This is a genomic window from Hymenobacter roseosalivarius DSM 11622 (assembly GCF_900176135.1).
In the GTDB taxonomy this organism is placed as follows: domain Bacteria; phylum Bacteroidota; class Bacteroidia; order Cytophagales; family Hymenobacteraceae; genus Hymenobacter; species Hymenobacter roseosalivarius.
Window position 1 is genome coordinate 1 of record NZ_FWWW01000007.1, and the last position, 46020, is coordinate 46020.

Below are 46020 nucleotides of genomic sequence, written 5' to 3' on the forward strand. Positions count from 1 at the left end.
TTCTAGCAACCTGTGTTCCAACGTCACAAAGGGCGGTGACTTAAGGCGGCGGCCCTACGCCTAGCCAGGTAGACCACCTCACCTTACTCGCTCGCCACGAGGCGACACGGAGCAGGAGCCGGGGTGGCACCTGTTACGCGATAAGACCCATCCAACAATAACCCCAACCATTCTGTGGCTGGAGTTATTGTCTTCAAAATAGGTGGCAAAAGTAACTATTGCCCGATAACGTACACCGGTACTGCCTGAGCATCGATGCCCCGGCCGGTTTCCTTCTTTACCTCTTTTCCATCCAGCAGGATAGAGCAGGTAATTTCTGATGCCGCCGTGCCCCCGTCGATGCTGGCCAGGATAGTCAGGTTGTCGCCCTGCTTCATGGTGCGCTTGAACTTGTAGCTCGCCGGCAGCGGCGTATTGCTAAGCGTCGTATTGCCGCCGCTTTCGTTAGTGTAGCTCAGGTAATCCGATTCCAGGGCATTGGAGGTAACCTGGTACTCCACCTGGTACTCTTTTGGCCCGGAGGGCGTAGCGTCGTTGTCTTTTGAGCAGCTGGTGGCCAGAGCCGCGCAGCTCAGCAGTAGATAGGCAAGTCGTTTCATAGTTGAGAAAGGAAAGTTAGCGGAAGTGATACCGCAGGCCGGCGCTGGCATTGCCGGGCCATTGGTCAATAAGAGGGTTGTTGAATAGGTAGCCTTTCGTGCCAGTGGCCACGAGCGAGAGGCGGTTACCGAGGAAGAAATCAACTTCGGCCCCGGCCTGGGGGCCGTAGGTGAAGCGTTGCGGCTCGTTGGCGTCGGCGGTCAGCTCACCCGTACGATTCTCATGGGTGCGCTCGTAGCCGGCCCCCGCCCCAAAAAGCAGGTGTACGTAAGCAATCTCCCCGATTCGGAAGAGTTGCGGAGCCAGGAATAACCGCCCTTGATAAGTGGAGTATTCCCCCCGAGCGGCAAGGTTGCCGGCGTCACGTAGCCCACTGGCCCGTAGCGCCAGCTGGTCGGTGAGCATAGAGGTGTAGCTCAGCTCGTAGTAGTCGCCTTTTTCGGAGCGGCCGGCGTGGACCCCCCAGCTGGAAATATGTTTAACGTGGCGTTGGGCCAGGGCCGGCAACGTGCCGGCCCCAGCCAGGGCAAGCGCCACAAGCAGGAGCTTTTTCATACGTAATTAGCGACGAGGACGGGAGCGGTCCATTTTAATAAGCGACTGTTGGACCAACACGTCCGCGTACACCAGCTCAGCGGCTTGACGGGAAGGGCCCGGCTGCGCGGCTTCCGCCAACAGCCGGTCGGCTTCCTGGCGTAGCTGCATGGCCTTAATCAGGTTATCGTTCGAAGAGTTGAGAGCCGCCATGCGCTCCCCTTCGGTCATGGCGTACCGGCCCGGGTTTTTCAGCGTCGCATTCATTTCAATGCTTTGCTGGGTCATCTCATCGGCGATCTTGTAGTAGCCGAAGGCGGTAGCAATCTTCTTCTTTTGCATCATTTCCTCGTAGGCGAACGTGGAAACGGCGGCTTCTTCCCGCTTGGCCTGATACTGCGAGGAACTCATGCGGTTGTTGCCGGCCGTAGCGCCCGCCCCGAAGCGAGAAAACACGTCATACACCGTGTTCAAGTCCTGCTGCGGGTTGCCCATCTGCAAGGCCTGCCGCAGGCGTTCGGCCTTCTGAAACACCGGCATGTACTGGTTGCTTTGGCCCCGGCCCGACATGGCCAGCGCCCGGGCAAACAGCTCCTGGGGGTTGGAGAGGCGCAAATCCTGAATGCTCTGGACCTTGCGTAGGTCGGCCTGCACCTGGCGCTGCAGCTGCAGGGTCTGGTCGGTGATGTCCTTTACCTGGCCGGTGATGTCCTGGGTGACGCCGGCAATCTGCCGGGCATCTTTTACCACCTGGTAGTTCTTGACCGTTTCGGTCCATTGGGCCAAGCGCTTGGCGAAGTCGCCAATGTGGATGCCCATGTGCAGCGGGTCATTTACCACGGCTTGCGCCGAGGCCTGCTGGGCGGAGAAAACTAGCGTAGCAGCCGCCAGGGCGGGCAAAACAAGCTTTTTCATAGTCGTAAGCTTTTAGGTGAAGGGAAAAGAATCAACGACCACTAGCGGCTTCCGGCCCCAGCTGGCCGGCCGCCGCCGTGGTAATCAGGATGGGGTAGCCATCGGGGAGCAGCACGTCGCGCAGCTTGGTGCGTGTTTTGGGCCGGGATAGCACCGACGCCGCGACGCGGCCCCCGACGCCCACCACCGAGTTAGCGGCCGAGGCGGAGCGGTCGATAGCGGTACTGAGTTCCTGCGTGGTCTGCTGCTGCAGGTCGCCCGCGGCCATGGAGGCATCTTTGGCAATGCGCTTCACCGGGTCAATCATAATGCCGGGCATATAATTGAAATCGTAGATGTCCGCGTCCACCCGCGTGGGTCCGAGGCGGTTTACTTCCAGCGTCACGTTGTTGGTGCCCACCGTGGCTACGCCCGCAAAGACCATGTTCTTGGGGAAGGTCACGCCACTGACTACGGCATCTTCCAGCAGGCGCAGAATAACCACCGAGCCGGTGCGTACCTTCTGCTCCCCGTTGATGACGCACTTAAAAAACACGTCGGGGGTGAGCTGCTGTTGCTGCTGATAGTTGCCCGGTGCCATCATGCGCGAGGAGCTCCCGCCCACCTTAACGGTATTGAAACCATCCCTGCCCGGTGCATTCAGGCGATTAGCCAGTAGCTGGGCCGTCTGATTGGGGTCCCGGTAGCGTTTGCCCGTCATGCGCTCATAGGCAGCGCGGGTTTCGGGCGGGGAGCTGGCCAGCATCGCCAACACGTCCGGGTCGGTTTCAAACGGGGTACCGTCCGCGTCCCGCGCCGGCACCAGGCTACGGGCCGCAGCAGAAGTGCGCCGCCGGCCACCGCCGCCGCCGGCCGTGATACGCCGACGGGGCACCACGAGCGTTTGCGGCCGGTAAGAGCCGGTACCAGGGTCCTGGATAGTGGTTTCAATGGTATCCACGTCGGCCGCGGCCGCGCGGGCAGCCTCCGCGCGACGCGCCGCCTGAGCGCGCCGCCGACGCCGTAGCGCCTGCCCGGTCGTATCTACGGCAAACACATCTACCACATCCTCCTCGGTAGGAGCCGCCGGGGTAGATTTGGCGTCCATTTCGGCGCGGCGCTGGGCCTCGATTTGGGCCGAAGGCGAGGCGCTAGGCAATACCGGCGCGGTTTCGGGCGAGGCGATTTCCGGCTCGATGTTGGCCGAGGCCGCCGCTACCGGCTCCTTTTCCTGCTGCGCGGCTTCCTGCGCGGACTTAAGCCACAGCAGCAGCCCACCGACCACGAGCAGCAGCAGTAGGCCGGCGAAAACCATCCAGTTGTTGCGTAGAATATCCGTGGGGGTGGGTTTCTCGACCACGGCCGCGGGCCGTTGGTCCCGCGCATTGTCCGGGTTCGGCTCTCGTGCGGCCGGCTGGTTTGGGGAGGTAATGAGTTCCATAGTGAGGGGGCCAGCGGCCTTAGATGGTGGAGGCGCGGTTAATCACCCGCGAAGGCACCGGCAGCACCAGCACCCGCGCCCCGTTGAGTTCGCGCAGGGTTACTTCCAGGTAGCCGCGTTCCGTGGCCGCGTACAGGGGGATGGCATAGGTCAGGTAGCCGGTCGTGCGGCCGGTAATAATCTGATTGGCCGCGCCGCCCGAGGGGGCCAGCGGGCGGCGCGCTTCGTTCCTTTTCTTGGCTAAAAACTTCTTTTGGGCGTTTTCCACCAGCTGGAAGTCGGTGAAATCGACATTGTAGTCAATGTTGGTTTTGTTGATGACCTTCAGGCGCAGGTAGGTGAAATCCTTATCGTTGCGCACGTTGGCCAGCAACAGCACCAAGTCATTTTCCACCACGGCCACCGCCTGATGCTCCTCTCTAGCTTTGCGCAGTTGGCTGAGCTTGCCCTCCACCTTGTTTTTCTTCGCCAGCTCCCTATCCAGCGCCAGCTCGTTTTCGGGGGCAGAGCCGGCCAACGTGCAGTTGGCGCTCATGCCCAGGGCCCCGTCTTTCTGAAAGTCGTAGAGCTGCAGGACTGGCCGGTTGACAAACACGAGCCGCCCCAGCCAATACTTTGACCCGTAGCGAATCAGCATGGGGGTAGGGGGAGCATTCCTGCGCTTGGCGCGCACGAACACGGCATTGGCTTCGATTTTGACCAGGTAGTTACCTGCCATGCCCACATCGACCAGCGACACCGGACCCCCGAACACGAGGTAGGTAGTGGAGCTGTCCGATACGGCCACATCCAGCAGGGTTTCATTGGCCACCACCGCCGAGGCAGGCGGGCGCTGCGTGCGGGCGGTTTGGGCCGCAGCTACAGAAGCGGAAAGGAGCAGGCCCAGCAGGGTCGGCAGGATATAGGTACGCATGGTTGAAACCGGGTTTAGGAATTAGCGAGTAGGGGTCGGGACTGCATCGGGAGCCGGCGTCAGGCGGCTTTGCGCTTCCTGGAGGCGACGTTGCCGGTCAGCTTCCTGGGCCAGCAGCAGCTCCTGCTCTTCCCGCGTCAGCTGCGGGGTGTAGGGGATGTAGTCGAAGTTGGTTATCAGCAGCCCGTAGGGGTTGGCATCCGAGCGGTTGGTTTCTTCCAGGTTGAAGCGGGCGGCCAGCGGCAGGGGCTCCTTCTGCTGGCCCCCGATGAAAATGCGCTGCTTGATGTACACCGAGCCCGACCAGGGGCGGCGGCTCATGTCTACCAGCACGCTGTCCACGGTCACCACGTTGCGGGCCGCGTAACGCTCGTAGTTCTGCAAGACCTGCCCGCGGGTGAAGCCCTCGTAGATGCGCCGGCCCCCGCGCCCCTCAATCAGGGGCAGGGCCGCGTCCAGGTTGGCTTTGTAGGTGTATTGGTCGTGGCCAAACATGGTTTGCATGAACTGCCGAACCAGGTTGCGGGCCTCGTAGGGCGTGTGCGCGTCGTTGGCGGCCGAGAGGGCGGCCACCGAGCCGGACTGCGAGACGACGTACACGCGCTTTCCGCTGTTTTCGTAGGCCCGGTACACCAGGTAGCCCGAGGCCAGGGCCACGAGCAGCAGGGCAAAAATGCTCCCCAGCGCCAGGTTGCGCATGGTGGAGAAAGAGGTACTTAGGTCTTTGGCGGAATCCATTTTATTGGGGGTTATCAAGTCAGGGTCTGGTCGATTGGGCATTTTCTTCCCTACCGCCCCTATTGACTGAGCGGGAGGAAGGTCATTTTACTGGCTTGGGGTACTCCGCCCTTGTCCCGGTAGGGATACACCACCAAGGCGGGCTGCTGCTGGTTGTCCTGGCCAGTGAAGGCATACACGGTGCCGCGCACGGTAACCGGCTTTTCCGGGGCCACGTTGTGACTGGTATAGTTCTCCGAGCCGGGCACGATGGGGTTGATCCCCCCCAGAAGGAAGCGGGCCAGCGTGTCACGCCCGGTCGGCGCGTACAGGGGCATGGACGCCGGTACTGTCTCTGTTCCGTAGCCTTTCGGTACCCACTTGATTACCGCCTCGTAGCCAATCCGGTAGCCCGGCATTGACCGGGCCGCGCCGGCTTTAAGCGAGCCCCACAGCGGCGGTAGCGCCACTTGCAGCGGTTCAATCCGCAGGGCCTTAGCTGACACTACGTGCAGGTACCCTTCTGCCGGGAGCAGCTGCTCGACCGCGGGCCGAATGTCCACGGCCGACGTGGGCAGTGGGGCAGGAAGGCCAGCGCCGGCCCCGGCCGCCGCTGGTGCAGCCGTAGCTGGTGCGTCAGCCGTAGCGGCCGGGGCTTTGGTTTCGCTCGGCTGACAGCCCGCCAGGGCCAGCAACAGGACAGCGGATAGCAGAAGATTTTTCATGCGTTTCGTCTTAAGGAGCAGAGGTTTAGGTAGTCCAGAGGCCCGAGGCCCGTTGCCGGTAGGAAGGGTTCAGCGCGTCTGACATGGTGATGGACGGCAGGCCCGAGGAGGCCGAGCTACTTGCTTCGCTGCTGCCAGCACTGCTGCCGCCGCCGCCGCCAGTGCTACCCCCACTGCTACTACCCCCACTGCTGCCGCCACTGCCGCCCGCGTTACCCATTGCCCGGCCCACGGCCGAAGCCAGGCCGCCGCCCCCAGGGGATGCCACCCCGGCCACCGTCGTAGCCGCGCCCACTGCCATACCGGCCATCTGGCCAGCGAAGCCCTGCACGGCCGAGGAGCCGATAAACAGGGACGTGAGGTAGGGCACGATGCTATACAGCAGCACGAAGGCCACCGACATGAGCATGAGCTTGGTATCATCCACCGACTGCGCCGGCCCACCGCTGGCCAGGATGCCGCCCGCAACCCGCTGGGTGTCGGCAAAAAAGCCATACATGGTATCCAGCAGCACGAAGGTGAGGCCCCACATCTGCACCGCGAGGAAGTTCTGCAGCCACTTCAGGGCCAGCTGCCCGAAGGCCGGAATGACGGAAAGCGTCATGGCAATCGGCCCGGAAACGTAGAGGAAGCCGAGGATGAACTGTTGCAGGAACGTCATGATTTCCCGGACGATAAGCACGGTGGTCGCCGTGAAAAGCCGCGTCATAATGCCCGAGAAGGTGAAGGAGCTGAGCGTATCGGAGATGCTGCTAATCATCGCCGCCGCCCCCGAAACAATGTCGCCCATGCCGATATTGTCATTGCTGGCCGCCGCCGCTACCGCCGGGGGCGTCGTCAGGGCGCTGAGCGCTTCGGCCGCGGACTGGTCGGTAGCGAACAGGGCCGTAAATGCCGCAATGCCGGTGCCCAGGGTATCCATCAGGCTCTGGTAGAAAAAGAGCAGAAAGAATATCCAGGTAGCCTTGATAATCGGCCCCCAGTCCATTGCCAGGCCACTGCCGCTGATAAAGCCGCGCCCGATGGTGTAAAGCAGGGCAATACCCATCAGGCTAGGCGTCAGGAACCGGCAGGCCGTGAGCACAATGGCTAAGGTCTGGTCGCAGGCGCGCAGAAACCCCGGGTCGATGCCGTAGGCCACCATTAGGAAGCTGCTCATCATTTCCCCCCGAGCTTGCGGCTCTGCTTATCTTCGACAAACTGGTCCACGGCGTAGTCGAGGCGTTGCACTTTCACGTCCTCGTACTGTATCTCCCCATCGGGGCCGACTACGCGCTGACCGGCCTTGTCCATTTTGGGGCGCCGGTTGGTCTGCTGGTAGAATTTCACCAGCTTGCCCAGGTGGTTGCGCTCCATGGGCTTAGACGTCAAAACAGCATCCAGCTGCGGGGAGGCTTCCAGGCCAAACACCTTTCCTTTAGCGCCCTGCTTGATGAAGAACTCGCGCAGCTGGTCCGTGGAGCGCACCGACTTAATCAGGTCCATCTCGTGGCCCGTCAGCCCGAGGGGGGCCTGCAGCTGCGCGAGCGAATCCGGGTTGAGGTGCCGCAGGATAATTTTGGTAGCCGAGTTGTTGATGATAGCCGGCCCGATTTTGCTGCTGGTAATCTCCGTGATGCCCTGCGTGATGATGGTCACCGAGCCGTTGGTTTTCCGAATCGTGCGGTACATGGATTCGATGAATTCCGACAGCACCCCGCTTAGCATCGTCCAGGCTTCATCCAGGGCGATGTACTTCACCGCATCCGGGAACTTGCGGAACAGATCCAGGCTCAGCTCGGTGATGAGCATGGCCACCACCGGGTAGAGGTCGGGGTCGGCCTGCACCTTGGCCAGGTCAAAGCAGATGAGCCGGTACTCGCTCAAATCCACGTCGCGGCGGGCGTTGAGCACCCGCTCGTAGCGGCCGCCGCTGATGTACTGGCCCAGCACCAGGAAAAACTGGTGCATGTCAATGTACTTCAGGTTCTTCTGGTACTGCCGGCGGGCCCCGTCCAGCGGATCCGCTTCCTGCCCTTCGCCGGGCACCGGGACGGGCTTTTGCATAGCGGCATCGTAGCGCTCCACGAAGCGGTAGAAGCTTTCCATGCCGGGCAGCTCCTCATCCTTCTGCCCCAGCTGGTCGTGCCCGTTGAGATACCCGTAGTATTCAATCAGAAACCGGCTCAGGATGGTGCGCTCCGACTTGTCCAGGCCCGCGTCCTTGCCCCCTTTCCAGAGGGCGGCCAGCAGGGCCAGATGGAAGTTGGTTTTCTCGTCGTTATAGAGCCACTTGTTGCCGTTGGCCTGGTCCCGCGGCACGATGAAGGGGTTGAACTCAATCGGGCGCTGCGGGTCGTACTCGAAGTAGGTGTTGTCGAAATCCTCCCCGTTGAGGGACTGCAGCACGTTGCGGTAGGTGCCGCCCACGTCCATGATAATCTGGCGGGCCCCCTTCTCGTAGCGTTGCACAATCAGGTTGCCGAAGGTGTAGGACTTGCCCGAGCCGGAAGGCCCGATAACCATGGCATTCTGATTGTCCAGCGCCGTGTTGAACAGGTTCACCTGCACCAGATTGCGGAAGCGGTCCGTGAGGTATTCCCCTACCGGGTCGGTCTTGTAGGTAGCGGTCCAGTGCATGTAGCAGGCCCCCCGGTCGGCCGTGGTTGTCAGCCAGCGGTCGGGCACCTGGTTGGCGTTGCCCGGCAGCAGGCCGAAGAATACCGGCAGGGCCAGGTAGCTTTCCACGACGCTTTCGGTGCCGAACATGTAGCGGAAGGCCGCCGTGGCCCGCTCGACGTTTTCCCGCCGGCTGGTATCGCTGGTATCCCACAGCATAACCGAGAGGTGCAGGCCCACTATCTGCTTGTTTTCGGCCCGCACCTCGGCGGTAAACGCCTCGACCTCCGCGGCCCGCAGGTGGTTATCCTGCGTGGCCAGGAAGGAGAGCGAGGCGTTGAGCTTGCGGTCGGTATCCAGGCTGCTCAGCTCGGCGCGGGTATCCTGAATCATCAGGGCCTGGGTGAGCACGTGGGGGCACTGGAGAATATGCGTGAGCGGGTAGAGCATGGGCGCGGTAACGCCGTAGCTGTTGCGCACGGCCGGGTAAGCGCCCGAGCCCTGCCCCACCATCGACAGGACGTTGACCTTCTGCTCGCCCACGCTGAACGTGCCCAGGTCATTGCCGATTTCGCGCTCCTGCCGGGTCGGCTGAGCGTCGAAGCTGAGGTTGAAATACTGCAGGTACAACTGGTAAATTTCCTGGCTGCTGAGCCGCTCGAAGGTGACGCCGCCCAGGTTTTTGATGCCCTGAATGAACTCCACCGCGCCGCTTTCGGCCACCTCCAGGGTTCGCACCAGCTGCGCAAACGGATTCTTGAGCACGGCCTCGCCGGCGCGGGCCACCAGGGCATTTACCGCGTTGGTTTTGGGCGACTTTACCGCAGCCGGCGCAAACGAGAGGAACAGGTAAGACTTCTGGAACAGCACCAGCCGCTCGTAAAAGTGCTTGTTCATCTTGTTTTCAAAGTAGGTCTGCTGGGTTTTGTCTTCCCGGTAGGGCCGGTCGTAGTAGAGGTCGGTTTTCTGCACGATGCTACCCACCGGCAGCGCCCGCAGCACCCCGACGAGGGCGGCCTGGAAGGCCTCATAGTCTTCGATGGTCCAGCTTTCCATTTCGGCCGGCTCGACCAGAAAGCCCACGCCCACGCGCCCGTCCTTGAAGACAACTTTGTCGCCCTCAAAGCTATGGACCGGCATCACCGCGTTAAAGGCGGCGGTTTTTGGTTTTTTTGTCATGAGCAGGAGTTGGTAGAGGCCCCACGGCTAGGCGGCGGGGCTGGATGAAGGTGAAGGAGAGCCAGCCCAGCAGGAAGCCGGGTGCTTGCTTGCGGCTCAGGTAGCGCAGGCCCATGATGAGGCCCAGTTCCCCGACAATGATGAGCAGGTAGACCAGGCGGGGGATTTTAACCGCCATCCCCAGAAATCCGAGCAGCAGCACGGAACCGATGAACAAGCCAACCAGGATACCCAGGTCCTGAATATTCATGCCCAGGACCTGGGCTGGTCGCTCAATAGCCTTATAGGAGCGCATGAGAGCGGCTACTCAGGGCTTAGCGCACACCCCCTTCGCCCCCGCCTACGGCCCCTACCAGGTCGTCTTTAAACAGCTGGAAACCGAACCACAGGATAACCCCGCCGACGAGCCAGCCCAGGGAGCCCAGCGCATCCGGGGCACCCTGCACGAACTTCATGACCACGCGAATCAGGCCCACAATCAGCACGATGGCGAAAATGACCTGCACGATGCCTACAACCGTATCCTGCACCCCGGCTAATGCTGCCTCGGCACTTTGAGCGCGTGCCGGCGCGGAGAGCAGCGCCAATCCCAGCAGCAGGGCGTAGGCGCGTTTCTCCGAGTGGGAGGGGTGGTAGGCTTGACCGGCAACCGCCAGCTTCTTGGCCAGGAAAAGAGGGTTCTTATACATAAGAGTGATGGAAAGGGGGTTTGGTAGTGGGGTGCTTATCTCCCAAAAAGCAGGCCTGGGAATTCGCAGGAAAGAGCTGACCAGCGGCCAGTAACACCGTTAGCCAGGCGCGGCGCCTTCCGTTATCAGGGCCGCCAGGGCCGCTTTCTGGCCATCGGTGCCAGTTCGTAAAGCCGCCCGGTTGCGCTGCTTTAGCGCTACCGCGGCTTGGCGGTTTGCCTCGTCATTTCTGGTGCGCGTAGCTTCCGTCAGCGGGTTGGCGTAGAGGGTTGGCGGCACGGCATCGTCAGTTGGGGCTGCAGCGGACGGCGCTGCTACTGCTACCGGCGTTGCGTCGGCAATGGCCGGCTTCCTGCCTGTTGCCGCTGCCTTATCGGTACCGAGCATATCCAGCACGTTCACCTTGGCACCGGGAGCGTGGCGAGAGGACCGGAGTGGTAGTGTTGGCGCTTCTTTCCTGGTAACATCCTCCGGCTCGTTAGGCTGCTTAGCAGCCTGCTCTTGTTGCTGCTCTGGTTCGGCGCCCGGGGCTGCGTCAGCACGAGCTGCTGCTTTTGCCTGCTCTTCCTGTACCCGCAAATCCTCGGCGGGCATGAGCTTCGATAGCGGGCTGCCGGCGGCCGGCGGGGGGACCGTCGTTACCGGCTCCCGCTTGGGAAGAATAGTTGCCGGGCCATAATGAGATGACCACACCGATTTATGGTTGCTTTTTGCCACGAGATCTATACTCCTGGCCTTGCCCTTGATGCGCCGCCAGGCTAGGCCGGACAGTACACCTAGTAAAATGAGGGCAAGCGCGACGAAAAGGGCCATTTTCATATGAATCCTGCTTACGGATGGTATTCTGAAAGAGTTCTGCAAATACTCTTAAAATACTCTTTAAAACTTCTACAATGATTCTGCGTTAGCACCCATACCACAGTAGCGTGTTGTCAACGGGCTACTGTGGTATGCTTTGGTTGTGGTACTATTTTGGTTTTTTGTGGTGTCCTGCTTGCAGTGATTGACTGCAATTCGTGTATTTGTGGATTCTTCGCTCCTCTTTTCGATCCACCTACACCTTTTGCACCACAAAATCAACCGCCTGCATGGTACCATCTCCTCATGTCTCAGCCCCCCGAAGCTTTCCTGACTTAAACCTCTCCGTTCCCTATGCCGATGTTTTACGCTACGCCCAGTCTCGTTTATTGATGCTGGGCAAAGGGGAGCTGAAATCGTTTTGCGAGCAGCACGAGCTTCCCTACACCAGCATCGTGGGCCTGAAAAACAACTCCCTCAAACGCGAACAGCCCCGCCTGCTGCAACGCCTGCTCCGTAGCCTCGATGTCGCCACTGAGCTAATCAGGATTCCCCCCAATAGTGTAAGCCCCCGCTTTCTCTTTGCCAACCTGGAGGCCCTGACCACTTTTCAAACGCAGTTCAAGTCCTTCGATAGCAATACCCCTCCCCTATCTGATTCCGAGCACGCCGCCGGCGCATCGGAGTCCCCAGCCCCGTAACCACGACCGGATAGTATTCTTGGTAGTGAGGCGGTTCCACCCACCGCCTCCCTTTCCCCGCCCGGAGCTACTGGTCATCAACGACCACCCGTAAGCTCCCCGCGATGAACGCCCCTACCCGAGAAAATGACCCCACCGAGCTTGACCGGTTCAAGCGTACCATTGACCTGGTTGACTATGCCGAGCGCCAGGGCTACCAGGTAAAGAAGGAAGGCAAGCTCGGCGATTGGCACCAGCTCGAAAAAGACGGGGAGGTGCTCATCGTCACCCGCAAAGCCGACCACCAGGTGTACCTGAACACCGGCGACGACCGCGACAAGGGCAGCGTCATTGACTTTGCGAAAACCCGGGGCGGCAATGGCCACGGGCTGAATTTGGGGCAGGTTCGTCAGCAGCTACGGGAGTACCTGAATGACGGAGCTGCCCCAACCCGCGTCTACGCCGCTCCGGTAGACGTTAGTCGGCTCAACGCCCTGCCCGTGGGCGACCCGGACCACGAGCAGCAGCAGCAGCAGGACCGCAAAACACGGCTCATTGCGGAGGTGCTGGGCGTGAACAAGGAGCTGACCGACCGCTCGTACCTGCACGGCCGGGGTATTACTGACAGCACGATTGAGAGCCCCGCTTTTCAGGGCCGCATCTTCACCGCGCAGCAGAACGAGCATAAGAACACGGCCTTCCCCCTCTACAATGAGCAGGGCCTGGCCAGCATCGAGCAGAAGAACGAGCACTATAAAAACCTGCTGCCTTTGCCCAAAAATGGCGTTTGGGTTTCTCATCCGACCCAGGGCAAGGATACGCCGGTCGAGCGGGTGGTAGTCTCCGAGTCAGCTATTGACTCTCTCTCCCATTACCAGCTAAAACACGCGCAGGACTCCAAAAATACGCTTTACATCGCTACCAGCGGCACCCCCACCGAGGCGCAGGTAGCCTTGATTCAGCGGGTGATTGATAAGCAGGAGCCCAAAGAAATCGTGCTGGCCAATGACCGGGATGCCGGCGGGCGGCAGTTCAATATGAATTACATGAATGAGCTGCACCCGGCCCGGCCGCTGATTCCCGTAGCTGACCAGGAAGCTTATAAGGAAGCCAGCCGGCCGGTGGAGTGGCACGCCACGTCGGACAAGTACCACACGGCCTTGAAAGTAAGCTACCACCACGAGAGTGCTGAAAACGGTGCCGTCCAGGTGCAGCAGCTCACCGACCGGGTAGCCAGGATGAACGGCACCCAGGAGGCTGGCCCCACCATTGAGCTGGAGGTGCAGCGCAGCACCGAGCGGGAAACCGTCCTTCGCTTGTCGGTGGCTAAAGCCGACACCGCGCAACTCGAAGTCATCAGTCAGGAGCTGTACCGCCAGCGCGAGCAGCTGCGGCCCGCGCAGGAGCGCGGGCAGGAAGTCTTTATCCGCGTTGATTATCCGCAGGCCAAGGACTGGAACCGGGATTTGGAACTGACCGCGCAGGGCCTGAGCGCGGAGCAAATCCGCGCCCAGGCTCAGTTGGACGAACAGCAGCGCGCCGCCGAGCGGGAGCAGCGTCAGCAGCAGCAGCGTCAGGCCGAGTACGCCCGTTCCGCCGCGATGGAGCGCGATGAGCAGGAAACCAGCCGCCAGTACGACGAGCAGCAGCGCCAGCAGCGGGGGCGCGATAACAGCCCTGAAAGACAAGAGGAGCGCCAGGCCGAAGACCGTCGTTTCAACCAGGCGGTGCTGGGCGCGGCAGCGGCCGACGCCGGCAGCCAGGAGGAAGGAAAGCAGTTCCGCTCTTACCGCACCGAGCAGGAAGCGGCAGCGCACACGGCGCAGTTCGTGCACGCCAAGGATGCCGGCCTGGTACTGCTGAAGGAGTACATCAATGACAACCCCCCTCCTACCGGCCGCAAAGTCGATGAGGCCGAGCAGGAGGAGCTGCGCGGCCGGGCCCGCTTCGCAGAGCCCCCGGTGGTAACCAGCTTGCCCGCTGGCCCGTCGGCGGAGGAGAAAATGGCGACGTGGCGAATTGACGAGGTAGAACCCAACACCACCGGCCGCGCTGAGGCCTGGAAGGAAGTTCTGGATAATTCCGGCTACTCGATGCGGACGAGCGAAGTCCGCAGCACCATTGATGAGCAGGGCATCCGCTGGGCGGAGTTCGATATGACGTATCGGAACGACCAGCCGGACATTGCCATCATTCACGCCATCGTGACCAACACCAATGCCCGCGCCGAGGCCGGCAATGAAAAGTATGCCGGCGTTAGCGTAGCGGAAAGCGAATCTGACCGCGCCGCTCGTCAGGCCGCCGCTGAAGCCGCCGCCATCCAGCCCCACAACCGGGACCGTAGCCAGGACGTGGCCGCAAAGCCCAGTATCGAAGCCACTACTACCGCGGAGGTGTTCAGCACTGCCATTCAGGGTAGCGAGAAACAACTCATTATCAAGGTAGACGAGCCCGCTACCACTCAGGGCGAGCGTGGCCAAGCTGAGGCCGTACAAGCCGCCATTATCGGCAGCGGCGCGAAAGCCGGCGACATTCAGAGTACGACCGATGCCGAGGGCATCCGGCACTCGGAAATGAAAGTGTCGTACCGCACCGACCAGCCGGAGATTTCCCGAATTAGCCACACGCTGGATGCCGTGGGCCAGCAAAGCGGCAGCCAGGTTATTGAGCACGGCAGCGACCGTGCCGAGCGCCGCGAGCTGAGTAGAGGCCAGGAAGCGACCATGCCAGCGCGGAATAATGAAATCACCCGGTAAGCGCTTCCCGACTGATTTGTCGAACTGGAGGGTAGTAACAATCAGCGCTTTGCAAGGGAAATGATAGCTTTTATGGGGTTCTTTCAGAAAACGGAAAATATAGCACGTTAAGCGGCATTACACCCATGACTTTAACAAAATCTACCGTTTTCCTAAACGGTCGGAGTAGAGCGGCTGGCTACCTTTGGGAACAAGCAGCGGCACTCTGGTTAGCGCTACTTGCCTTTGCGATGGAGCACAAGACGTGGATGCGGCGCGCTTACCTGCTGCGCTATTCTCCAGTGTCCTGCCTTTTAGCAAATCAGCGCGGCTAGCTTATTCGCCTATCATTACTCTGCCCGCAGGCTCAACACGGGGTTGCGGCGGGCAGCCCGCCAGGCCTGCACACTCACCGTGAGCCAGGCAATGAGCAGGGCCCCCATCCCGGCGGCCGCGAAGTACCACCACTGCCATGCCACGCGGTAGGCAAAGCCTTCCAACCATCGCTGCAGTAGCAGGTAGCTCAGAGGCAGCGCCAGCACGATGGCCACGACAACCAGCCTGGTCAGGCTGCTGGTCAACAGCCACACAATGCCCAGCTCGCTCGCGCCCAAGGCCTTGCGGATGCCGATTTCTTTGCGCCGCCGCTCGGCGGTGAAGGCCGACAGTCCCAGCAGGCCTAAGGCGGAAATGAGAATGGCCAGCCCGGCAAAGTAGCGGGCGAGCACGGCGACCCGCCGCTCGGCCACGTACTGGGCCTGGTAGTCGGTATCCAGAAACGTGTAGTCGAGCGTAAAGCCGGGGTTGTAGGCGGCGTACAGTTGCTGAAGCCGCGCAATCGTGGCCTGCTCCGCGCTGGGCTGGAGCTTCACTAGCACCGTGTTAATCTGGGGGTCGAGTCGGAGGAGCAGGGGTTTGATTTTTTCGTGCAGTGACTCGTAGTGGAAGTCGCGGACCACGCCCACGATGCGGGCGCCGTCGAGCCGTTGGCCCACGGGGTCCGGCATCCCCAGACCGGCCACCAGGGCCTGGTTGACGAGGACGGCGGCGCTGTCAGCGCGGAACTGCGGCGCAAAGCTGCGGCCGGCTACTAAGTGCATGCCCATCGTTTCCACCAGGCCGTAGTTGACCAGCATCGTCGCTACGGGCAGGCGCTTCCCCTGCCAGCTCATCTCCGCGATGTAGCGCCCCCCCAGGAAGCCGCCCAAGACGCTGGACGCCTGCACGACGCCGGGCAATTTCTTCACCTCGGCCAGAAAGGCCGCCTGCTGACGCGCCGCCTTGCCGCCCGTATCAAAGCGGAGCACGTGCGCCTTGTCGTAGCCCAGCGGCAGGCGCTGCACAAACGCCAGCTGCGCGTTGACGACCACCACGGCCACGATGAACAGCACCGAGAGCGTGAACTGCAGCACGACCAGGCCCTGCCGCGTCCACACGTCGCCGGCCCTGGTCGGCAGCTTGCCTTTCAGCACGGCCGCCGGCTGGAAACCCGACAGGTAGAACGCGGGGTAACTGCCCGCCAGCAGCCCCATGCCCAGCGCCAGGGCCAGGCCGGCCCCCACCAGCTGCGGCTCCCACCGCAAGGCCAGCGGCTTGCCCGTCAGCGCGCTGAACTGCGGCAGCACGAGCTGTACCAGCCCCACTGCCACGACTAGGGCCAGCAAGGCCATCACCACGGACTCGGTCAGGTACTGCCCCACCAGCGCGGCGCGGCTCGCCCCCAGGGCCTTGCGAATGCCCACTTCCTTTACCCGCCGCGAGGCCTTGGCGGTGAACAGGTTCATGAAATTGATGCTGGCAATCACCAGAATGAGCCCGGCAATCAGGGCGAACAGCCGCACGTAGGCAATGCGCCCCCCGGTGGCGACGCCGTTTTCGTAGGTGCCGTGCAGGTACCCCGCCGAGAACGGCCGCACAAACAGCGTGCGCGCCCGGGCCTGGGCCTGCGCGCTTTTGGTCTTCAGTAACCCTGCCAGCTTGGCTTGAAACTGCGCGGGGTCGGCGCCCTCCTTCAAGGCCAGGTAGGTGTTGAAGGGGCCGTCGTCGTCCCACTTGATGGTTTCGCTCATCTGCATCCGGTCCTTGAACGAGGCAAACGGCAGCACGAAGTCAAACTGCTCAGACGAGTTGCGCGGCACCCCGGCAAACACCCCGGCCACCAGACTGGTCTGCGTGCTATCGGCGGCCAGTTGCCATTTCACGGCCTTGCCCAGGCTGTTCTGCGGCGACCCAAAGAGCTTCGTAGCCAGGGCTTCTGAGAGGACAATGGCGTGTTTATCCCGCAGCACCGTGGCGGGGGTGCCCACCAGCAGGGGGTAGGAAAACAGCTGGAAGAAGGCCGGGTCCGCGTATTTGGGGACGGCGGTGAGGTGCTGGCCGCCCGCCGTCAGCGTGAACGCGGGGAAAAACGGGACCGGCGTGGTGGTGGCCACAAATTCAATCTCCGGCATTTCCCGCCGCAGGGCCTCGGCCAGCAGCGGTATGGTGCCGGTTTGGGTCTCGATGCCGGCGGCCGTGCGGCGATTTTCCAGCACCTGGTAGAGCCGGCCGTCCAGGGCGTGGTAGCGGTCAAAGCTGCGCTCATCGCTTATCCACAGGTAGATAAGCAGCGCGCAGGCCAGGCCGGTCGAGAGGCCAATCAGGTTGATGAAGAACGTGCTTTTGAACCGCTTAAAGTTGCGGTAGATAAGCAGCAAAGGGTAGGGAAGCATGGCCGAGGGGGAAGGAACGCGTTCAGAATTGGCTGCGGCTGTTTTCCAGCACCACCTGCCCGTCGAGCAGGCGGATGACGCGCCGGGCGTACCGGGCGTCGTGCTCGGAGTGCGTGACCATGAGCACGGTGGTGCCCGCCTCGTTCAATTCAGTCAGCAGGCCCAGCACGTCGTGGCCGCTGGCCGAGTCGAGGTTGCCGGTGGGCTCGTCGGCCAGCAGCAGCGGCGGGGCGTTCACCACGGCGCGGGCCACGGCCACGCGCTGCTGCTGCCCGCCCGAGAGTTGCAGCGGAAAGTGGTTGCGCCGGTGCAGCAGCTGCATTTTCTCCAGCACCTGTTCCACGCGCTGACGCCGCTCGGCGGCCCCCACGCCGAGGTAGCGCAGGGGCAGCTCCACGTTCTCAAATACCGTCAGCTCATCAATCAGGTTGAAACTCTGAAATACGAAGCCCAGGCTGCGCTTGCGCAGCTCGGCCCGCTGCCGCTCCGAGTAGCGGCTGGTTTCGGTGCCCAGCAGTTGCAGGCTGCCGCCGTCGGGCTCGTCGAGCAGGCCCAGCAGGTTGAGTAGCGTCGATTTGCCGCAGCCCGAGGGGCCCATGATGGCCACAAACTCCCCTTGCTCCACCGTCAACGAGACGTGGTTCAGCGCCTTGGTTTGCACCTCTTCGGTGCGGTATACCTTTTCCAGATTTTCGGTCTTAATCATGATTAGCAGTCTTTTATGGCCAAGTAGTTAGTAAAATGCCTACGGCTGGTGGTTGTCCAGCACTAGTTCCTGTTGGTCGGCGTACCCTTCGTAGCTGGAGGTCACGACCTGGTCGCCGGGCCGCAGGCCTGCCAGCACCTCGTAGTAGTCGGGGTTCTGCCGGCCCAGCCGGATGGCCACCCGCTGGGCACGGGTGCCGTCGGCCCCCAGCTTGAACGCCCAGTTGCCCACGGTTTGCTGGTAAAAGCCGCCTTTGGGCAGCAGCACCGCCGGGGCCTTCGCACTCAGCGCCAGCCGGATGGGCAAGGTCTGGCCCCGCCGCAGGCCTGGTGGCGGGGTACCGGTAAAGGCCAGGTCGATTTGCAGGCCTTTGGCCACTTGAGCGAAGATTTTGGTCACGCGCAAGGCATACGCCTGGCCATCCACCACCACTTCGCCCACCTGACCGGTTCCGATGCGAGCAATGTAAAACTCGTCCACCGCGGCGTGTAGTTTCACGCCCGCCAGCGCGTCAATTTGTCCCAGGCGCTGGCCCCGGGTTTTGGCCTCGCCCACTTCCGCTGCCAGCGAGCTGAGACGCCCGCCGACCGGGGCCCGCAGCAGCAGGTCGTCCATCTTGCGCCGCATCAGGGCCAGGTTGCTGGTCATGCGCTGCACCGATTCCTGCATGGTGCCCAGCTGCTGCTGCATGGCCACCGAATCCTGGCGCAGGGTCTGTTGCGTGAGCTGTCGTCGGCGTAGCTGGTAGCGGTAGGCGTTCTGGCTTTGCAGGTAGTCCTGCCGCGCAATCACCTTCTGGTCGTACAGCACCTGGTTGGTATCAAACACCCGACGGGCCTCGGCCAGTTGGAAGTCGATGTCCGCCAGCTGATTCTGGCGCAGGATGCGGTTTTGCAGCAATTGGTTGCGGGTATTGCGCAGGTTGTTCATCAGGTCGTACACGGCCGTTTCGCGGTTCACCATTTCCAGTTGCAGGTCGGGGTTGGCCAGCCGGAGCAGGGGCTGGCCCGCCGTTAGAGTCGTGCCTTCTTCCACCAGCACTTGCTGCACCGTGCCGGCCTCCGCCGCGTCCAGGTACACGGTGCGCAGCGGCTGCACCACCCCGTCGATGGCCGTGAATTCCTGAAAATTACCCCGCGTAACAGGACTGATGGTCAGCCGGCTGGTTGCGACGTGCAACCGCTGGCCCGGCCGGGGCCAGTAGATGCCTACCACTCCCGTGCCCGCCAGCACCAGTGCCCCCAGCCACCACCAGCGGGTGACAAACGACCACTTTTTCTTCGGTATAGGGACATCCATTCGGTTCGGCGCAGGAAATAGCAGCAAAAAGCCATTGACCGGAGGTGCCAAGAACGATGCCCTTCTTGTAATTTATTGGTAATCAACATTGTAATTTCAAATTCCGATTGCCCGCTTTTGCCGAGCGTCCGGTTTTGATACAGTTGACCGTTCGGTTCTGATACAGTTCGAATCGGTTGACGGGCAGAAAGCGGCCGGGCTGACTGAAAACGAGTATCTTCTGACGCTTGCACGGTTTGTGCGGCGAAAGCTAGGGAGGACGCCTGTCAGCCCCGACTTTTACGTTTTACCTACCCTTTTCACATGATTCCCAAGCACGCCCGCATACTCGTGGTGGACGATGAGCCCGATGTGCTGTTCGCTCTCAAGCTGCTACTCAAAACCGAGGTGCGGGAAGTCGTGACGGAGAAAAACCCGGAACTGCTGCTCTCCCTGCTCCGCCAGCAGCACTTCGACGCTGTGCTACTCGACATGAACTACCGCAGCGGTCAGGCGACGGGCAACGAAGGCTTCTACTGGCTAGGTCGTATCTTGGAGCACGACCCCACCACGGCCGTTATTCTGATAACGGCCTATGGTGACGTGCGCACGGCGGTGCGTGCCCTCAAAGCCGGGGCCACCGATTTCCTGCTCAAGCCTTGGCACAACGACCAGCTGCTGCAAACGCTGACCACCGCGCTCCAACCTAAAACCGGCAGCAAAAGCGGGAGCAGCCCCAAAAAACAAGTCGGGCCGGCCGCGGCTATCGCTCTATTGGGAGAGTCAGACGCCATGCAGGAAGTACGCGCTATTATTGAAAAGGTCGCCCCGACCGAAGCCAACGTGCTGCTACTGGGCGAGAACGGTACCGGCAAAGAATTGGTCGCCAAATCCCTGCACGAGCAGTCGCGCCGCGCCGCCCGGCCCTATGTGGCCGCCGACGTAGCCGCGCTCAGCGAGGGGTTGTTTGAAAGCGAGCTGTTCGGGCACACCAAGGGCGCGTTCACGGATGCCCAGGCCAGCCGCGTGGGCCGCTTTGAGGCGGCCACCGGGGGCACGTTGTTTCTGGATGAGATTGGCAACATTGGCCTGCCGCAGCAAGCCAAGCTGCTCACGGCCCTGCAAAACCGCCAGGTGGTGCCCGTAGGAAGCAACGTACCCGTCCCGGTGGACATCCGGCTGCTGTCGGCCACCAATGCCCCGTTGCACGCCCTGGTAGCCCGAGGCACCTTTCGCCAGGACTTGATGTACCGCCTCAATACGGTCGAAATCACGCTGCCGCCCCTGCGCGAACGGGCCGACGACGTGCAGCTGCTGGCCCGGCATTTCGCGCAGGTGTACGCTGCCCGCAACCGGCAACCCGAGCCGGAATTCAGTGCCGCTGCGCTGCGCAAGCTCCGGGAGCACACCTGGCCTGGCAACGTGCGGGAACTCCAACACGCCGTGGAGCGGGCCGTTATCCTGGCGGTCGGCCCCGTGCTGCTTCCTGCCGATTTCTCGTTCCGGAGCCCCGAATCGGCGCCGGCTTTTGGGGCGGCTGCGACCGTGGCTGAGCAGCCGCTGCCGTTGCTGGAAGTAGAAAAAAATACTATCCGGCAGGCCATTGAGCGCCACCAGGGCAACCTCACCAAAGCGGCCAAGGAGCTGGGCCTCACCCGCACCGCCCTCTACCGTCGGCTCGACAAGCATGATATTTAACCGCCTGGACGTGCGCCTGCTGGGGCGGCTGGTACTGCTGGTGGCCACCCTGGCCGGGGGCGGCTACGCCGCGCTGCACCACGCCTACGCGCTGGCCTTTGGGGCACTGGTGCTGCTGCTACTCCTGATTCTAGACCTGACCCGCTACCTGACGCGCGGCCAGCAGGCCCTGGCCGACTTTACCCTGGCCCTCAAGTACCGCGACTTTTCGCGGCAGTACCCAGCGCAGTCCGTTCCGGCGGCGTTGCGGCCCTTGCACGCGGCCTTCAACCAGGTCAACGCCACGTTTCGGGAGTTGCGGGCCGAGCAGGAAGGCCAGTTTCAGTACCTGCAAACCATCCTGGCGCTGCTCGATACCGGCATCGTGTCCTACGACGCGGCAGGCACCGTGGCCTGGGTGAACGAGGCGTTTAAACAGACGCTGCACCTTCCTTACCTGAAAAACATTCGGGCGCTGCAATCCCGCCAGCCGGTCCTGTACGAGGCCATCTGCCGGGCCGTGCCCGGCCAGCCCGTGGTGGTGAAACTGACGGTAGGCCTGCAAACGGTGCAACTGCTCGTATCCGCCACCCAGTTTAAGCTACGAGGCGAAGCGTTTACACTAGTAGCTTTCAAGAACGTGAGCCAGGCCCTGGCGGATACCGAAACGGCCGCCTGGCAGCAACTGCTACGGGTCATGACGCACGAAATTATGAACTCAGTAGCCCCCATTGCTTCGCTGGCTGATTCGTTGGGCCGCCACGTGCAGCGCGCCCGGCAGCAGGCAGCCACCGCCGAACTGCTCGAGGATGTGGGCACGGGCATTCACATCATCCAGCAGCGCAGCGAAGGGCTGCTGCGCTTCGCCCAGGTGTACCGCAACTTTAGCACCCTGGCCTCGCCGCAGCGCACCACCCTGTACGTGCAGGAATTGCTGCATGCCACCCGGCAGCTGCTGGCGGAGCAGCTGGCAGCGCAAGGCATCGAGGTCACCCTCAGCGTCCGGCCCGCGCACCTTACCCTGCATGCCGACGGCCACTTACTGGAGCAAGTGCTCATCAATCTGGTGCTCAATGCGGCGCAGGCAGTCACACAGATACCTAACCCTCGCATTAGCCTGCTGGCCTGGCCCGATGAGCAGGAACGGGTGGTTATTGAGGTGAAAGACAACGGGACCGGTATTCCCGCCGACTTGCTGGACAGCATCTTCATCCCCTTTTTCACCACCCGTCCTAACGGTTCCGGGATTGGGCTGAGCTTGGCCAAGCAAATCATGCAGTTGCACCAGGGCAGCATTCAGGTCCATTCCGTAGAGGGAGCCGGCAGTGCGTTCCAACTGTGGTTTCCCCTCTCTATTACCCTATTAGGAATATGAACATAATCCTCCTTTCAGCGAACCGCAGCAATTGGTATCTATCCACCGCTATTTGAAGCGGCAACGGGACTGTTTTAGGGGTTTGGAGTTTACGAAACCCGTTTACGATTCAAAGTTTACGAAATGCGCCGAGGGGATGAGTTTCGTAAACTCTGCTTGTAGCCTTTTCGCAGCGGGTTTAGCTTACCAGACCGAAAGTTTGACGTGAATCAAGATAAATAAATGGTGGGTCCAGAACGAATGGCTGGAATACACAGACTGGCCACACTTTAAGGTGTAGGGCGGAAACAAACGGGTCAAAGGGTCCGGTCGTGTTGGTTTGGGCCCTCGACGACTGTGCGCCGCTCTATCGACCAGGGCCCCGCGTGGTGCCCACCCCTCAAAAGCAATTCTGAGATGACAGCCAGCCCGCTGAAAAAGCTGCCCCGCTGCCATCAGAGTGTCCGATGTTACCCCAGGCACTCGTGAGCAGGCGCTGGTAGGGGGCAGTGGGGAAAAAATGGGGAAGCGGGCCTTGCAAAACGGCACGTAAATAAAATGTATTTAATACGAATAATAATTGTATTAAGTGCAACTAATTGTGCCATGTTTCCGTTTAACAAGTATAACAAACAAACGGAATAACAGCCCTTTAGCCATGAAAAAGACCATCAAGCCCGCCGCCAAGAAAGCCACCAAGGGAGCTACTACCCGCCCCGATGTGTACCAGATTGTAACGGACCGGATTATCTCGGCGCTGGAGGGTGGTATCATTCCGTGGCGCAAGCCGTGGAACGCGGTGTATGGCCTCCCCCGCAACTATGCCACGGGCCGCGTGTACAGCGGCATCAACCTGTTTTTGCTGCATTTCAGCGGTGCCCTGCCCTTTTTCATGACTTTCAAGCAGGCGCTGGCGCTGGGCGGCAACGTGCGTAAAGGCGCCAAGGGTCATCAGGTGGTGTACTACAACATCAGCAAGCGCGAGAACAAGGAAACCGGTAAAGAAGAGAAAATGCCCTTCCTGAAGTATTACACCGTGTTTTCGGTGGAAGACATTGAGGGCATCGAGTTCAACCTGCCCGAAGTACCCCAGCAGGAGTTTACCCCCAGCGAGGTAGCCGAAGGCATTGTGGACGCATGGGACGGCAAGCCCGCCATTCAGCACCTGCACCAGCGGGCCTACTACTCTCCTTCGCTGGACTTGGTGAACATGCCCAAGCCGGAAACCTTCACCACGGCGGAAGGCTACTACCAGACCCTATTCCACGAGCTGACGCACAGCACCGGCCACCCCACCCGCCTTGACCGGGCCGACCTGACCGCCGGCGAGGGCAAGCAAAGCAGCAGCTACGCCCGCGAGGAGCTGACCGCCGAAATGGGGGCCTCCTTCCTGAGCGCCGCGGCCGGCATCGCGACCGGGCAGACCGAAGAAAACGCCGTGGCCTACATTCAAAACTGGTTGGAGCGGTTGAAAAATGACAAAAAGCTCGTGGTGCAAGCCGCCAGCAAAGCCCAGCGCGCCGCCGATATGATACTCGGCACCACGGCTGAGCCGGAGGAAGAAGCCGAGGAGCGGCCGGCACCCGCCACCGTGCCGGTAGCCAGCGAACCAGCCGCCGTGCTCGATGACACCGACCGCGAGTATATGGCCGCCGAAGTAAGCTGGCTGCAACTCGTCTAGGCCGCCGGTTGGGGCTGGCAGCGCACCAGCTGCTAGCCCTAGCTCTAATCCTAGCCCTAGCTCTAAATCCCGATTTGTCATGAAGGCCAGTGAAGCCCCTACCATTCAGAGCCCGACCTGGAACAGGTACCGCGACCAGGTGATTGCCGCCATTGCCGACGTGGAAATACTGATGCAGCAGCTTGATAAGGGCATCAACAGCGAAGTGCTGGCCGAGGAGGTAGCGGAGAGGCTGGGGATAGAAATTGATACGCCGGCCGCTTACGAGGCCCTCTTAAAGCTGGTGCGGGTAACGCGCCCCATTGCCCGCGAGGGCTTGCGCCGCACCAGCGAGGAGCAGGGCGGGCAATTCTTACTATCACTCTAATCCCCATTATGAGCAGTCCCCAAACCGCCATCAGGCACACTACCCGGGAGGTGCAGCAGGCTCTTTCAAACAATTGCTGGGGGGTGTACCACCGGGCAGTTTATGCCGAGGGAGAGCCAGTACCAGAATCATCCCGCGTATTTCAGACCCGGACCCAGCGGGGCCAATTTCAGGTCCGCTACCTGCAAACCGGGCAGTGGCACAACGTCGCCCCGGCCGACCTACTTTTTCAACAGTAGCCCCTCCCCTACTTCTGCTTTTTGGCCGGCCCTGAAAAGCTGGCCGCCTCCCCTCAATCAGCCCTTTATGAATCAACTCCCTCACTATTATCCGAGCGCCCCGGGCTTTGCCGCGCAGGAGGCATACCTGATCATCGAGCAAGAGCCGCGTGACCACGCGGAGAAAAGCCGGCTGGAAAAGCTTCGCCGCTACATACAGCGCCACGCGCACCAAGCGGATTTGCGCAATCTTGCCCTGGCCGTGCAGGAGCTGATGGGCACCGGCTACCAGGTAGGTTGTGGCAGCTCGCACATCTGGATTAAGCGCCTGGCCGATAGCGTCACCCTGCCGGCTCCCGAACGGCTGGCCATCGTGGCCGACCGACTGACAACGGCCTTTCGGGAGTGGAATGCGCCCTGCTTATGCCTGCGGCCAGAATAAGGGTTGCCCATTACTGGCCTAGTCCCAGTCCCTCCCCCATTTCTTCCCCACCGCCCCAAACAGCAAGGGCAGCCCGGTTAGGAGCTGCCCTTGGTTAGCGTTTCGGAAACCGCCGCGCCGGCTTGTGAGGATAACTGAAATGCCCGCGACCAGACCGGCCAATCATCCGTAGTCAGTCTTGCAAACTGCGCTAAATGGCCGGGGGCAGCTTGCCCTGCTTGCGCAGGTGCGCTTCGTAGTGCCGATGGGCCGCGTGCAGGTAGCCAATGATGTTGGTCGGCATATCCGGCCCTTTGGGAAGCTGAACGATAATCCGGCGAATCTCAGCCCAGACCGATTCGGCAATCCTCACTCCTTTCAGCTCACCGGTGGGCGCCACGTCCGCAGCGGCGGGCTTGCGCCCGCGAGTGCGGCGCTCAACCGGCGCGGGAGCTACGTAAGGCGCGGCGGGAGCTGCTGCCGCAACTGGCTGTGCAACGGCTAGCGTGGGCTCCGGCGTTGGTTGAGCGGCCGGTACTGGTACGGGAGCCGGTGCCGGCGCCGGCGCTGCTATTGCAGCGGGGGCTGCTGCCTGGATTGGGGCGGGAGCAGCCGGGGCGGCTACCGGGGTTTCGGCAGCCAGCCTGGTTTGCTCCCCTCCCATCCCGGCCCGGGCTTCGGCGCGCAATGTTTCATCAACCGGGATTCGCTTCCGGGGGCCTTCGATTTTCGCTTTTACAAAGGGAGACTTAGCCATTACTTGGTTTCGGTTGGGGTGGTATCGGTCGTTTCTTCCAGCTCAACGGCTGCCTCGGCTTTGCGCCGGGGCAGGTCCAGCTTCTCAATCAGCTCGTCGCACACGCGCCGGATTTCCTCCGAGCTGTCCTTGGTGCCCCCGGCGTAGTTGCGGTAGGCCGGGGTCAGGAGGCTGTGCAGCGTAGAGGCGCGGCTGTATACCATGCGGTGGCTCAGGTAGGATTGGAAGCGAGAGAGGCCCAGCTCGTCAATGTAGTCGTCCATCTCCTTTTCCTCACGCCGGCCGCCAATGCGCTTCGTGGCGAGGCCGAAATACTGAAAATCTACCTCGGCCTTGTCGGCCGCTTTTTTCAGCGCTTCGAGAATGCCCATAAACTCGGCCGTGGAGGCTCGGTCCAGGTAATCGGATACCAAGGGCACTATCACCGCGTCACAGCCCGTGAGGGCGTTGAAAACGTCCTCACCGTCGGCTCGGCCAGGAATGTCGATGATGATGAGGTCGTAGTCATTTTCCGGATTGTCGATGAAGTCAAAGATGCTCTTCAGCGACATGGGAAATACATCGTAGGGATAATCTGCCGCAGGGTCCGATTCGCGCAGGATGGCCAGGCTTGGTTCATCCAGCTGCTTGCGGGTTTTCACGATGCTCTGCTGGTAGTCACAATCCAGGATTGCGATTTTCAATCCATACTGAATAGCTAAGGGAGCCGCAAGGACGAGGGCCAGGGTAGACTTGCCCGAGCCCCCCTTCTGGGTGGCAAAGCTGATGACTTTTGACATGGAGTGACTAGTTAAGGTAGGCTAGTGCCGATACCCCGGGTGGTCAGGGCAGGGTCAGACAAATGTAATTGAAAATGTTGCAAAGTAGTAAAGTTGCTTTGTTGTAAAGTTGTGTAGTAGCAAAGTTGTTAAGTAGTAATCAAGCTAAGTTGCAATGTCGTATTTGCAACAAGTAATAAAGTTGTAATGTCGTAAAGTATTCATGTAGTAAAGTCGTAACTATGAAAAGGGGCCGCGCTGCCCTTGTGCCTAAGTAGTAAAGTTGCGTTGTCGTAAAGTAGTAAATCGGGTGAGTGAGCAATGGTAGTCTAAGTAGTAAAGTTGTAATGTCGTAAAGTAGAAAGAGAGTTACCGGGTGGCAGTTTTAGACCTAATTCTTTTTTCTGCAAGGCTACAGTGTGTCAAGTTGTAAAGTAGTAATGTCGTAAAGTAGTAAATGCGAGTTAAAAAGCCTCTGTAGATGCAGGGAAGAAGGAAAGAATAGTGGCTAGACAGAGTACTGACACGCGAAGTAACTGGGAGGCAGTACTGGAAGGGGGAAGGTCAGGATTCACTGAGAAAGGGGTATTAGGTATTGTAAGGCGGGAGTAGCAGCAGATAAAGATTAACCCAATACCTCACGCAATACGTACTCGGAGTTCTTAAATAGTTCTCAAATAATTCTGAAAGCCCTCTTGGATATAGTGTAGGTAGTCTTAGCAAGAAGAGTATCGCACACAGCATGCTAAGCAGCTGTAAGTGTGATACTTATATTTCAGCAAAGCTGAAATATGTAGGTTTCTTGCGATAACACACTGATTTACAGGTTATAAATAACCTAAAGAGGGCTGGCGAAAGATTGATTCTACCCATGCCAACGAACCCCGCCACGAAGAGCGTCAATGTCCCTGCGGACACTCATTTTCTGTTGAGCAAAGAGGCTAAGCGGTTGCAGATAAGCCAGGCTGATTACACCGGGGCGGCCGTGCGCTACTTCGCCGAGCGAGGATTGCACCCGGTGGACGACGTGGCCCGCGAGGGCCAGCTCATCATGCAGCAGGTAAAGAAGCTCGGGGACCGGGTGTTCGGCTACCTACAGGAGCAGGAGCGCAGCCTGCTGCTGCCAATGCTGGAGGAAATGCTGCGCAGCCGGGTGACGCTGGAGCGGGTGCTGCGCATGAATGAAATCCTGGTAAACAACCTGACGCAGCAGCTTAGTAACCTCAGTGAGGCGCAGCTAAACGAGCAGCGGGAGGGGCTGAAGCAGCTGCGGGCGCAGAACGAAGCCATGATAGAACGACAGGCAAACGATGCCGTAGCCGCAGTTCAACAGGCGGGAGCCGGCAAGCTAAATGCGGGGGGTAAGTTGATAAAAGATGTCACAGTTTAAGCGCGAAACTGTCTATGTACGTCAAGCTAATTAACCCCGCGACGCACGGAAAAGCCGCCTATAATAACAGCGGAAGCAGCGCGCAAACGCTCAATTATCTCAAGCAGGAAGCCGGTCGTGATGGGGAGGAAGCCTCGTTTTTTGGGGCCGACCACGACGACCTCAGCGCGGTGGAGTTGATGCAAAACATTGATTCCAACGTTAAGGGATTGCGCGCCAGCGAGGCCAAATTCTACTCCCTGGTGCTAAGCCCCAGTGAGTCGGAGCTGCTCCATATCGGCAACGACGAGGCCAAGCTGAAAGACTACACCCGGCAGGTGATGGCGCAGTACGCGGCCAACTTTCAGCTCAAGGACGGGCGGCAGCTCGGCAGCCAGGAGGTGGTGTGGGGAGCTACGCTTCACCAGCAGCGCAGCTACCGGGGCACCGACCCGGAGGTGAGCAGCGGCAAAGTCAAGATAGGGGAGCAGCGGCCGGGCCTGCAGACCCACATTCACGTCATCGTAAGTGCCCGCGATGCGGAGCAGAAAATAACGCTCAATCCAGGAGGCCGCCGCAACCGCTTTGACCTGATGAAGTGGCAGGCCGCCGCCGGCCAGCAGTTTGAGAAGCAGTTCGGCTACACGGCCCAGGCCCACGAAAAGCTGCGGCCGAAGCAGCGCGACACCAGTCGCGATGCCGGCCGCGCCGCCAAGATTGGTGAGCGGGTCACTGCCCTCAACCTGCGGGCAACGAAGGAGGAGCGGCTGGACCCACAGCGGGTGCAGCAGATTGCCCAGGGCCGCGAGTACGACAAAACCTTTTACCGCTCGCTGGCCACCGTCGAGCGGCGGGCGCAGCTGGGGCAGCCCATCGACAACGCATACCACCTGCTGAGCACGGGCCGGGAGCGGCCCGAGCCGCAGCGCGCCGCCAGCGCCATGCTACAGGCCGTGCAGCAAGCGGTGCAGTCGAATACCGGCCGCGAGGAAAAGACCGAGCACATCAGCGAGAAAAGAGGACGCAACAGCGCCGAGCTGGACATTGAAATGTAGGGTGCCAGCAGCCCGCCGCCCCTCATCCTACCCAAACAAACTTCCATTCGCGATTCTATGAGCAGTCAAGCACCCCGACCCGCAGCCAGCACCCCAAACGCGGGACTTATCATTGTCCTGCTGCTGCTGGCCATCATCGGCGGCGACTATTATGTGCTTATGCACGGCCCCGAAATTGCCGAGGCCCGCCGGACGCAGCTCGTGCAGGCGGCGGTAATACCCGTAGACAGCCTGACACCCAAGGAGCGGCTGGCCGCAACGACGGCGCGTATTGCGGCGCGGCAGCGGCAGGCGCGCATTGCTAAGGCCGAAGCAGCGGCCGGCCCGGTGATAGGGGAGGGGGCAGCGAGCGGCGCGGTAGCCATGACGCATTCCACCGACCAGACGCTTACCAAAACCAAATCCAGAACCAATGCTTTGGCGAAAGCCGGGAGCAGCATTGGCCGCAAGCTGCTGGTGAAAGCCGCCCGGTTCTACGGGCCAGCCGGGGTGTACCTGCGGGCGCTACTGTTGCTGGCCGGGCTGGCGCTGGTATTCGTGCAGAAAGCCCCGCAGGCGAAGGCCGGGCAGGCTAAGCGCAAAGTCATTGACCCAAAGGCGCTACGCATCGTGGCGGGCCTGGGTGGGGCCTTATTCCTGGTGGCTGGCTACATGCTGCTGAACATGCACCACTACTCGCCGGGCTTCATTGAGTTTGGCTATCCCGGAGCCGCCGTTGCCGTGTTGGGCAGTGGGGGATTAGTGGGCCTGCTGTGGGCGACGACGAAAAAGCCGGCCTTTGGGCTGAGCACCGAGCGCCGGAAGGTGGAGAGTCCGGATGCCGTGTATTTTCCCACGGCGGACGGGGGCTGGATTACCATTGCCAACCCATTCCGGGGCACCATGGTGCTCGGTGGCGCGGGCGCGGGCAAGACCTACTCGATAGGGGAGCCGCTGATTGAGCAGTTTGCCTATAAGAACTTCGCCGGCTTAGTGTACGACTTCAAGTTTCCGGTGCTGGCCGAGGCGATGCAGAAAGCCCTGGTACTGGCCGAGCGCCGCAAGGAGCGCGAGAGCAAGCAGACCGCTAGCTACGCGGCCAGCTTCCAGGGCAAGCTGCAGGCCCGGCTAACCGCCCTGCTAACTAAGCCCGAGCCGCAGCCCGCGGCGGAGCCGCCCGTGCAGCTGCACATCATCAATTTCCGCGACCTGACGCGTAGTGAGCGAGTGAACCCCTTGCGGCCGGCCGATATGCCAGTGGTGGCCTTCGCCGAGGAGTACAGCAAGGCCATCATCAACAACCTGAACCCGTCGAGCATCCGCAAGATGGAGTTCTTTGATACCAGCTCGGTCGCCTACCTGACCGGCATCATCTGGTTTTACAAGAAGCACTACCCGCAGTACTGCACCATTCCCCACGTGGTGGCCACGGCCATGTACAAGGACTATACCCACGTCCTGAGCATGCTGGAAACCGATTTGGAGTGCGGCGACCAGGCCCGGAGCCTTATCTCGGCGGTGCAGACCCGCGCCGACAAGCAGGTGGGCGCGGTGTTGGGCACCTTGCAGGTGAACCTGACCAAGATTAATAGCCCCGAGGTGGTATGGGTGCTCACCCCGGACGAAGAAAACGGGGAAGGCTTTTCGCTGGACCTGAACAACAAGAAAAGCCCCAAGCTGCTGTGCATCGGCAACGACCCGACGCTAAAGGACACGTTTTCTCCGGTCGTCAGCTGTGTGGTTACGGTGGCCCTGAAGCTGATGAACCAGCAGAATAAGCACCGCAGCTACGTGTTTCTCGATGAGGCCGCGACGCTCTACGTGCCGGGTCTGGAGGTGATACCGGCTACGGCCCGCAGCAATAAGGTGGCGATGGTGTACATGACCCAGGACCTAAGCCAGATGACGGATGCCTACGGCAAGGAGAAAATGCAGGTGATGGTGAGCAACCTCAATAACCAGTTCTTCGGCAAGGTGAACTCGCTGGAAACAGCCAAGTTCATTTCCGAGCTGGTGGGCCGGGAGGACAAGAAAATAGTGAGCACGAGCGTCGGCACGAGTCAGGTGAGTGCCAGTCGGCGCAATAACTCCACCAACTTGAGCACTAGTTACCAAGAGCGCAGCCTGGTGCGGGTGCAGGACGCCATTGGCCTGCAGCAGGGTGAGTTTGTCGGGCAGACCGTGGAAACTGAGCATACCTTTTTCCAGGGCACCATTTCCCGCGCCGATGCCACTCAGGAGCGGTTTCCCCTACACCAGATGGTGAGCTTCGGCGGCCCCGGTGAGGACCCGGCCAGCGCCCTTTCGCGTACGGTGCAGGAGAACTTCCTGCGGGTGCGCCAGGAGGTGAAAGAAACCTTGGCCAAGCACGTAAACACCTTAGCAGCAGGGACAAAAAATGGGGCCTGAAACAGCTCAAAAGCGACAATAAAGGCTGATTTAGCGTTGTAATAATACCACTCTCCATTTCTGAAAAGCTATGAATAAGACCTTTTTCGCGCCCGCCCCAGCCGGCCTCACTGCCGAGCAGTTAGCGGCCCGCCGGCAGCGGGAGCACGACAGCAATAACGCCATTGCCACGATGATGAGCAACGGCCCCGCGCCCAGCCCCGAGGCCCTGGCCCTGATGCAGCGCCACGTCGACGGGGAGCTGACTATCGAGCAGGTCATTGAGCTGACCGACGAGATGCTTAGAGCCCGCTACGCGGCCAAAGCTGCTGCCGGCACGCCCCCCAGCGAAGCGCAGTAATGGCGGTGCTCAATGACCGGTTCAGCGACGAGAACGGCGTGCGGCTGAACAAGCTCGGAATTACCAACCAGCAGGATTTAACGCAGGCTGAATCAGACTCTTCCATTCCTCGTCTAAAGCTGCTCAATCAGCAGGGCGGCATTAAGGACGGGCAGTACGACCAGGCCCACCTGAAGCAGGTACACGAGCGGCTGTTTGGCGGCGTGTACCAGTGGGCCGGAGAAACCCGGGCCGACCGCGAGTTTCAGGGCCACAAGGATACCCGCGTCACCGGCTTCCGCGAAACCATGACGTACGCGCCCCACCAGGAAATCCCTGAGCGGCTGGATGCTATCGGGGCGCAACTCAACCGCGAAAACAACCTGAAAGGCTTGTCGGCTGAGCAGTTTGCTGAGCGCGCTGCCTACTACCTCGACCAGTACAACCACGCCCACGCTTTCCGGGACGGTAACGGCCGCACCATTCAGGCTACTTTCACCCAGCTGGGCAAGGAAGCGGGTTACGATGTGGACTTCAACCGGGCCAGCCCGGAGATTCTGAACCGTAGCCGTGACCTGGCTATTGTGCGCCAGTACCCGCCCGCCGAGGCAGCGAAGAACCTGCAGCCGCTGAAAGAGATGTTCCAGCAAATCATTACGCCCACCGCCGGGCCAATAGGGGAGGGGCTGCGCGCCCCCAGCCAGGCCGTGCCCACCCCGGAGCTGAGCCCGGCCATGAAGGCAATGGATGCCCGGCGGGAGCTGGAAGTGACCGGCTACCGCGTAGCCAGCGTGGTGGCCAATATGCCCGGGGCCGGCAACTGGGAGCAGGGCATCCAGCTGGGGCAGCAGGTCGAAGCCGTGAACCTTGATCCCAAGGCCATCCAGGGAAAAAGCATCACCGAGTTCCAGCAGGCGGCGGATAAGATTCTCAAGCACCCGGCCATGAAGGATACCCCGCTCGACCTGGCCGACGCGCAGCGCCTGAAAACCGCCTCGGTGCAGGTGCTGCAACTCGCCGAGGGCAAGGAGCTGGTCACCCCACAACAGCAGCAGCAGCAGCCCGCGGCGTCGGCTGCGAAAAGGGTGCTGGTCAATACTCCGGCGCAGGAGTACAGCGGCCGTAGCAGCGGCGGTATCGAACGTTAAGCCCCGTACCTTGCACCCATGGAAGACGACGAATTAAGCTTTCTGGAAGAGCAGCTTGCCGGCACCGAGCTACTGGCTTGCGTGACATGTGGCGAAGACACGCTGCACGCCCACCTAGAAGTGCTGGAAGTGTATCCCGTGGGAACGGAGCTGCTGATGCAGTGCACCCGCTGCCAAACCGAGCGAATGTGGATGGACTGGACGCCGCCTAAGCCAAAGGCCTATCACAATTAGCTTACCCTGCTTTTGACTCAATTAACGAAAAAGCCCTGCTAGCTGTAGCAGGGCTTTTTCGTGCCTGATTACTTGTATATAATACTAGTAAATATTGTATAAAATGCAACTAAGTAAGAAAGGTAGTTGTTGACCGATAAGAAGCAAAACCCACCCTAAATGCCCATCAGCACATGGAAAATACCCATCCTGCCGATTACCAATTTGAGGTTCTCCGTCAGCACGGCGACGGCCACCCCGCGGCCCTTTTCGCTACGATGGCTGAGGCTGCCGCCTATTGCCGCGCAGAGTTGAACGGCTATATCAACCGCACCGACGACCGGGCCGAAAATGTCCCGGTAGCGGCGGGCCAGCAGGTGCGGTTTCGCGGGCCGCAGGGGTTGCGCTGGGTAAAAGGCTTAGCCCAGCCGGTACCAGCGGGAACCGCGCCGGCCCGATTCAATCCCGGGCAGGCCGTGCGCCTCTTTGGAGTGGAGCAGCCCCTTACGGTGAAGGCCCGCGACTTCGCGCAGGGAACCTGGCACTACCAGTTCCAGGGGCTTTCCGGCGAGGTAGCTGAGGCGTTGCTGTTCGGGCCGGACGACAAGCCTACTCCGCCAGAGCCTACTGCCGCCGCAGTAGCTGAGCCTTTGTTATTCAGCCTGCACAGCAGCCAGATACTGGCCGGCGACGAGCAGGAGCAGCCGTTTTGGCAGCCCCTGCCGCCGCGCCTGTTTGTGCAGGTGCAAGCCGGCCAGCCTGACCAAACGCGCATCATGGCGCTGTGCGGCACCACTGGCAAGCGGTTTCTTACCCACGCTTACGAGCATGGCCCCTTCCAACTGGCCAGCGGGCAGCGGCTGGCCACCGTCAAGGCCCTAGGGGAATACTTCGCCCGCCAGCACCAAGCCATGCTCCCGGCCGAGGGCGCGGCCATGCTGCTGGGGGTTGACGGTAGTACCCAGGAAGTATGGCCCGTGAAGGGCAAGACGTTCAGGCTGGCGCAGTTGTATGCAGCCCTGGACTGCGATTACATCGACGTGCATCATCCCCAGCACGGCGCTTATCAGGACTGGATTCTGGTTTTCGACGACGAGGGCAAGTTCAAAGAGCGGCCCATCAACCCGCTGGCCACGGCCCTGTGGTACGAAACCTACCCGCTCGACCAGTACGCTCCCGTGGATGTGGTAGCCGGCCCGGTGCTGCTCATGAGGTCTGTGATGATGAGGTAATACCCGCAGCATCGCGGCCGGCCACTGGCCGGGATGTTTGGCAAACGGGCCTCCTCAAACAGATTTCGCAGTAAGTGCAATTATGCTTCGTACATTGTGCATAGAATAGCCATGGCTGTTTCCGTTCCCATTGACTACTTCACGACTGAACCTCTTCCACTGGAAGCAGCTCGGGCTTGGCTGATGCTCGTAACCAATCACCCGGCTTTTTCCGTCGAGCGCCGGCAAAAGGCCGGGCAGCGGATGGCTACCGAGTCGGATGCCCGGCAAGTCTGCCGGTGGGCTACGCTGGCACTGCTGGAAAGTGAGCGGTGGGAGGACGCAATAGTACTCCGCGAGGAAGCGCAGGGCGGCCCCCCGGCTTTTCCGGTCTATCCCTACTAACGGCACGCCCGTACGTAAGCCAAGCACAACCCTGATAATCTCTCATGAGTCGTCACCTCATCTCTATCCAGGCGCAGGCCGCCACCGTTACGGCCGGCACCCTCGCCGAGCTGCTGCAACAGACCGGCACCAAGATTATGCAGCTCACGGAGGGGCTGGACATCAACCACCGCACGGCCCAGCGCCGCATAAAGGAGCCCGAAACCCTTACCATCAAGGAACTGCTGGCCCTGGCCGCACTGCTGAGAGTGCCGGAGCAGCAGCTACTCGACCTCATTCGCGACGAGTATCAGAGTCGGCCCGCGCAATCCGCTGCCGAGCCAGATATGGAAGTAGAGGTGTTACCACCAGTAAAAAAGACAACCCCTAAAAGGGCGAAAGGCAAATAAGCTTTCATTTGCCTTTCGCCCTTTTGGGCGAACAAGCGCGCAGGTGTACCTTCAGATATGAAACAACGAATGCGCCGCCCTTTACAGGATGAATTGACGGAGGCCATGCACGGTGAGTTCACGGTCGACGCGGAAACCGAGCAGCGCCACCGGGTGCAGACCGCCCGTTCCAGCGTGGCTATGGGAATGTTCACGCCGGCCCAGGCCGCGGAAGCGTACGACGTGCCCTTAGCTGAGGTTGAGGCGGCTGTCTCGTTACCCGGGACTTTACCATAACCAGTCCGGTGCCGGCAAAGCCGCTCATCGTTCGAGGCTTTGGGGAACGCCGCCGAGTTAAACGCTCTGCAGCCAGGCGCGGCCCGGGGTCCGGGAGCCGTCTCCCATCAAAGCCAATAGTAAGCGGCCGGGGGCCACAAAGCGAATGTGCTCAGGCTGCTCATGCGGACCCAGCATTTGCCAGTGGCCCCCGGGAACGGGAGTACGGTGACGCAGGTCTACCACGGGGCAATCGGCCTCCGCAGCCAGCCCTGAAGGAGATGGAAACGCCCGCAAATCAACGCACAGCAGTGCGCCCGGGCAGGCCAGCACTAATCGGTGTTCCTGCAAGGCCAAGTCAAACGGACGTCCCTCCGGGGCTGGCAACTCATCGGGCAGGTCCTGAGCCCAGATTTCTTCGCGGGACTGTTCAAACGCAAACACCACCACCGGCGCCCAGTCGCCCCGCCGCAGTACCGACACATAGGCGCCCACACCGTCCATACCAGCACTGGTGGAGAGCAAGGCTACGTACCCGGCGCTCATTTGGCCTTTTTCGATGTGTTCGTACACCCGGCTGAAGGGCAGTTCCACGACCTGCGGGTCCGTCGGCAAGCCACCACTCGGCGGCCACAGGTACACAAACAGGTACTTGGGGAAGACAATGTTGTCGACCAGGATAAGATTCTGGTCGTCGGCTAGTACATCGTCAAGCGCCTTGCCCGGCTCGGCGGGACCAGGCAGTACCAGCGGCTCCCATCGGGGCTGCTCTTCGCGCAAGTCTAGCCGCCCACCGGCCGCGCCGGCACGGACCGCTGACCGGCGCGGCCAGGTGAAGACCCCGCCCACGTAGAGATACGGCCCGTGCAGGGCCAGGGCGCACACCTTGAGATGGGGTGGCAGGACCAAGTCGGGCTGGCGAACCAATGACCCATCCATTTCCAAACGGGCCCGGAACACCCGCGCCCGCGTAGCCCTGGCGGGTAGCAAGCCCGCCACGTATTCAGCGCTAATAGCTCCCGGTTGGGCAAAGTCAAAGCCGAGCGGCGCCCTGAACGTCATCACGTTGCCCTCCAGGTGGGCCACCTGGGCCCGGCCCGACGAGTCGGCTGCTGGCACTAGGAAAGGCGATGCATGCATAAGAAGCAAAATGAGTAGAGGCAGTGTGCGCTCCTTTGGGAAGAAAGCGGGACGCTTAGAAAAAGGGTATTAAACGCGAAAGCTAGGCCGGAAGAATTCCACTGCTTGAGCCAATCGTGAGCCAATTCACCTGCTGGTAAAAAGCGCCCCTACGGCGCTCATTCAACGAATTGCACATGGGCGACGGCTCGTGGTGAGCCAATCATGAGCCAATCAACCGGTACTCCGTCCCGGCTCCGCGGGTTCCGGTCTTCTGCAGGTAGCCGCCCTTCTCTAACTCGCCCAGGTAGCGCGTGGCCGTGGGCTTGCTCACGCCCAGCTGCTGCTGTACCAGGGTGTTAGTGACGCTGCCGTGCTGCCCGGTGTACAACAGCACCGGAACCAGATCCGCGCGCACGCCCTGCTGCTGCCAGTAGGCCGGCGAGTACTCGGCGAAGGCCACCACGAAACCCGAGGCCTCGAAGTAGAAGCGTGGGGCCGGCAGGTGGACGGCGCGGCACTCGCTGAGTATCTTAAGGGTACCCCGGCCCCAGGATTCGATGTAGCCGGCCCGGAACAGGGTATTGGCCACGTCCGGGTTGAAGGGCTTGGACGGATGTTTGCGCAGCAGGTTCGCCACCGTCCAGCTGTCGGGCAGGTGGCCTTCGTTCCAGAACTGCAGGTGGTGCTCATAAACGCTGATCTGCACGGGCGTGCCGCCGCTGTAGTCTTTGTGGGCCAGCGCGTTGAGCAGGGCCTCGCGCAGGGCAGCGGCGGGGAACGGGGGCTCTTCCACGCGGCGGCGGGCGCCCTCGTAGCGCACCTGGGCCTTGGTGTACTTGGTCTGCAGCAAATCCAGCGTGCGCTCCACCTGCAGCAGCAGCGGCCCGTGCACTTCGTCCTGATAGCGCAAATCGTCGTCGGTGGCAAAGAAGCCAATCTTGACATAGGCGCCGGTGATAAACTTCTCGGGCGTCGGGTGAAACAGCAGCACCGCCGCCCGCTTCAGGTAGTCGCCATCCACCAGGTTCAGGTTTTCCAACAGCGCCTCACGGCTGTCGTGCAGGACCTGCTCATCCACGCGCCCGCTTTTGGCGGCGCGCTGGCGGAACAAGTCGAAGGCCTCGGCCGACAAAGCGGCCGCCGTGACGCCCGGCACCGGCACGCCATCCCAGTGCTTGCCTTGCTTCTGGAGCAGAAACGCGCTCAGAGCCGGGCCTTTGAACTCCTGCTTGGTACTGCCGCTGCGGTAGTGATACTGTCCGCGGTAGCTGATGGGGTAGGGGTAGGGATCGACGACAATTTCCAGGTATTCCAATCCGCCTTCCTCGTGCCGGTTGACCTCGACCAGGATGCCCAGCAAATCGCGCACCTGGTTAGGCAAATCTTCCAGCAGCTTGCGGATGTTGGGCAGGCCCACCATCTGGCCGTCGTCGTTTTTGCCGATGTAGATGCGCCCGCCCTGGGCGTTAGCAAAGCCGCAAATCCACTTGAAGTACTCTTCCCGCCACGATTCCTTCCACTCAATGTTCTGCTGTTCGCGGGCGGTGCTCATAGGGGACGTAAACGGGGCGATGGATAACCTACAGGTTTAGGGCCTGCTGCACAATTAAATGAGCCTCTGCAGCCTCCTTTTTCGCCTCCAGCTTGGCTTGCTTGGCATCTTCCAGGGCCTGTTTGCCTGCCCGCACAAAGGCCGCGTTGCAGTAGCGCAGCTTGTCGTCGATGTGGCGGTTGGAGCGGTTCTTCAGGTCCCAGGCCCGTAGCAATTCCAACGCCCCCTCTTGCTTGAGAATGGGGGCGTATTTGACGATGTTGGCATCGGTCACTTTCCACTCCCGGAGCCGCTGAATGATGCTGCCCGTCGCCGAGTTTTCCAGCCAGGACTCCGGGATGTCCTTCAGCGTTGGGCCTTTCTTCAAATCAAACCGAAAGCGGATGATTTTCTTGCGGCCCCGGGTGGGCCGGGTCGTCTCGTAGATGGGGGTGAAGGTAAACTCGTAGTCGGTGCCGGCTAACTCCTTTTCCGGCTCCTTCATGGTGTTGTCAATCAGCAGCTTGGTGTTCGGGTACTTCAGCAGGGGCTCCCCGTCTTTGCCCTTTTTTACCTGGCCGCGCTTGTCGTACTCGTGCCAGCAGTCCATGTACTGCCGGTATTCCTCCACTGGTACCTCCCAGCGTCCTTTATCCTGCCAGGCCGCCAGAATCTCAAAAAAGCGCATGCTGTACCAGCTTTTCAGATTCATGTAGCCGTGCAGCGGAAACTTGCTGTAGTGGGCGGCCTTCACCAGGTAAGGCGCGAGCTGCGGGTTGAGCAGGATGGTGATGATGCCATCCTTGTAGCCGACCCGCTGTTCTTTGGTGGTATCGAGCAGGTGCCGGAAGTACCATTCCTTGCGGTCGATGCTCTCAAACTCCCACTTCATGTCGGCCAGCTCGTATAGCGCGCCCTTGATTTTCGAGTAGGCCGTATCGGCATCGATGTCCGTCCCTTCGATAATGGAGGAGATATGCAGCTGGTAGAAGTCCCGCAGCTGGTAGTCATTGTCGCGGATTTGGTCGATGACCCGCGCCATGATGCGCTTGCCGTAGACGGAAATCTTCTTCTGGTGGGCAAAGGTGACGTTCCAGTGCTGCTTGACCTCGCCCCGGTATTCGGGCTCATACTTGAGGCCCAGCTCCAGCATCGGCGTGGAGGGGGCGCGGGAAATCCGTTTATCGGCCATAGGAGGATAGCTGCAGCGGTGATCCTTTGCTACGCAAGGTAGCAAAAAAGTCTAAAACGCTAAGGTGTAGATTTAGCCACCTTATCTTTTACAGGGGGCCACACCATTGATGTTTAATGGCCGCCTTTACCTGTCCAAACCTTAGCTTTTGCCGGACGAGACGCCGTGCAGTCTCAGGGATAGCACCTGTCCAAACCTTACTTTTTGGGGGCTATGCATGTGGATAAGTACCTGTCCAAACCTTAGCTTTTACCTGTCCAAACCTTACTTTTCTCAGGTGACAACCTGTCCAAACCTTAGCTTATGATACCTCAGCACCTGTCTGAAACTTATTTTTTACCTGTCCAGAACTTAGCCTTTGGGCGTTTACTCCTTATAGTAAACTAGTATGTTCTTTTTAACTATTCAGTAAAAAGACAACTACCTAGTTCGGCGGAGCGAATAAGTATATAAGGCTCGTAGGGATGTACCCCAAGAGCACAAGGGGAACAAAAAACAAAGTCCAAAAAGGTAAAAAAAGGGGATTGCACTTTTCTACTATTTTATGCCATTATTTACATATCAACTTCATCTGCTTTATACTCTTATCCACTTTCAAAATCACTGAAATTACTATCCAATTTCAGGCGGTGGCCACGCTGTCTAGAGCTATGCTTAGCTCTGGTACTGCGCACAACTCCCAATGGTCCTTTTCTTACCATCCTTACTGTGAATCAGAGGAAAAACTAAACCGCCCAGGAGCTAAGCCCAGGAGCAAGAATTAGTGGTTACAATGGTACGGACAGCGGTACGATATGCAGACCATCTACAACGAGAAAAATGGCACTCATACCGTGAGCAGCCACAGCGACTTAGAGCAGTTGGCCGCTGCCCTCGTTGAACAGGGCTACGCCGTATGCCTGAGCGAATCCGGCGACGAGTCAAGCGTAGGCGCCCACAGCAGCGCCCCAGCCGGGCTAGAAGTGGAGCCAGTAGCGGAGCCCGACCAAACAGAGCGAGAATTTGAAGCGGCAGAACGTAGCTGGTTGGCTCAGATGTAGCCCCCGTAGGGGGGAAGGCTTGGCACCGGTAGACCCGGACCCGAGAACGGTTTGCAATTGTAAAAAGGAGAACAAGAGGGAAAAAGTAGCCAGCGTGCTAGGAAAATGTGTAAAAACTACATAAATAAGTTTGTAAAAACTGCAACATTATGAGGGCAAATACGTTTAATAAGTAATAGCAACGCAGCTAAAAACGACCTTTCAATCATGGGTAAGCACCTATTTTCTTCGACTACCAGTGCCGGTCAGCAAGTGAATGTTCAGTGTGGTTGGGACCGCCCCTTGCAGCACCATTACCTGACCGTCTTTGCCGGGGAGGCCGTGCCTGAAAACGTGCTCTATACTTCCCTGATGGAGCGCGGCGGATTGCCGGACGTGGACAGGGTAGCGGACCAACTGGAGGAATGGGGCATTGAAGCGCCGGAAGGGTTGTACGAGCGCCTTTGGCTTGATTCAGAATTTAACGAGAGCAGCAACGAGGGTAAGCAGTGGTAAGCCCATGAGAGCAGTAGAAGCCCCTACCCTTGGCGACCTCACTTGGAACCAGTACCGCAGCCAGGTAATCAATGCCATTACGGCTGTTGAAGCCCAGATGCACCACCTCAGAAAAAGCATCAACACCGAGGGCATGACCTACGAGGTAGCCGGGCTGCTGAAAATAGAAATCATCGACCAGGAAGATTTTGACGTGCTTTCGGCCTTAGTGAAAGCCGTCCGCCACGTTGGCCGCGAAGCTATCCGGGCCACGAAAGAGGACCACGGCGGGCAGTTCTCCTTACGTCTTCTCTAAGCATTACTCCCATGAATAAGCTCCAGGATTTGACTATAGGTGATGCCATTTTCTACCCGCGAGAGCAGGCGCTTGGCATCATTTACGAAACGTACAGCCGGGGCAACAACCAGCGCCCAGGGGTACAAGTGCTGCTGAGCAACGGCAAAGACCTTAGCGGATTCAGCGCCGAGGAAGCCGACCAGTTTTTGCAGCCATTGGGCCATACGGGTCTGAGTTACCAGTTTCAGAACGTGACCCAGCTAGCCCGCGACTTCGAGGGCGGCGTTTTTGGCCAAGCGTTCCACCATGCCCAGGTGCTTCGGTTGGCGCAGTCGCTGAACCTTCCCTTGTCCCCCACCGAGTAGCTTTTCCCCTTTTGTTCCTTCTTTGCTATGAGCACCAGCCACCAGATTAGCCAGAATAACGCCGGGTTTGCCCCTCAGCGGGCCTATCTAGCCGTTGAGCACCAACCGGCCGACGAAGCCGAGGCGCAACGCCTAGAGCAGCTACGGCAGCTAATTAAAGCGGCTCCCGACGTGGCCGACCTACGCGACTTTGCCGAGCAGGCTCGCCAAGTGATGGGCGGCGGTTATACCATGCACTGCGGCAGTTCCCACGTCTGGCTAAAACGTGACGCCCACCCCGAGCGCTTGGCGGTTATTGCCGACCGAAACACTACGGCTTACCAGGAGTGGAACACCCCCGCCTGAAATAGTTGAACCTTCCGCCAGCAGTGGGCCGTAATGTTGCTAAAATTGCATAGATTATGTTAGCTCATTACTCCTAATGCTGCTGAAAAATGCCTAAGAAATTGCCTTTTGACACCATTGCCGAGTTCATTCATTCCCTGGGAGAACGCGGCAAAACGGCCAAGGCCCTCGACATCAACCCGCGCACGTTGACAACGCGCTTGGAGAACCCGGCCACCTTCACCTTAGCCGAGTTGCAACGAGTGGCCGAGTACGGGCATACCGACCTGATGACGGTAACGATGCTAGCCGACCACCAGATAAAAAACCCGATTGATCCCCCAGCGCCTGCCTTGGGCCGGCCCGCTCGTCAGCATTAGCCGCCCCTGAGCATCTTACCTGACTTTGCAGCCCCTACCGGCGTTCGGTCGATGCTCTATCAAATGGCTGAGCTACTATTATGCTATCCAGCTGCTTGTGGAGCATTTATCACTTGGTAAGCCCATACAGCGGCGAGTCGGAGGTTTTACCCTAATTGTTTAACAATGCCCTACTTGATACTCGCGACGGATTTCAGGAACTGCGCCCATAGCTTGGCGTCCTGGTCTTTCGTTACGCCCTTGTTGGGCATATACTGAAACTGGTAGCTGACCCGGTGCACCAGCAGGATTCCCATATACCGGGGGCCTCCTCCCGGCACAGTATAATGCGCGCAAGCGGCCGTAGAGGGGCCATTCACTAGAATTGCCTCCTCTATCAGTGTACCGCGTGTGTCATGCATCATTTGGTCAATGGCAGTGCTGTAGAACTCATGATCTGAGTCAACGGCGTACATTTTATCCATCGGTTTCTCCTGGCGAAGTATGATGTAGGTGCCAGCTGCGTCGGAGTAGCGGTAGCCGCGTACCTGGCTGGCCGGCGTGCCAGGCGCGTAGTGGGCAGCATCCGGTACTGGCTGCGGCCTACCCGGCACGCGCAGCACCACGGCGTTATCAACGGCAAATGGCGTCCAGGGGGCTATTTGTGCCTGAGCAACTAGTGTGCAGAATAACAGGAGTAGAATAGTAGATAGTTTTCTCATGCTGGCCCCTCAGCAAAAGGCTCGCCAGCAGCCCACCAGGGCAGGGCTTAGCGTCATTTTTTGCCCCTATACTACCTCAAGCCACGGCGTACAAATAGCCCTTAGCTGCCGCTGTGGCGGCTCTAAGCAGCAGCTACAACTGCTATTGGCCTTGGTTGAAAGTTTGGTCCAACGGTTAGTTGGTGGGCTAGGCAATAACTGTTTTTTGTCTAGCTACCCCGGACACGCAGCGGCATCAACAACGCGTTTTCACAATGGGAACCGAGCATGTAGGCGGGTAGCAGCCCCGTTTAACTTCTGCACCAAACTTTTAACCGAGGCCAAAAACGCCCGCACGACTTCCTGACAACAAAAAGCCCCCGAGCTGAAGGGCAGAGGGCTTTTGAGTTGCCTATCTGGTGAGCCCATTAGCGGTGCTGCTGGTCGTAGTAATCATTATCGTAGTAGCGGTTGCGCTGGTACCGGATCTTGGATGTAGAGGCCATGCCCCCGAGGAAACCAAGGGCCACGAGAACCAAGCCCCAATTGGCCAGGTGTTGGCCCCAGGAAGGAGCCCACGAGCTATGCAGAAAGAAGAATAGTGCGCCCAGGATAAGGAAAGTACGCATAGGAGTACTATAAAGTACGCTTCACAATATAGTAACTAGCTGGCTATTCTGCCACTACGTAAAGGCCGTGTCTTTAGTTGCACTTTATACAACATTATTGTCGCGGCACCAAGTATATGCAGTGGCATAAAACAACGGCCATTATAACGCCCACCGAGTAATTTACCACCATCAAATCTTCCAGTCTAGTAGTAAAGCAAGGAGAGCGCCATTGCGCTTTTCCTGCCCAGGGCGGCGGGTGGTGGCCGCTCGTGGTGGCCGAGTGGCCAGGAGCCGGTACCGCCGTAGCGATCCGCACCGTGCCCCGCCCGAATCGCTGATTCAAGGCGTCCAGGCTAGCCATCAAGCCCGGCCGCTGGGTAACGAGGGCTGGTTGTTCGACTGGTTTAGCCAGAGCAGGGGCCGCGGCGAACAAATCCAACTGCTGACCCGTACCGGGCGGCTCTAATCCGTCGAGCACCACCCCGGCCTTCTGGTAGGCTGTGCCTTTCTCCCACAGCCGCCCCACCAGCAGGCGAGCGTAGCCGAGCAGCACGGTTGTATCAGCCGTTGATCCGATGGGTAGGGTAAGCGTAGCCGACCTTGAAAAAGGCGGCAGCACCTGAGGGGCAAAGCGGTTTTTGCTGATATACACCGTCAGAACGTGCGCCATGTCCCCCTGCGCCCGCAGCTTTTCCGCCGCCCGCGAGAGGAACGCCGCTACCGCCGCCAGTACATCATCAAAGGCAGTCAGGGGCTTGCCGAAGGTACGGGAGCAGCTGATGCTTTGCCGGCTGAGCGTGCCATCCTCCGACGGGTGCAGGCCCGCGCAGGGCCTACCTTGCAGTTCCTGCACCAGCCGGGCTCCGACCACGCCGCCCAGATGTTTGCGCGCCCACGCCTCCGACACGCGGGCTAGGTCAGCGGCAGAATCCACCCCGGCCGCCGCGAGTTTGGCCGCGTATTGTCGCCCTACGCCCCACACGTTGCCCACCGGCACTTGCCGTAATGCCCAGGCCCGCCGTTCGGGCGTATTCAGGTAGAGCACCCCACCCAGGCCCGCGTCCTTCTTGGCAATGCGGTTGGCCAGCTTGGCTAACGTCTTTGTTGGAGCAATACCAACGCAGGTCGGGATGCCCGTGCGGGCTTTTACCCCCTCCCGGACTTTACGGGCGTAGGCATCCAAGTTCCCGCAGTAGGTTTCCATGCCGGCCAGGTCTAGAAATGCTTCGTCGATGGAGTAGATTTCTACCGCTGGGGCTACTTGCTGAAGGTGATACATGACGCGCCTACTCATGTCCCCGTAGAGCGCATAATTGGAGCTGAAAACCTTCACGTTATGCTGTTGCAGGAGGTCTTTGACTTGAAAATAAGGGTCGCCCATTTTCAGCCCCAACGCCTTCGCTTCGGCCGAGCGACTGATCAAATTGCCATCATTATTGGAGAGCACCACCACCGGCCGGCCCTCGTAGCGCGGCTGGAAAACGCGCTCGCAGCTCACGTAGAAATTGTTGCAATCTAGTAATCCGAACATATTGCTAATCAAGGCTTTGCAAGAGTGCCGTTAGCTTGCCCGGAATCAGCTCATGTACGACGTGAGTAACCACGCCCCAAATCCGCAGCTCGTCGGTATCGGTAATCTCGTAGGGCTTGAAAGCCGGGTTTTCAGGTTTGAGCCACCAGGTAGTCCCGTCACGCACCAGGCGCTTGACCGTGCATTCTCCGTGCACTACAGCCACCACAATATGATTGTGGTCGGCTTCCATGTGCTTGTCCACGGCCAGCAAGTCGCCGGCATGAATTTCCGCCCCGGCCATGCTTTCCCCACTGACCCGCAGCAGATACGTGGCGTCGGGATGCCGCAGTAGTAGCCGGTTTAAGTCAAATAACCCTTCCAGGTGGTCGGTTGCCGGAGAGGGGAAACCAGCCGTCACGGTGCAGCTAAAAAGAGGCAGCAGGAAGGGTGTTTCGGTAGTAATTACTGGGATTAGTTCAACGTTACTCATCGACTCAACAATAAGGGAGGCCGTAAGTATACGCAAATGCTAAATTAATTAGTTGTATTTAGCTAAAATGAGTAGTAATTCAGTTGCATGGTTTGTCTGATACAAACTAAAATACTCAGCGAGGCCAGCGGAATCAGGTCGTCTACCAGAGGAGTGCTGTTTTCAACGGATCGAATCCTTACCGTAATTCTATCTCCCTGCTGCTAGTAAAAGGCCAGGTGGTCATCCACGCCCACCGCAAACCAGCCCCTGCCAACCCCTCCGTTTAACCTTTGTACCAAACTTTTAACCAAGGCCAATGCTGAGCTATCAGCTTATGCACTGCGCCCATTAAAACTAAATAGTACAGCAACTGCTGGTAACACGCCAGCTGAAACGGACATGTTTGGCTTTCGCATTCGAAAATTCGATTGACTTAACAGGGGTTGCGTTAGTAGTTGGACAAAGAATTACGGTAAGCATATAAAGCCCTGATTCACAGCACCTTTTGGGGCAAGATGCAGCTTACTGTCCCTCTTATTGGCCTTCGTTTGTAGTTTGCGGTTGAGCCAAAGTAGGGAGCACAAAAAAGTGGGGTTTCCGGTACCACCTACTTCCGACCTCTTCCGGGCTGTCAGCCCAGCAAAACCTAGTACCCGAAACTCATAACGGCCATCAAAGTGCCCGCTAGACCCTTCTTACTGCTTTCTGGTACTAGCAACCACGTCTACTCACCAGTCAAAACGCCCTGCTATTCCAAGCTACTCTTGGACGATTGCTTCGCTCAAGCGGGAGCTTCCGTGTTGGAAGTGGAAGGCCGATTTCTCCTGCCTTACCG

The 46020-nt window shown here is 59.9% G+C and carries 47 protein-coding genes; 23 read left to right on the forward strand and 24 right to left on the reverse strand.

Going from position 1 to position 46020, the window contains the following annotated elements; translation table 11 throughout:
• Positions 1–215: 215 nt before the first annotated feature.
• From B9A24_RS00080 to B9A24_RS00135, 12 genes are all read right to left on the reverse strand, one after another.
• Complete coding sequence (locus B9A24_RS00080; protein ID WP_084442962.1) at positions 216–599, reverse strand: hypothetical protein; 384 nt, start codon at positions 597–599, stop codon at positions 216–218.
• Between the two features lie 16 nt (positions 600–615).
• Positions 616–1155 carry a hypothetical protein gene (locus tag B9A24_RS00085; RefSeq protein WP_084442963.1) on the reverse strand — a complete coding sequence of 180 codons (540 nt, stop codon included), beginning with the start codon at positions 1153–1155 and terminating at the stop codon, positions 616–618.
• Between the two features lie 6 nt (positions 1156–1161).
• Positions 1162–2049, reverse strand: coding sequence for a hypothetical protein (locus tag B9A24_RS00090; RefSeq protein ID WP_084442964.1), 888 nt, complete (start codon positions 2047–2049; stop codon positions 1162–1164).
• Positions 2050–2080: 31 nt separating this feature from the next.
• On the reverse strand, positions 2081–3469 hold the full coding sequence (gene traM / locus B9A24_RS00095) for a conjugative transposon protein TraM (protein ID WP_084442965.1): 1389 nt from the start codon (positions 3467–3469) through the stop codon (positions 2081–2083).
• 19 nt (positions 3470–3488) lie between these two features.
• Entirely contained in the window at positions 3489–4382 is an 894-nt protein-coding gene (locus B9A24_RS00100; RefSeq protein WP_084442966.1) for a DUF4138 domain-containing protein, read from the reverse strand.
• Positions 4383–4403: 21 nt separating this feature from the next.
• Positions 4404–5120, reverse strand: a complete 717-nt coding sequence (locus B9A24_RS00105; RefSeq protein ID WP_143434654.1) for a conjugal transfer protein TraK — start codon at positions 5118–5120, stop codon at positions 4404–4406.
• Between the two features lie 59 nt (positions 5121–5179).
• Positions 5180–5824 carry a hypothetical protein gene (locus tag B9A24_RS00110; protein WP_084442968.1) on the reverse strand — a complete coding sequence of 215 codons (645 nt, stop codon included), beginning with the start codon at positions 5822–5824 and terminating at the stop codon, positions 5180–5182.
• Between the two features lie 25 nt (positions 5825–5849).
• Positions 5850–6986 (reverse strand): hypothetical protein, encoded by a 1137-nt coding sequence (locus tag B9A24_RS00115; protein ID WP_084442969.1) that lies wholly within the window; start codon positions 6984–6986, stop codon positions 5850–5852.
• Positions 6983–9601, reverse strand: a complete 2619-nt coding sequence (locus B9A24_RS00120; protein ID WP_084442971.1) for a VirB4 family type IV secretion system protein — start codon at positions 9599–9601, stop codon at positions 6983–6985. Before B9A24_RS00120 ends, B9A24_RS00115 begins: the two co-directional genes overlap by 4 nt.
• Positions 9570–9896: a hypothetical protein gene (locus B9A24_RS00125; RefSeq protein ID WP_084442973.1), complete on the reverse strand. Its 327-nt coding sequence runs from the start codon at positions 9894–9896 to the stop codon at positions 9570–9572. Before B9A24_RS00125 ends, B9A24_RS00120 begins: the two co-directional genes overlap by 32 nt.
• Before the next feature lie 19 nt (positions 9897–9915).
• Positions 9916–10290: a hypothetical protein gene (locus B9A24_RS00130; RefSeq protein WP_084442975.1), complete on the reverse strand. Its 375-nt coding sequence runs from the start codon at positions 10288–10290 to the stop codon at positions 9916–9918.
• Positions 10291–10389: 99 nt separating this feature from the next.
• A complete protein-coding gene (locus tag B9A24_RS00135; RefSeq protein WP_084442977.1) occupies positions 10390–11109 on the reverse strand; it encodes a hypothetical protein in 720 nt (239 codons plus the stop codon).
• Between the two features lie 269 nt (positions 11110–11378).
• Between B9A24_RS00135 and B9A24_RS00140 the strand changes: the two genes are divergently transcribed.
• On the forward strand, positions 11379–11789 hold the full coding sequence (locus B9A24_RS00140) for a hypothetical protein (RefSeq protein WP_143434656.1): 411 nt from the start codon (positions 11379–11381) through the stop codon (positions 11787–11789).
• Between the two features lie 104 nt (positions 11790–11893).
• Positions 11894–14524, forward strand: coding sequence for a toprim domain-containing protein (locus B9A24_RS00145; RefSeq protein WP_084442981.1), 2631 nt, complete (start codon positions 11894–11896; stop codon positions 14522–14524).
• 329 nt (positions 14525–14853) lie between these two features.
• On the opposite strand, the gene B9A24_RS00150 is transcribed toward B9A24_RS00145, so the two are convergent.
• Genes B9A24_RS00150 through B9A24_RS00160 form a run of 3 tightly spaced genes read right to left on the reverse strand, consistent with a single transcriptional unit; the run spans position 14854 to position 19219 of the window.
• Positions 14854–17214 carry an FtsX-like permease family protein gene (locus tag B9A24_RS00150; RefSeq protein ID WP_084442984.1) on the reverse strand — a complete coding sequence of 787 codons (2361 nt, stop codon included), beginning with the start codon at positions 17212–17214 and terminating at the stop codon, positions 14854–14856.
• 22 nt (positions 17215–17236) lie between these two features.
• Positions 17237–17920 carry an ABC transporter ATP-binding protein gene (locus B9A24_RS00155; protein ID WP_022821726.1) on the reverse strand — a complete coding sequence of 228 codons (684 nt, stop codon included), beginning with the start codon at positions 17918–17920 and terminating at the stop codon, positions 17237–17239.
• Positions 17921–17959: 39 nt separating this feature from the next.
• Complete coding sequence (locus tag B9A24_RS00160) at positions 17960–19219, reverse strand: efflux RND transporter periplasmic adaptor subunit (protein WP_084442986.1); 1260 nt, start codon at positions 19217–19219, stop codon at positions 17960–17962.
• Positions 19220–19522: 303 nt separating this feature from the next.
• Between B9A24_RS00160 and B9A24_RS00165 the strand changes: the two genes are divergently transcribed.
• From B9A24_RS00165 to B9A24_RS00190, 5 genes are all read left to right on the forward strand, one after another.
• Positions 19523–20896 (forward strand): sigma-54-dependent transcriptional regulator, encoded by a 1374-nt coding sequence (locus tag B9A24_RS00165; RefSeq protein WP_084442988.1) that lies wholly within the window; start codon positions 19523–19525, stop codon positions 20894–20896.
• On the forward strand, positions 20886–22250 hold the full coding sequence (locus B9A24_RS22880; RefSeq protein ID WP_084442991.1) for a sensor histidine kinase: 1365 nt from the start codon (positions 20886–20888) through the stop codon (positions 22248–22250). Before B9A24_RS00165 ends, B9A24_RS22880 begins: the two co-directional genes overlap by 11 nt.
• 637 nt (positions 22251–22887) lie before the next feature.
• The gene (locus tag B9A24_RS00175; protein ID WP_084442993.1) at positions 22888–23910 is read left to right on the forward strand and encodes an ArdC family protein; all 1023 of its coding nucleotides are present in this window, start codon (positions 22888–22890) and stop codon (positions 23908–23910) included.
• Positions 23911–23989: 79 nt separating this feature from the next.
• Positions 23990–24277: a hypothetical protein gene (locus B9A24_RS00180; protein ID WP_084442995.1), complete on the forward strand. Its 288-nt coding sequence runs from the start codon at positions 23990–23992 to the stop codon at positions 24275–24277.
• Between the two features lie 306 nt (positions 24278–24583).
• The gene (locus B9A24_RS00190; protein WP_084443000.1) at positions 24584–24937 is read left to right on the forward strand and encodes a hypothetical protein; all 354 of its coding nucleotides are present in this window, start codon (positions 24584–24586) and stop codon (positions 24935–24937) included.
• A 190-nt stretch (positions 24938–25127) separates the two neighbouring features.
• On the opposite strand, the gene B9A24_RS22185 is transcribed toward B9A24_RS00190, so the two are convergent.
• Both B9A24_RS22185 and B9A24_RS00200 read right to left on the reverse strand, forming a co-directional pair.
• Entirely contained in the window at positions 25128–25673 is a 546-nt protein-coding gene (locus tag B9A24_RS22185) for a hypothetical protein (RefSeq protein ID WP_084443002.1), read from the reverse strand.
• On the reverse strand, positions 25673–26452 hold the full coding sequence (locus tag B9A24_RS00200) for a ParA family protein (RefSeq protein WP_084443004.1): 780 nt from the start codon (positions 26450–26452) through the stop codon (positions 25673–25675). Before B9A24_RS00200 ends, B9A24_RS22185 begins: the two co-directional genes overlap by 1 nt.
• Positions 26453–27302: 850 nt before the next feature.
• Between B9A24_RS00200 and B9A24_RS00205 the strand changes: the two genes are divergently transcribed.
• From B9A24_RS00205 to B9A24_RS00250, 10 genes are all read left to right on the forward strand, one after another.
• Complete coding sequence (locus B9A24_RS00205; protein ID WP_143434657.1) at positions 27303–27821, forward strand: BfmA/BtgA family mobilization protein; 519 nt, start codon at positions 27303–27305, stop codon at positions 27819–27821.
• Between the two features lie 14 nt (positions 27822–27835).
• Entirely contained in the window at positions 27836–28855 is a 1020-nt protein-coding gene (locus tag B9A24_RS00210) for a DUF5712 family protein (RefSeq protein WP_084443008.1), read from the forward strand.
• Positions 28856–28912: 57 nt separating this feature from the next.
• Complete coding sequence (locus B9A24_RS00215; RefSeq protein ID WP_084443010.1) at positions 28913–31243, forward strand: type IV secretory system conjugative DNA transfer family protein; 2331 nt, start codon at positions 28913–28915, stop codon at positions 31241–31243.
• A gap of 70 nt (positions 31244–31313) precedes the next feature.
• Positions 31314–31583, forward strand: a complete 270-nt coding sequence (locus B9A24_RS00220; protein ID WP_084443012.1) for an antitoxin VbhA family protein — start codon at positions 31314–31316, stop codon at positions 31581–31583.
• Positions 31583–32710, forward strand: a complete 1128-nt coding sequence (locus tag B9A24_RS00225) for a Fic/DOC family protein (protein WP_084443014.1) — start codon at positions 31583–31585, stop codon at positions 32708–32710. The genes B9A24_RS00220 and B9A24_RS00225 overlap by 1 nt, the downstream gene beginning before the upstream one ends.
• A gap of 18 nt (positions 32711–32728) precedes the next feature.
• Entirely contained in the window at positions 32729–32944 is a 216-nt protein-coding gene (locus B9A24_RS00230; RefSeq protein ID WP_084443016.1) for a hypothetical protein, read from the forward strand.
• A gap of 173 nt (positions 32945–33117) precedes the next feature.
• Complete coding sequence (locus B9A24_RS00235; RefSeq protein ID WP_084443018.1) at positions 33118–34155, forward strand: hypothetical protein; 1038 nt, start codon at positions 33118–33120, stop codon at positions 34153–34155.
• A gap of 111 nt (positions 34156–34266) precedes the next feature.
• The gene (locus tag B9A24_RS00240) at positions 34267–34539 is read left to right on the forward strand and encodes a hypothetical protein (RefSeq protein ID WP_143434658.1); all 273 of its coding nucleotides are present in this window, start codon (positions 34267–34269) and stop codon (positions 34537–34539) included.
• Between the two features lie 44 nt (positions 34540–34583).
• Complete coding sequence (locus B9A24_RS00245) at positions 34584–34928, forward strand: helix-turn-helix domain-containing protein (RefSeq protein WP_084443022.1); 345 nt, start codon at positions 34584–34586, stop codon at positions 34926–34928.
• A 57-nt stretch (positions 34929–34985) separates the two neighbouring features.
• Complete coding sequence (locus tag B9A24_RS00250; RefSeq protein ID WP_084443024.1) at positions 34986–35204, forward strand: hypothetical protein; 219 nt, start codon at positions 34986–34988, stop codon at positions 35202–35204.
• 57 nt (positions 35205–35261) lie between these two features.
• On the opposite strand, the gene B9A24_RS00255 is transcribed toward B9A24_RS00250, so the two are convergent.
• From B9A24_RS00255 to B9A24_RS00265, 3 genes are all read right to left on the reverse strand, one after another.
• Positions 35262–36323 carry a hypothetical protein gene (locus tag B9A24_RS00255; protein WP_084443026.1) on the reverse strand — a complete coding sequence of 354 codons (1062 nt, stop codon included), beginning with the start codon at positions 36321–36323 and terminating at the stop codon, positions 35262–35264.
• A gap of 202 nt (positions 36324–36525) precedes the next feature.
• A complete protein-coding gene (locus B9A24_RS00260; protein WP_084443029.1) occupies positions 36526–37857 on the reverse strand; it encodes an ATP-binding protein in 1332 nt (443 codons plus the stop codon).
• Positions 37858–37885: 28 nt separating this feature from the next.
• On the reverse strand, positions 37886–39028 hold the full coding sequence (locus B9A24_RS00265) for a replication initiation protein (protein WP_084443031.1): 1143 nt from the start codon (positions 39026–39028) through the stop codon (positions 37886–37888).
• 794 nt (positions 39029–39822) lie between these two features.
• Between B9A24_RS00265 and B9A24_RS00270 the strand changes: the two genes are divergently transcribed.
• From B9A24_RS00270 to B9A24_RS00295, 6 genes are all read left to right on the forward strand, one after another.
• Complete coding sequence (locus B9A24_RS00270; RefSeq protein ID WP_084443033.1) at positions 39823–40068, forward strand: hypothetical protein; 246 nt, start codon at positions 39823–39825, stop codon at positions 40066–40068.
• A gap of 207 nt (positions 40069–40275) precedes the next feature.
• On the forward strand, positions 40276–40563 hold the full coding sequence (locus tag B9A24_RS00275) for a hypothetical protein (protein ID WP_084443035.1): 288 nt from the start codon (positions 40276–40278) through the stop codon (positions 40561–40563).
• Positions 40564–40567: 4 nt separating this feature from the next.
• On the forward strand, positions 40568–40858 hold the full coding sequence (locus B9A24_RS00280; RefSeq protein ID WP_084443037.1) for a hypothetical protein: 291 nt from the start codon (positions 40568–40570) through the stop codon (positions 40856–40858).
• Between the two features lie 11 nt (positions 40859–40869).
• Complete coding sequence (locus B9A24_RS00285) at positions 40870–41205, forward strand: hypothetical protein (RefSeq protein WP_084443039.1); 336 nt, start codon at positions 40870–40872, stop codon at positions 41203–41205.
• Positions 41206–41232: 27 nt separating this feature from the next.
• Positions 41233–41550 (forward strand): hypothetical protein, encoded by a 318-nt coding sequence (locus B9A24_RS00290; protein WP_084443041.1) that lies wholly within the window; start codon positions 41233–41235, stop codon positions 41548–41550.
• Positions 41551–41639: 89 nt separating this feature from the next.
• On the forward strand, positions 41640–41909 hold the full coding sequence (locus B9A24_RS00295; protein WP_084443043.1) for a hypothetical protein: 270 nt from the start codon (positions 41640–41642) through the stop codon (positions 41907–41909).
• A 170-nt stretch (positions 41910–42079) separates the two neighbouring features.
• On the opposite strand, the gene B9A24_RS00300 is transcribed toward B9A24_RS00295, so the two are convergent.
• The 4 genes from B9A24_RS00300 to B9A24_RS00315 all read right to left on the reverse strand — a co-directional run bounded on the left by B9A24_RS00300 (position 42080) and on the right by B9A24_RS00315 (position 45203).
• Positions 42080–42610 (reverse strand): hypothetical protein, encoded by a 531-nt coding sequence (locus B9A24_RS00300; RefSeq protein ID WP_084443045.1) that lies wholly within the window; start codon positions 42608–42610, stop codon positions 42080–42082.
• Positions 42611–43017: 407 nt separating this feature from the next.
• A complete protein-coding gene (locus B9A24_RS00305; RefSeq protein WP_084443047.1) occupies positions 43018–43218 on the reverse strand; it encodes a hypothetical protein in 201 nt (66 codons plus the stop codon).
• A 94-nt stretch (positions 43219–43312) separates the two neighbouring features.
• Positions 43313–44731: a Y-family DNA polymerase gene (locus B9A24_RS00310; RefSeq protein ID WP_084443049.1), complete on the reverse strand. Its 1419-nt coding sequence runs from the start codon at positions 44729–44731 to the stop codon at positions 43313–43315.
• 4 nt (positions 44732–44735) lie between these two features.
• Positions 44736–45203, reverse strand: a complete 468-nt coding sequence (locus tag B9A24_RS00315; RefSeq protein WP_084443051.1) for a LexA family protein — start codon at positions 45201–45203, stop codon at positions 44736–44738.
• Positions 45204–46020 lie beyond the last annotated feature (817 nt).

Coding starts and splice junctions, on each gene's coding strand:
- B9A24_RS00160 (WP_084442986.1), bottom strand. CDS start 19,219: ATGGATGTCCCTATACCGAAGAAAAAGTGGTCGTTTGTCACCCGCTGG.
- B9A24_RS00110 (WP_084442968.1), bottom strand. CDS start 5,824: ATGAAAAATCTTCTGCTATCCGCTGTCCTGTTGCTGGCCCTGGCGGGC.
- B9A24_RS00100 (WP_084442966.1), bottom strand. CDS start 4,382: ATGCGTACCTATATCCTGCCGACCCTGCTGGGCCTGCTCCTTTCCGCT.
- B9A24_RS00275 (WP_084443035.1), top strand. CDS start 40,276: ATGGGTAAGCACCTATTTTCTTCGACTACCAGTGCCGGTCAGCAAGTG.
- B9A24_RS00180 (WP_084442995.1), top strand. CDS start 23,990: ATGAAGGCCAGTGAAGCCCCTACCATTCAGAGCCCGACCTGGAACAGG.
- B9A24_RS00220 (WP_084443012.1), top strand. CDS start 31,314: ATGAATAAGACCTTTTTCGCGCCCGCCCCAGCCGGCCTCACTGCCGAG.
- B9A24_RS00260 (WP_084443029.1), bottom strand. CDS start 37,857: ATGAGCACCGCCCGCGAACAGCAGAACATTGAGTGGAAGGAATCGTGG.
- B9A24_RS00240 (WP_143434658.1), top strand. CDS start 34,267: ATGGCTGTTTCCGTTCCCATTGACTACTTCACGACTGAACCTCTTCCA.
- B9A24_RS22185 (WP_084443002.1), bottom strand. CDS start 25,673: ATGGCTAAGTCTCCCTTTGTAAAAGCGAAAATCGAAGGCCCCCGGAAG.
- B9A24_RS00155 (WP_022821726.1), bottom strand. CDS start 17,920: ATGATTAAGACCGAAAATCTGGAAAAGGTATACCGCACCGAAGAGGTG.
- B9A24_RS00230 (WP_084443016.1), top strand. CDS start 32,729: ATGGAAGACGACGAATTAAGCTTTCTGGAAGAGCAGCTTGCCGGCACC.
- B9A24_RS00090 (WP_084442964.1), bottom strand. CDS start 2,049: ATGAAAAAGCTTGTTTTGCCCGCCCTGGCGGCTGCTACGCTAGTTTTC.
- B9A24_RS00225 (WP_084443014.1), top strand. CDS start 31,583: ATGGCGGTGCTCAATGACCGGTTCAGCGACGAGAACGGCGTGCGGCTG.
- B9A24_RS00305 (WP_084443047.1), bottom strand. CDS start 43,218: ATGCGTACTTTCCTTATCCTGGGCGCACTATTCTTCTTTCTGCATAGC.
- B9A24_RS00215 (WP_084443010.1), top strand. CDS start 28,913: ATGAGCAGTCAAGCACCCCGACCCGCAGCCAGCACCCCAAACGCGGGA.
- B9A24_RS22880 (WP_084442991.1), top strand. CDS start 20,886: ATGATATTTAACCGCCTGGACGTGCGCCTGCTGGGGCGGCTGGTACTG.
- B9A24_RS00150 (WP_084442984.1), bottom strand. CDS start 17,214: ATGCTTCCCTACCCTTTGCTGCTTATCTACCGCAACTTTAAGCGGTTC.
- B9A24_RS00270 (WP_084443033.1), top strand. CDS start 39,823: ATGCAGACCATCTACAACGAGAAAAATGGCACTCATACCGTGAGCAGC.
- B9A24_RS00300 (WP_084443045.1), bottom strand. CDS start 42,610: ATGAGAAAACTATCTACTATTCTACTCCTGTTATTCTGCACACTAGTT.
- B9A24_RS00130 (WP_084442975.1), bottom strand. CDS start 10,290: ATGTATAAGAACCCTCTTTTCCTGGCCAAGAAGCTGGCGGTTGCCGGT.
- B9A24_RS00295 (WP_084443043.1), top strand. CDS start 41,640: ATGCCTAAGAAATTGCCTTTTGACACCATTGCCGAGTTCATTCATTCC.
- B9A24_RS00120 (WP_084442971.1), bottom strand. CDS start 9,601: ATGACAAAAAAACCAAAAACCGCCGCCTTTAACGCGGTGATGCCGGTC.
- B9A24_RS00190 (WP_084443000.1), top strand. CDS start 24,584: ATGAATCAACTCCCTCACTATTATCCGAGCGCCCCGGGCTTTGCCGCG.
- B9A24_RS00200 (WP_084443004.1), bottom strand. CDS start 26,452: ATGTCAAAAGTCATCAGCTTTGCCACCCAGAAGGGGGGCTCGGGCAAG.
- B9A24_RS00080 (WP_084442962.1), bottom strand. CDS start 599: ATGAAACGACTTGCCTATCTACTGCTGAGCTGCGCGGCTCTGGCCACC.
- traM (WP_084442965.1), bottom strand. CDS start 3,469: ATGGAACTCATTACCTCCCCAAACCAGCCGGCCGCACGAGAGCCGAAC.
- B9A24_RS00210 (WP_084443008.1), top strand. CDS start 27,836: ATGTACGTCAAGCTAATTAACCCCGCGACGCACGGAAAAGCCGCCTAT.
- B9A24_RS00245 (WP_084443022.1), top strand. CDS start 34,584: ATGAGTCGTCACCTCATCTCTATCCAGGCGCAGGCCGCCACCGTTACG.
- B9A24_RS00255 (WP_084443026.1), bottom strand. CDS start 36,323: ATGCATGCATCGCCTTTCCTAGTGCCAGCAGCCGACTCGTCGGGCCGG.
- B9A24_RS00145 (WP_084442981.1), top strand. CDS start 11,894: ATGAACGCCCCTACCCGAGAAAATGACCCCACCGAGCTTGACCGGTTC.
- B9A24_RS00250 (WP_084443024.1), top strand. CDS start 34,986: ATGAAACAACGAATGCGCCGCCCTTTACAGGATGAATTGACGGAGGCC.
- B9A24_RS00310 (WP_084443049.1), bottom strand. CDS start 44,731: ATGTTCGGATTACTAGATTGCAACAATTTCTACGTGAGCTGCGAGCGC.
- B9A24_RS00125 (WP_084442973.1), bottom strand. CDS start 9,896: ATGCGCTCCTATAAGGCTATTGAGCGACCAGCCCAGGTCCTGGGCATG.
- B9A24_RS00140 (WP_143434656.1), top strand. CDS start 11,379: ATGGTACCATCTCCTCATGTCTCAGCCCCCCGAAGCTTTCCTGACTTA.
- B9A24_RS00115 (WP_084442969.1), bottom strand. CDS start 6,986: ATGATGAGCAGCTTCCTAATGGTGGCCTACGGCATCGACCCGGGGTTT.
- B9A24_RS00235 (WP_084443018.1), top strand. CDS start 33,118: ATGGAAAATACCCATCCTGCCGATTACCAATTTGAGGTTCTCCGTCAG.
- B9A24_RS00265 (WP_084443031.1), bottom strand. CDS start 39,028: ATGGCCGATAAACGGATTTCCCGCGCCCCCTCCACGCCGATGCTGGAG.
- B9A24_RS00165 (WP_084442988.1), top strand. CDS start 19,523: ATGATTCCCAAGCACGCCCGCATACTCGTGGTGGACGATGAGCCCGAT.
- B9A24_RS00290 (WP_084443041.1), top strand. CDS start 41,233: ATGAGCACCAGCCACCAGATTAGCCAGAATAACGCCGGGTTTGCCCCT.
- B9A24_RS00135 (WP_084442977.1), bottom strand. CDS start 11,109: ATGAAAATGGCCCTTTTCGTCGCGCTTGCCCTCATTTTACTAGGTGTA.
- B9A24_RS00315 (WP_084443051.1), bottom strand. CDS start 45,203: ATGAGTAACGTTGAACTAATCCCAGTAATTACTACCGAAACACCCTTC.
- B9A24_RS00205 (WP_143434657.1), top strand. CDS start 27,303: ATGCCAACGAACCCCGCCACGAAGAGCGTCAATGTCCCTGCGGACACT.
- B9A24_RS00085 (WP_084442963.1), bottom strand. CDS start 1,155: ATGAAAAAGCTCCTGCTTGTGGCGCTTGCCCTGGCTGGGGCCGGCACG.
- B9A24_RS00280 (WP_084443037.1), top strand. CDS start 40,568: ATGAGAGCAGTAGAAGCCCCTACCCTTGGCGACCTCACTTGGAACCAG.
- B9A24_RS00175 (WP_084442993.1), top strand. CDS start 22,888: ATGAAAAAGACCATCAAGCCCGCCGCCAAGAAAGCCACCAAGGGAGCT.
- B9A24_RS00105 (WP_143434654.1), bottom strand. CDS start 5,120: ATGGATTCCGCCAAAGACCTAAGTACCTCTTTCTCCACCATGCGCAAC.
- B9A24_RS00285 (WP_084443039.1), top strand. CDS start 40,870: ATGAATAAGCTCCAGGATTTGACTATAGGTGATGCCATTTTCTACCCG.